The organism is Streptomyces sp. NPDC012474 (assembly GCF_042955185.1).
GTDB classification, from domain to species: domain Bacteria; phylum Actinomycetota; class Actinomycetes; order Streptomycetales; family Streptomycetaceae; genus Streptomyces; species Streptomyces cahuitamycinicus.
This window is the reverse complement of the sequence record NZ_JBIBEP010000005.1, coordinates 399,304-455,440: the sequence shown is the minus strand read 5'-3', so window position 1 is coordinate 455,440 and position 56,137 is coordinate 399,304. Positions and strand designations below refer to the sequence as shown.

At 72.0% G+C, this 56,137-nt stretch carries 54 protein-coding genes and 2 riboswitches (2 of these 56 running past the window's edge); of the genes, 31 read left to right on the top strand and 23 right to left on the bottom strand.

Going from position 1 to position 56,137, the window contains the following annotated elements; translation table 11 throughout:
- From ACFY9S_RS15000 to ACFY9S_RS14985, 4 genes are all read left to right on the top strand, one after another.
- On the top strand, positions 1-207 hold the end of the coding sequence (locus ACFY9S_RS15000) for a Rieske 2Fe-2S domain-containing protein (RefSeq protein ID WP_391127642.1). Its footprint begins 867 nt before the window's first position; only the last 207 of its 1,074 coding nucleotides appear in the window; its start codon lies beyond the left edge, outside the window; its stop codon occupies positions 205-207.
- Positions 204-1,826, top strand: a complete 1,623-nt coding sequence (locus tag ACFY9S_RS14995) for a cytochrome b N-terminal domain-containing protein (RefSeq protein WP_391127639.1) — start codon at positions 204-206, stop codon at positions 1,824-1,826. The genes ACFY9S_RS15000 and ACFY9S_RS14995 overlap by 4 nt, the downstream gene beginning before the upstream one ends.
- A 137-nt stretch (positions 1,827-1,963) precedes the next feature.
- Positions 1,964-3,028 carry an anthranilate phosphoribosyltransferase gene (gene trpD / locus ACFY9S_RS14990; RefSeq protein WP_391127636.1) on the top strand — a complete coding sequence of 355 codons (1,065 nt, stop codon included), beginning with the start codon at positions 1,964-1,966 and terminating at the stop codon, positions 3,026-3,028.
- Positions 3,029-3,101: 73 nt separating this feature from the next.
- Positions 3,102-3,218, top strand: a riboswitch (SAM riboswitch).
- A gap of 160 nt (positions 3,219-3,378) precedes the next feature.
- Entirely contained in the window at positions 3,379-4,746 is a 1,368-nt protein-coding gene (locus ACFY9S_RS14985) for an aminotransferase class V-fold PLP-dependent enzyme (protein WP_391127633.1), read from the top strand.
- Here ACFY9S_RS14985 and ACFY9S_RS14980 read toward each other — a convergent pair.
- From ACFY9S_RS14980 to ACFY9S_RS14950, 7 genes are all read right to left on the bottom strand, one after another.
- Positions 4,701-5,897, bottom strand: a complete 1,197-nt coding sequence (locus ACFY9S_RS14980) for a glycerate kinase (RefSeq protein ID WP_391127630.1) — start codon at positions 5,895-5,897, stop codon at positions 4,701-4,703. The genes ACFY9S_RS14985 and ACFY9S_RS14980 overlap by 46 nt on opposite strands.
- 10 nt (positions 5,898-5,907) lie before the next feature.
- Positions 5,908-7,335: an SLC13 family permease gene (locus ACFY9S_RS14975; RefSeq protein ID WP_391127678.1), complete on the bottom strand. Its 1,428-nt coding sequence runs from the start codon at positions 7,333-7,335 to the stop codon at positions 5,908-5,910.
- A 151-nt stretch (positions 7,336-7,486) separates the two neighbouring features.
- Positions 7,487-8,146 (bottom strand): winged helix-turn-helix domain-containing protein, encoded by a 660-nt coding sequence (locus ACFY9S_RS14970; protein WP_391127627.1) that lies wholly within the window; start codon positions 8,144-8,146, stop codon positions 7,487-7,489.
- A complete protein-coding gene (locus tag ACFY9S_RS14965; RefSeq protein ID WP_391127624.1) occupies positions 8,143-9,657 on the bottom strand; it encodes an ATP-binding protein in 1,515 nt (504 codons plus the stop codon). Before ACFY9S_RS14965 ends, ACFY9S_RS14970 begins: the two co-directional genes overlap by 4 nt.
- Positions 9,584-9,913: a small secreted hydrophilic protein gene (locus ACFY9S_RS14960; RefSeq protein WP_391127621.1), complete on the bottom strand. Its 330-nt coding sequence runs from the start codon at positions 9,911-9,913 to the stop codon at positions 9,584-9,586. The genes ACFY9S_RS14965 and ACFY9S_RS14960 overlap by 74 nt, the downstream gene beginning before the upstream one ends.
- Before the next feature lie 130 nt (positions 9,914-10,043).
- Positions 10,044-10,325, bottom strand: a complete 282-nt coding sequence (locus tag ACFY9S_RS14955) for an Lrp/AsnC family transcriptional regulator (protein ID WP_030848030.1) — start codon at positions 10,323-10,325, stop codon at positions 10,044-10,046.
- Positions 10,326-10,559: 234 nt separating this feature from the next.
- The gene (locus tag ACFY9S_RS14950) at positions 10,560-11,297 is read right to left on the bottom strand and encodes a rhomboid family intramembrane serine protease (RefSeq protein ID WP_391127618.1); all 738 of its coding nucleotides are present in this window, start codon (positions 11,295-11,297) and stop codon (positions 10,560-10,562) included.
- A gap of 159 nt (positions 11,298-11,456) precedes the next feature.
- Between ACFY9S_RS14950 and ACFY9S_RS14945 the strand changes: the two genes are divergently transcribed.
- The 5 genes from ACFY9S_RS14945 to ACFY9S_RS14925 all read left to right on the top strand — a co-directional run bounded on the left by ACFY9S_RS14945 (position 11,457) and on the right by ACFY9S_RS14925 (position 16,867).
- A complete protein-coding gene (locus ACFY9S_RS14945; protein WP_391127616.1) occupies positions 11,457-11,696 on the top strand; it encodes a hypothetical protein in 240 nt (79 codons plus the stop codon).
- Between the two features lie 72 nt (positions 11,697-11,768).
- Entirely contained in the window at positions 11,769-13,118 is a 1,350-nt protein-coding gene (locus tag ACFY9S_RS14940) for an NYN domain-containing protein (RefSeq protein WP_391127613.1), read from the top strand.
- 245 nt (positions 13,119-13,363) lie between these two features.
- Positions 13,364-14,404, top strand: a complete 1,041-nt coding sequence (locus ACFY9S_RS14935; RefSeq protein ID WP_102907931.1) for a C40 family peptidase — start codon at positions 13,364-13,366, stop codon at positions 14,402-14,404.
- A gap of 231 nt (positions 14,405-14,635) precedes the next feature.
- Positions 14,636-15,649 (top strand): NlpC/P60 family protein, encoded by a 1,014-nt coding sequence (locus ACFY9S_RS14930; RefSeq protein ID WP_391127610.1) that lies wholly within the window; start codon positions 14,636-14,638, stop codon positions 15,647-15,649.
- Between the two features lie 33 nt (positions 15,650-15,682).
- A complete protein-coding gene (locus ACFY9S_RS14925) occupies positions 15,683-16,867 on the top strand; it encodes a hypothetical protein (RefSeq protein WP_391127608.1) in 1,185 nt (394 codons plus the stop codon).
- A 73-nt stretch (positions 16,868-16,940) separates the two neighbouring features.
- On the opposite strand, the gene ACFY9S_RS14920 is transcribed toward ACFY9S_RS14925, so the two are convergent.
- On the bottom strand, positions 16,941-17,471 hold the full coding sequence (locus tag ACFY9S_RS14920) for a helix-turn-helix transcriptional regulator (RefSeq protein WP_391127605.1): 531 nt from the start codon (positions 17,469-17,471) through the stop codon (positions 16,941-16,943).
- 150 nt (positions 17,472-17,621) lie between these two features.
- Here ACFY9S_RS14920 and ACFY9S_RS14915 point away from each other — a divergent pair, with 150 nt between their 5' ends.
- Positions 17,622-18,944, top strand: coding sequence for an MATE family efflux transporter (locus tag ACFY9S_RS14915; RefSeq protein WP_391127602.1), 1,323 nt, complete (start codon positions 17,622-17,624; stop codon positions 18,942-18,944).
- Here the strand turns inward: ACFY9S_RS14915 and ACFY9S_RS14910 are convergent.
- Entirely contained in the window at positions 18,905-20,137 is a 1,233-nt protein-coding gene (locus tag ACFY9S_RS14910; protein ID WP_391127599.1) for a glycosyltransferase 87 family protein, read from the bottom strand. The genes ACFY9S_RS14915 and ACFY9S_RS14910 overlap by 40 nt on opposite strands.
- A gap of 120 nt (positions 20,138-20,257) precedes the next feature.
- On the opposite strand from ACFY9S_RS14910, the gene ACFY9S_RS14905 reads away from it, so the two are divergent.
- Both ACFY9S_RS14905 and ACFY9S_RS14900 read left to right on the top strand, forming a co-directional pair.
- Positions 20,258-21,400 carry a glycosyltransferase gene (locus ACFY9S_RS14905; protein WP_391127596.1) on the top strand — a complete coding sequence of 381 codons (1,143 nt, stop codon included), beginning with the start codon at positions 20,258-20,260 and terminating at the stop codon, positions 21,398-21,400.
- Positions 21,401-21,565: 165 nt separating this feature from the next.
- Positions 21,566-23,152, top strand: coding sequence for a GMC oxidoreductase (locus tag ACFY9S_RS14900; protein WP_391127593.1), 1,587 nt, complete (start codon positions 21,566-21,568; stop codon positions 23,150-23,152).
- Positions 23,153-23,165: 13 nt separating this feature from the next.
- On the opposite strand, the gene ACFY9S_RS14895 is transcribed toward ACFY9S_RS14900, so the two are convergent.
- Positions 23,166-24,962 (bottom strand): AMP-binding protein, encoded by a 1,797-nt coding sequence (locus ACFY9S_RS14895; RefSeq protein WP_391127591.1) that lies wholly within the window; start codon positions 24,960-24,962, stop codon positions 23,166-23,168.
- Positions 24,963-25,259: 297 nt separating this feature from the next.
- Between ACFY9S_RS14895 and ACFY9S_RS14890 the strand changes: the two genes are divergently transcribed.
- The 6 genes from ACFY9S_RS14890 to ACFY9S_RS14865 all read left to right on the top strand — a co-directional run bounded on the left by ACFY9S_RS14890 (position 25,260) and on the right by ACFY9S_RS14865 (position 30,525).
- Positions 25,260-26,057 (top strand): metallophosphoesterase, encoded by a 798-nt coding sequence (locus ACFY9S_RS14890; protein WP_391127588.1) that lies wholly within the window; start codon positions 25,260-25,262, stop codon positions 26,055-26,057.
- 111 nt (positions 26,058-26,168) lie between these two features.
- The gene (locus ACFY9S_RS14885) at positions 26,169-26,609 is read left to right on the top strand and encodes an SRPBCC family protein (RefSeq protein WP_102907921.1); all 441 of its coding nucleotides are present in this window, start codon (positions 26,169-26,171) and stop codon (positions 26,607-26,609) included.
- A gap of 196 nt (positions 26,610-26,805) precedes the next feature.
- Positions 26,806-27,975 carry an ArsA-related P-loop ATPase gene (locus ACFY9S_RS14880; protein ID WP_391127585.1) on the top strand — a complete coding sequence of 390 codons (1,170 nt, stop codon included), beginning with the start codon at positions 26,806-26,808 and terminating at the stop codon, positions 27,973-27,975.
- A 104-nt stretch (positions 27,976-28,079) separates the two neighbouring features.
- A complete protein-coding gene (locus ACFY9S_RS14875) occupies positions 28,080-28,580 on the top strand; it encodes a DUF5304 family protein (protein ID WP_391127582.1) in 501 nt (166 codons plus the stop codon).
- 132 nt (positions 28,581-28,712) lie between these two features.
- The gene (locus ACFY9S_RS14870) at positions 28,713-29,666 is read left to right on the top strand and encodes an ROK family glucokinase (protein ID WP_381583609.1); all 954 of its coding nucleotides are present in this window, start codon (positions 28,713-28,715) and stop codon (positions 29,664-29,666) included.
- Between the two features lie 112 nt (positions 29,667-29,778).
- Entirely contained in the window at positions 29,779-30,525 is a 747-nt protein-coding gene (locus tag ACFY9S_RS14865; RefSeq protein ID WP_391127578.1) for an endonuclease/exonuclease/phosphatase family protein, read from the top strand.
- On the opposite strand, the gene ACFY9S_RS14860 is transcribed toward ACFY9S_RS14865, so the two are convergent.
- A complete protein-coding gene (locus ACFY9S_RS14860) occupies positions 30,522-31,160 on the bottom strand; it encodes a hypothetical protein (RefSeq protein ID WP_391127575.1) in 639 nt (212 codons plus the stop codon). The genes ACFY9S_RS14865 and ACFY9S_RS14860 overlap by 4 nt on opposite strands.
- Positions 31,153-31,950 carry an alpha/beta fold hydrolase gene (locus ACFY9S_RS14855; RefSeq protein ID WP_391127572.1) on the bottom strand — a complete coding sequence of 266 codons (798 nt, stop codon included), beginning with the start codon at positions 31,948-31,950 and terminating at the stop codon, positions 31,153-31,155. Before ACFY9S_RS14855 ends, ACFY9S_RS14860 begins: the two co-directional genes overlap by 8 nt.
- A 203-nt stretch (positions 31,951-32,153) precedes the next feature.
- Here ACFY9S_RS14855 and ACFY9S_RS14850 point away from each other — a divergent pair, with 203 nt between their 5' ends.
- Genes ACFY9S_RS14850 through ACFY9S_RS14835 form a run of 4 tightly spaced genes read left to right on the top strand, consistent with a single transcriptional unit; the run spans position 32,154 to position 36,001 of the window.
- The gene (locus ACFY9S_RS14850) at positions 32,154-32,978 is read left to right on the top strand and encodes a 1-acyl-sn-glycerol-3-phosphate acyltransferase (RefSeq protein WP_391127675.1); all 825 of its coding nucleotides are present in this window, start codon (positions 32,154-32,156) and stop codon (positions 32,976-32,978) included.
- A gap of 28 nt (positions 32,979-33,006) precedes the next feature.
- The gene (macS, locus tag ACFY9S_RS14845; RefSeq protein WP_391127570.1) at positions 33,007-34,233 is read left to right on the top strand and encodes a MacS family sensor histidine kinase; all 1,227 of its coding nucleotides are present in this window, start codon (positions 33,007-33,009) and stop codon (positions 34,231-34,233) included.
- Entirely contained in the window at positions 34,230-34,919 is a 690-nt protein-coding gene (locus tag ACFY9S_RS14840) for a response regulator (RefSeq protein ID WP_391127567.1), read from the top strand. Before macS ends, ACFY9S_RS14840 begins: the two co-directional genes overlap by 4 nt.
- 53 nt (positions 34,920-34,972) lie before the next feature.
- Positions 34,973-36,001: an ATP-dependent 6-phosphofructokinase gene (locus ACFY9S_RS14835; protein WP_391127564.1), complete on the top strand. Its 1,029-nt coding sequence runs from the start codon at positions 34,973-34,975 to the stop codon at positions 35,999-36,001.
- A gap of 321 nt (positions 36,002-36,322) precedes the next feature.
- Here the strand turns inward: ACFY9S_RS14835 and ACFY9S_RS14830 are convergent, their stop codons facing one another.
- Positions 36,323-38,188, bottom strand: a complete 1,866-nt coding sequence (locus ACFY9S_RS14830; protein WP_391127561.1) for a chorismate-binding protein — start codon at positions 38,186-38,188, stop codon at positions 36,323-36,325.
- Positions 38,189-38,284: 96 nt separating this feature from the next.
- Complete coding sequence (locus ACFY9S_RS14825) at positions 38,285-38,341, bottom strand: trp operon leader peptide (RefSeq protein ID WP_078625594.1); 57 nt, start codon at positions 38,339-38,341, stop codon at positions 38,285-38,287.
- 96 nt (positions 38,342-38,437) lie between these two features.
- Here ACFY9S_RS14825 and ACFY9S_RS14820 point away from each other — a divergent pair, with 96 nt between their 5' ends.
- Positions 38,438-39,790: a class II 3-deoxy-7-phosphoheptulonate synthase gene (locus tag ACFY9S_RS14820; RefSeq protein ID WP_391127558.1), complete on the top strand. Its 1,353-nt coding sequence runs from the start codon at positions 38,438-38,440 to the stop codon at positions 39,788-39,790.
- 166 nt (positions 39,791-39,956) lie between these two features.
- A complete protein-coding gene (locus ACFY9S_RS14815) occupies positions 39,957-40,190 on the top strand; it encodes a (2Fe-2S)-binding protein (protein ID WP_391127555.1) in 234 nt (77 codons plus the stop codon).
- A gap of 31 nt (positions 40,191-40,221) precedes the next feature.
- Here the strand turns inward: ACFY9S_RS14815 and bfr are convergent, their stop codons facing one another.
- Positions 40,222-40,698 (bottom strand): bacterioferritin, encoded by a 477-nt coding sequence (gene bfr, locus ACFY9S_RS14810; protein ID WP_102907908.1) that lies wholly within the window; start codon positions 40,696-40,698, stop codon positions 40,222-40,224.
- 175 nt (positions 40,699-40,873) lie between these two features.
- Between bfr and ACFY9S_RS14805 the strand changes: the two genes are divergently transcribed.
- On the top strand, positions 40,874-41,524 hold the full coding sequence (locus ACFY9S_RS14805) for a molybdopterin-dependent oxidoreductase (RefSeq protein ID WP_391127552.1): 651 nt from the start codon (positions 40,874-40,876) through the stop codon (positions 41,522-41,524).
- A 24-nt stretch (positions 41,525-41,548) separates the two neighbouring features.
- Here the strand turns inward: ACFY9S_RS14805 and ACFY9S_RS14800 are convergent, their stop codons facing one another.
- The 5 genes from ACFY9S_RS14800 to thiO form a co-directional block, all read right to left on the bottom strand.
- Positions 41,549-42,427, bottom strand: coding sequence for a deoxyribonuclease IV (locus ACFY9S_RS14800; protein WP_391127550.1), 879 nt, complete (start codon positions 42,425-42,427; stop codon positions 41,549-41,551).
- A gap of 58 nt (positions 42,428-42,485) precedes the next feature.
- Complete coding sequence (pknB, locus tag ACFY9S_RS14795) at positions 42,486-44,426, bottom strand: Stk1 family PASTA domain-containing Ser/Thr kinase (RefSeq protein WP_391127548.1); 1,941 nt, start codon at positions 44,424-44,426, stop codon at positions 42,486-42,488.
- Positions 44,427-44,519: 93 nt separating this feature from the next.
- Positions 44,520-45,317, bottom strand: coding sequence for a thiazole synthase (locus tag ACFY9S_RS14790; RefSeq protein ID WP_391127546.1), 798 nt, complete (start codon positions 45,315-45,317; stop codon positions 44,520-44,522).
- A 2-nt stretch (positions 45,318-45,319) separates the two neighbouring features.
- Positions 45,320-45,520 (bottom strand): sulfur carrier protein ThiS, encoded by a 201-nt coding sequence (thiS, locus tag ACFY9S_RS14785; protein WP_358596856.1) that lies wholly within the window; start codon positions 45,518-45,520, stop codon positions 45,320-45,322.
- Positions 45,517-46,686, bottom strand: a complete 1,170-nt coding sequence (thiO, locus tag ACFY9S_RS14780) for a glycine oxidase ThiO (RefSeq protein WP_391127543.1) — start codon at positions 46,684-46,686, stop codon at positions 45,517-45,519. Before thiO ends, thiS begins: the two co-directional genes overlap by 4 nt.
- A riboswitch (TPP riboswitch) is annotated at positions 46,684-46,795 on the bottom strand. Its footprint overlaps the gene before it by 3 nt.
- A gap of 52 nt (positions 46,796-46,847) precedes the next feature.
- Here thiO and ACFY9S_RS14775 point away from each other — a divergent pair.
- The 6 genes from ACFY9S_RS14775 to ACFY9S_RS14750 all read left to right on the top strand — a co-directional run bounded on the left by ACFY9S_RS14775 (position 46,848) and on the right by ACFY9S_RS14750 (position 51,982).
- Entirely contained in the window at positions 46,848-47,198 is a 351-nt protein-coding gene (locus tag ACFY9S_RS14775; RefSeq protein WP_391127541.1) for a hypothetical protein, read from the top strand.
- A 32-nt stretch (positions 47,199-47,230) separates the two neighbouring features.
- On the top strand, positions 47,231-48,472 hold the full coding sequence (locus ACFY9S_RS14770) for an FAD-dependent oxidoreductase (RefSeq protein WP_391127538.1): 1,242 nt from the start codon (positions 47,231-47,233) through the stop codon (positions 48,470-48,472).
- Between the two features lie 111 nt (positions 48,473-48,583).
- A complete protein-coding gene (locus ACFY9S_RS14765; protein ID WP_391127535.1) occupies positions 48,584-48,949 on the top strand; it encodes an Rv2175c family DNA-binding protein in 366 nt (121 codons plus the stop codon).
- A 360-nt stretch (positions 48,950-49,309) separates the two neighbouring features.
- On the top strand, positions 49,310-49,963 hold the full coding sequence (thiE, locus tag ACFY9S_RS14760; RefSeq protein ID WP_391127532.1) for a thiamine phosphate synthase: 654 nt from the start codon (positions 49,310-49,312) through the stop codon (positions 49,961-49,963).
- A gap of 97 nt (positions 49,964-50,060) precedes the next feature.
- Positions 50,061-50,984: a methylenetetrahydrofolate reductase [NAD(P)H] gene (metF, locus tag ACFY9S_RS14755; RefSeq protein WP_102907898.1), complete on the top strand. Its 924-nt coding sequence runs from the start codon at positions 50,061-50,063 to the stop codon at positions 50,982-50,984.
- A 56-nt stretch (positions 50,985-51,040) separates the two neighbouring features.
- The gene (locus ACFY9S_RS14750) at positions 51,041-51,982 is read left to right on the top strand and encodes a hypothetical protein (RefSeq protein WP_391127529.1); all 942 of its coding nucleotides are present in this window, start codon (positions 51,041-51,043) and stop codon (positions 51,980-51,982) included.
- 27 nt (positions 51,983-52,009) lie between these two features.
- Here ACFY9S_RS14750 and ACFY9S_RS14745 read toward each other — a convergent pair whose 3' ends face one another.
- The 3 genes from ACFY9S_RS14745 to ACFY9S_RS14735 all read right to left on the bottom strand — a co-directional run.
- Positions 52,010-53,500 (bottom strand): FAD-dependent oxidoreductase, encoded by a 1,491-nt coding sequence (locus ACFY9S_RS14745; protein WP_391127526.1) that lies wholly within the window; start codon positions 53,498-53,500, stop codon positions 52,010-52,012.
- A gap of 496 nt (positions 53,501-53,996) precedes the next feature.
- A complete protein-coding gene (locus ACFY9S_RS14740; RefSeq protein WP_102913224.1) occupies positions 53,997-54,626 on the bottom strand; it encodes a TetR/AcrR family transcriptional regulator in 630 nt (209 codons plus the stop codon).
- A gap of 82 nt (positions 54,627-54,708) precedes the next feature.
- Positions 54,709-56,137, bottom strand: the 3' portion of a protein-coding gene (locus ACFY9S_RS14735) for a YhgE/Pip family protein (protein WP_391127523.1). 656 nt of this gene lie beyond the right edge of the window; only the last 1,429 of its 2,085 coding nucleotides appear in the window; its start codon lies off the right edge, out of view; it ends in the stop codon at positions 54,709-54,711.

The following is a 56,137-nucleotide window of genomic DNA, read 5'->3' as shown; positions in this document are numbered from 1 at the left end:
ATCTCCCTGTACGAGCAGCAGACGCACCACGTGCTCTGCCCCTGCCACCAGTCCACCTTCGACCTCTCCGACGGTGCCCGAGTGATCTTCGGTCCCGCCGGTCACGCCCTGCCGCAGCTCCGCATCGGCGTGAACGACGAGGGCTACCTCGAGGCGCGCGGCGACTTCGAAGAGCCCGTCGGCCCTGCTTTCTGGGAGCGCGGATGAGCACTGCACAAGAACGACGCAAGGCGCCCGCGGGTGAGCGGGTCGCCGACTGGGCCGACGGCCGCCTCGGGATCTACTCCCTGGCCAAGGCCAACATGCGCAAGATCTTCCCGGACCACTGGTCCTTCATGCTGGGTGAGATCTGCCTCTACAGCTTCATCATCATCATCCTCACGGGTGTGTACCTGACGCTGTTCTTCCACCCGTCGATGAACGAGGTGGAGTACCACGGCAGTTACGTCCCGATGCAGGGGCAGCTGATGTCGGAGGCGTTCGCCTCCACGCTGGACATCAGCTTCGACGTCCGCGGCGGTCTGCTCATCCGGCAGATCCACCACTGGGCGGCGATCATCTTCCTCGCCGGCATGTTCGTGCACATGATGCGCGTCTTCTTCACCGGCGCGTTCCGCAAGCCGCGCGAGATCAACTGGATGTTCGGCTTCCTGCTGTTCGTCCTGGGCATGTTCACCGGCTTCACCGGCTACTCGCTCCCGGACGACCTGCTCTCCGGCACCGGTGTCCGCTTCACCCAGGGCGCGATCCTGTCCGTGCCGATCGTGGGCACGTACATCTCGATGTTCCTGTTCGGCGGGGAGTTCCCGGGCACCGACTTCATCGCCCGGTTCTACTCGATCCACATCCTGCTGCTGCCGGGCATCATGCTCGGGCTCGTGGTCGGCCACCTGATCCTGGTCTTCTACCACAAGCACACCCAGTTCGCGGGTCCCGGCCGGACCAACAAGAACGTCGTCGGCATGCCGCTGCTGCCGGTCTACATGGCCAAGGCCGGAGGCTTCTTCTTCCTGGTCTTCGGTTTCATCGCGGCCCTCTCCGCCATCGCGACGATCAACCCGATCTGGGTCCTCGGCCCCTACCGGCCCGACCAGGTGTCGACCGGCGCCCAGCCCGACTGGTACATGGGCTTCGCCGAGGGTCTGATCCGGGCGATGCCGGGCTGGGAGATCAACCTCTGGGGTCACACCCTCGTCCTGGGTGTGTTCATCCCGCTGCTGCTCTTCGGTGTCTTCCTGGGGATCATCGCCCTCTACCCGTTCATCGAGTCGTGGGTCACCGGGGACAAGCGCGAGCACCACATCCTGGACCGGCCGCGCAACGCCCCGACCCGCACCGGCGTCGGTGTCGCGTGGATCACCGGCTACATCATCATGCTGATCGGCGGTGGCAACGACATCGTCGCCACGCACTTCCATCTGTCGATCAACGCGGTGACCTGGTTCGTCCGGATCGGGTTCTTCGTCGGACCGGTCCTCGCCTTCATCGTCACCAAGCGCATCTGCCTCGGGCTGCAGCGCCGGGACAAGGAGAAGGTGCTGCACGGCCGCGAGACCGGCATCATCAAGCGCCTGCCGCACGGTGAGTTCATCGAGGTGCACGAGCCGCTCAGCCAGGAGCAGATGTACACGCTCACGGCGCACGAGCAGTACCAGCCCGCCGAGATCGGCCCGACGGTCGACGAGAACGGTGTCGAGCGCAAGGTGAAGGGCTCCGAGAAGCTGCGCGCCAAGCTCAGCGACGCCTACTACGGCGAGGGCGCCCAGATCCCGAAGCCCACCGCCGAGGAACACCGGGAGATCACGAGCGGCCACGGCCACCACTGATCGACTGCTTCGCCACGCCACACGAGGGGCCCCGTCCGGTGTTCGGACGGGGCCCTTCGCCATGCCCGGCGCTGGATAGGGTGGACCCGTTGAGACTCTCGTCCCGCAGTGCGGGACGCCTGACCCTGGAGCGGCTTATGAGCGCTGTGACCCCCGCTGGAGGCGACACCGCGGCGGGCCGCTCCTGGCCCCGGCTGCTGAACGGCCTGCTGGACGGCAGGCACCTGAGCGCGGACGACACCGCCTGGGCGATGGACCGGATCATGCGCGGCGAGGCGACCGAGGCGCAGATCGCCGGGTTCGTCGTGGCCCTGCGCGCCAAGGGCGAGACCGTCGAGGAGATCAACGGCCTCGTCCGCACCATGTACGAGCACGCCAACGTGATCGAGGTGCCCGGGGCGACGGTGGACATCGTCGGCACCGGCGGCGACGGGGCGAAGACGGTCAACATCTCCACGATGTCCTCGATCGTCGTCGCCGGAACCGGTGCGAAGGTCGTCAAGCACGGCAACCGGGCCGCGTCCTCGGCGTCCGGGGCCTCCGACGTGCTGCAGAAGCTCGGGGTCAACCTGGAGCTCCCCCTGCACCGCGTCGCGCAGGTCGCCGACGAGGCAGGGATCACCTTCTGCTTCGCGGTGAAGTTCCACCCGGCGCTGCGGCACGCGGGCGCGGCCCGCGGTCAGTTGGGTATCCGTACGGTGTTCAACGCCCTCGGCCCGCTCACCAATCCCGCCCGGGTCCGTGCCCAGGCGGTCGGTGTGGCGGACCCGCGCATGGCGCCGATCGTCGCGGGTGTCTTCGCCGAGCGCGGTAACTCGTCCCTGGTCTTCCGGGGCGACGACGGCCTGGACGAACTGACCACGACGGCCACCTCCCGGGTGTGGATCGTCCGGGACGGCGAGGTGACCGAGCAGTCCTTCGACCCGCGTGACGTGGGCCTCGAACTGGTTCCCGTGGAAGCGCTGCGCGGCGCGGACGCCTCCTACAACGCCGAGGTCGCCCGCCGCCTGCTGGACGGTGAGACCGGCCCGGTCCGCGACGCGGTCATCCTGAACTCGGCGGCGGCACTGGTGGCCCTGGAGCCCACCGCCGCGCCACTGGCCGAGCAGATCCGCGCCGGGATGGCGAAGGCGGCCGAGTCGATCGACTCGGGGGCGGCCAAGCGGACGCTGGAGCGCTGGGTGGCCGCGAGCAACGCATAGGGAACCCTGACGGCGTCCCGCGATCCGGACTCGGGTTGCGGGACGCCGATCTTTTCGCATACGTTCGTGACCAGGTCATGAGTGACAGTCATGAGGCCCCGGCCGACTGTCCGGCAACCCTCCGTCCGTGGCGGGGTGCCCCGGGTGAAGACCAGGCCGCAGGCAGCGAGGTCTGTGGCAAGCGCGGACCCCTCGAGATACCAGGGGTCCTGGTCGTCGAGGAGCCTCCCGTGAGCAAGCGAATGCGCTAGGGCCGCAACGCCCCGCCTCCGCACCCTTCTTTCTTTCCCCCCGCTGGCAGCCGTACCGGCTCGCGGGCGGATTCCACCTGCCTTCACGGGAGTTCACCCATGTCCGTCTCCACCCTTGCCTCCGCCCCGTCCGTTTGTGCCCCGCTGCCCGTTCTGGGGCGGGATGTCACCGTGCCGCTCGTGACCGGCGGCGAGGTCGCCTACGCCGCGCTCGACTACGCCGCCAGCGCCCCGGCACTCCAGCGCGTCTGGGACGACGTCGCCGCCTACGCGCCGTACTACGGCAGCGTCCACCGTGGTGCCGGGTACCTCTCCCAGCTCTCCACCGACCTGTTCGAGAACGCCCGCCGGACCGTCACCGAGTTCCTCGGCTGCCGCGAGGGCGACCAGGTCGTGTTCACGCGGTCGACCACCGACTCCCTCAACCTCCTCGCCGCCGCCCTCCCCGCCGACTGCCAGGTCTTCGTCTTCGAGACCGAACACCACGCCGCCCTGCTGCCCTGGCGCAACGCCCGCGTCACCTGCCTCGACGCCCCGCGCAGCCCCCGCGAGGCCGTCGAGACCCTGGAGCGCGCCCTCGCCGGCCGTGACCCCTACGGACCGGCCCTGGTCTGCGTCACCGGCGCCTCGAACGTCACCGGCGAGCTGTGGCCCGTACGGGAACTCGCGGCGGCCGCCCACGCCCATGGCGCGCGGATCGTGCTGGACGCCGCCCAGCTGGCCCCGCACCACCCGGTGTCCGTCCGGGACCTCGACGTCGACTGGGTCGCCTTCTCCGGGCACAAGCTGTACGCGCCCTTCGGCTCCGGCGTCCTGGCCGGGCGGGCCGACTGGCTGCGCTCCGCCGAGCCGTACCTCGCGGGCGGTGGCGCCAGCCGCAAGGTCGGCCGGCGCCAGGACGGGGGAGTCGAGGTGGAGTGGCACGACAGCGCCGCCCGCCACGAGGCCGGGTCGCCCAACGTCATCGGCGCCTACGCCGTCGCCTCGGCCTGCAAGGCGCTGACCGAGGCCGGCTTCGACAGCCTCGTCGCCCGTGAGCAGCACCTGGTGCGCGCCGTGCGGGAGGGGCTCGCCGACGTCCCGCAGGTGCGGTTCCTGTCCCTCTTCGGGGACGACGCGCCGCGCGTCGGCGTGCTCTCCTTCGTCGTCGAGGGCTGGAACAGCTCGCACTTCGCCGCCGCCCTGTCCGCCGAGTACGGCATCGGCGTACGGGACGGGCTGTTCTGCGCGCACCCGCTGGTGCGCACACTGCTCGGCAGCGACCCGCAGTCGCAGGGCGAGTGCGGGTCGCCGGAGGCCGCGCCCGGGGAGAAGTCGCTCAACGCCATCCGGGTCAGCTTCGGCGCGGGCACGCCGGACGAGCACGTGGAGCGGTTCGTGCGGGCGGTGAAGGAGCTCGTGACGGACGGGGCGAAGTGGAACTACCGCACGGAGGACGGGCGCTGCGTGCCGGACACCTCCGCCTGAACCACCGGTAGCCGGGTGCCCAGGACGATCATGCGCAGGGCGCGTTCGGTGGCGTCCGTGAGGAGTTCACTCGCGCGGAGCAGGGCCTCGGCCAGCTCCATCGGGGCGGGCAGGATGCCGTGGCAGGCGTCCACTCCCGGCACGTCGCCCGCGCCCTCGCCGAGCGTGCCGGCCAGGGCCAGGACGGGACGGCCGTAGAGCTTGGCGCGGCGGGCCACCTCGGCGGGGACCTTGCCGCGGGGCGTCTGGTGGTCCAGGGCGCCCTCGGCGGTGACGACCAGGTCGGCGCGGGCCAGCCGGGCGTCCAGGTCGAGGTGGTCCAGCAGCACGTCGAAGCGGGGGAGCAGCCGGGCGCCCAGGGCGGCCAGCCCGGCTCCCAGCCCGCCGGAGGCTCCCGTGCCCGGCCCGGAGTGAAGGTCGCTGTCCGACATGGCGGCGTCGCGGGTGAGGATGAACGCCCAGTTCTCCAGGGCCGCCGAAAGCTCCTCCACCTGCGCGGGCGTCGCGCCCTTCTGCGGACCGAAGACCCGGGCCACGCCCCGCTCGCCGCACAGCACGTTGTACGGGTTGCAGGCGACGAGCAGCTCCACCTCCGCGAGGCGGGGGTCCAGGCCCCTGGGGTCGACGCGGTGCAGGCGGGTCAGCTCCCGCCCGCCCCGGGCGAGTTCCCGGCCGTCCTCGTCCAGCAGCCGGGCGCCCAGCGCCTGGAGCGCGCCCGCGCCCCCGTCCGAGGTGCCCGAGTCGCCGCAGCCGACGAGGATCCGCCGGACGCCCGAGTCCAGGGCGGCGCGGATCAGTTCGCCGACGCCGTACGTGGTGGTGGCGCCCGGGTCGCGCAGGTCGCGCGGCACGAGGGAGAGGCCCGCCACCGCCGCCATCTCCACCACGGCGGTGTCCCCGCCGCCCAGCAGGGCGAAGTGCGCGGCGATGGTCTCCCCGACCGGGCCGGTCGCCGGCGTGGTGACGATCCTGCCCCCGGTCGCCGCGGCCAGGGCGAGAGCCGTTCCCTCACCGCCGTCCACCAGCGGCACGAGGTCGATCTCGGCGCCGGGCAGGACCCGGCGTACGCCGGCGGCGATGGCGTCGGCGGCGGCCTCCGCGGACAGGGACTCCTTGAAACCACTGGGGGCTACGACGACACGGGTGAGCATGGACGACTCCTCAAGGGGTGACGGACACGCCGAGCAGCGGCCACACCGCGACGGCGAAGAGCAGGACCAGCGCGGCGGTCAGCGGCGCCAGGACGGCGGACAGCCGCAGCAGGTCGCGCGGGGCGTAGGTCGGCGTGCCGGGGAGCTGCGCGAAGAGCGCGACCGGCTTGGCCGAGGCGGGCAGGGTGTGGCAGAAGCCCGCGGCTGCGGTCGAGGCGAGGGCGGCGGCGACCGGGTTGACCCCGACGCCGGCCGCGGCGGCCACGACCAGCGGCACCAGCACCGACGAGCGGGCCGAGCGGGACTGCAGGACCAGGTGGGCCGCCGTGCTGACGGTGATCACGACCGCCAGGAACAGCATCGGGGACGCGTCGGCCGGCAGTCCGGAGACCAGCCACTTCGCCGCTCCCGAGTCGGCCAGCGCGACCCCCATCGCCATCGTCGCGGCCATGAACAGCAGCAGCGACCAGGGGACGGTCTTCAGCGCGTCCTTCAGGCGCACGGTGCCGAGGGCGGGCGAGGCGGCGATGATCGCGCCGATCAGCGCGACCAGGGCCGGTGGCACGCGGTGCAGCGGCTCACTGCACCACAGGGCGATCACGGTGGCCAGCAGCAGGACGCAGCGCTTCTCGGCCTGGCTCCAGGGGCCGGTGACCGGCTGTTCGCTGTGCCGCTGGATCTGCTCGGGGGTGATGTGGACGGGGCCGGTGCGGTCCGCGCGCCGGGTCGTCGTCAGCAGGACCAGCTCCGCCGCCAGGTGGGAGGAGGCCACGGCCAGCGGCAGGCCCAGCAGCAGCCACTGGGTGAAGCCGATGTGCTGTCCGGTCGTCTCCCACAGCACCGACACGGTGATCAGATGGGCTCCCGCGCCGATCAGCGTCGCCACCGCCGACAGAAGGATCACGGTCGGGAACAGCAGGGCCAGCATCACGACCAGCCGCTTCCGGTCGGCCAGGACCTTGGCGAGGGCGAGGAACACCGGCAGCGCGAGCGCGGCCCGCCCGGAGGTGGCGGGCACCGCGAACGCCGTGACGACCAGGGCGGTCGTCGTCAGGTGCACCAGCTGCCGTACGGTGCGCGCCCCGCTGACCAGGAACACCGCCGCCCGCCCGGCGAGCCCGGTCCGGCTCACCGCGGCCGCCAGCACGAACGCGCAGATCAGCAGCCACACCGTGGCGTCACCGAGCGTGCCGAACAGGGTGTCGCTGCTGATCACCCCGGTCACCGTGAGCGCGAGCCCGGCGCCGAGCGCGACATACGTGTCGTCGACCGGCGTCCCGATCCAGGCGCAGGTCGCGAGGACGAACACGACGAGCGTGAGCCGTGCGTCGCCGCCGAGCCCCGGGAAGTTCGTGGGGACGGCGAGCAGGGCACACATGGACAGGGCGAAGCACAGGGCGGTGGCGGTTCGGAGGTTCGGCGTCACACGATCGAGCATTCGCCCGGGCGGTGAGTCGTCGATGAGTTCCACATGAAGGAACTTTCAGGTGCGGTACCTCAGGGGCGCGGGTCTGTATCGATCTGCGGCTCCGCCGCGTGTGCGCGATCAGCCCACGACAGCCCACACCGGGCATCGGCGCCGAGTGCCACTACGGCAACCGGTACCCCATCCCCCGCACCGTCTCCACCCGCTCCGCCCCCAGCTTCTTGCGCAGCGTCCGCACGTACACGTCCACGATGTTGGAGCCCGGATCGAAGTCGTAGCCCCACACGTGGGACAGGATCTGCTCCCGCGACAGCACCTGCCCAGGGTGCCGCAGGAAGAGCTCCAGCAGCACGAACTCACGCGCCGTCAGGTCGACCGTCCGCTCCCCGGACCGGGCACGCCGCGTCCGCAGATCCAGGCTCAGGGACCCCGACCTGAGCATCGTCACCTCCGGCGCCCGCGCCGCCGTCCGCAGCCGCAGCCGCACCCGGGCGAGCAGCTCCTCGAACCGGAACGGCTTGGTCATCCAGTCGTCGGCGCCGCCCTCCAGGCCGGCCACCGTGTCCCGTACGGAGTCCCGCGCGGTCAGCACGATCACCGGCACCGACACCCGCGCCTCGCGCAGCTCCCGCAGGATCGTGAAGCCGTCCCGGCCGGGCAGCCCGATGTCCAGGACGACGAGGTCGAAACCGCCGGTCAGGGCGTACTCGTAGCCCGCGTCGCCGTCGGTGACGACGGTCGTGGTGAAGCCGTTGGAGCGCAGGCCCTTCTCCACGAAGGAGGCGATGCGCTCCTCGTCCTCGACGATGAGGATGCGGTTCACGTGGGGTCCCCTTCCGGTTCCCGGGGTGCGTGCAGGACGAGGGCGAAGGTGGCGCCGCCCCCGGGTGTGCCGTACAGCCGTACGCGGCCCCGGTGCCCCTCGGCGATGGCCTTGACGATGGACAGTCCGAGTCCGGCGCCGGAGCCCCGGGCGCCCCGGCGGGCCGTGCCGCGCCGGAAGCGTTCGAAGATCACCTCGGCGTCCTGCGGCTGCACACCGGGCCCCGAGTCGGCCACGTACAGCTCCAGGTCCGGGCCGTCGGTGCGGGAGCCGATGCGGATGGTCTGGCCGGGGGTGGTGTGCTGCACGGCGTTCTGCGCGAGCTGCACCATGGCCTGGGTGATCCGCTGCGGATCCAGGTCGGCCTCCAGGTCGGCGACCCCGTCGAGCCGCCAGTCGCGCTCGCCCAGGGTGCGGGCCTTGACGAAGACGTCGGCGGTGAGTTCGGCGACCTGGAACGGCTCGGGGGAGACGAAGTCGGGGCGTTCGGCCTTGGCGAGCAGCAGCAGGTCCTCGACGATGCGGCTCATCCGGTCCAGCTCGTCGGTGACCAGCCGGACGGTCTCCTCGCGTTCGGCCGGATCGTCGCCCATGACCTCCAGATGGCCACGCACGATGGTGATGGGGGTGCGCAGCTCGTGCCCGGCGTCGTCGACGAACTCGCGCTGTGCGGCGAAGGCCCGCTCCAGCCGGTCGAGCATGCCGTTGAACGTCTCGGCGAGTGCCGCTATGTCGTCATGGCCGTGCACCGGGATCCGGCGCGTGAGGTCCTGCTCGGTGAGCTGCGCCGCCGCGGTGCGCACCACCCGCACCGGTTTGAGGATCCGCCCGGCGACGGCCCAGGCGATGCCGACGGTCAGCAGCAGGGCCACCCCGGAGATGACGAGGAGCGTGCGGAACACGCTGTTCACGCGGGCCTGCTCACGCTCCGGGTGGAACGCCACGACGAACGCCGCGTCCGGCTCCCGGCCCGGCTGGACCACGGTGACCTTCGCCCAGCGGATCTCGCCCTGCGGCCGGTCGAGTACGCCGGAGGAGTCGGGCGAGCCGAAGATGCGGGCCCGGGCCCCGGGGTCCTCGTGCAGGGGCAGGGCGACGGGCAGGTCGTGCGGCTGGCGGATCTGCAGCGGGCCGGCGCCCGCCCGGCCGACCAGGCCGATCAGCTCCTCGTCCGCGTCGGGGTACTGCCGCTCCAGGAACACCGTCAGCAGCCGGTCCGCGTCGGTGAACGGGCGGCCGGTCCGCGGATCCCCGCCGCGCTCCTCGAAGTTCGCGAACTCGCCGGTCTCCTGGGTGAGCAGGCGGTTGATGCGGTGGTCGACGTCCCGCAGCAGGAACGAGCGGGTGGTCATGGCCACCGAGGCGAGCGCCAGCGCCATCACGAGCAGCAGCCACAGCAGGATCCGGACCCGGGCGGAGACCCGCCGGCGGCCGGTGTCAGCCGTCGGAGCCGGGGCCGTCGTCGTCGCCCGGTCCGTCGTCTCCGGTGCCCTGGCCGCGGTCGTCGTCATCGTCGTCACTCGCTGAGCTGTCGGTCACCGGAGGCCGCGAGACGACCTCGTCACCCGGTGTGGCGCCGGGCGGTGTGGCCTTCGGGGCGGGCGGGAGCGTGGAGGTGGGGGTGGGCGAGCCGCGGTCCAGCTCGACCTGCTGGGAGGGCACCCTGGGCGACTCCGGGCTGTCCGCGAGCGCGTAGCTGGTCGCGGCGATGCCCAGTGGGATCAGCACGACGGCGGACAGGGCCGCCATCCGGCGAGAGAAAACCATGGGACCGATCCTGCGGCCGGAACCCGGGGAGCGGGATGAAGCCCGGATGAAGAACTCCTCATCCGGGACCGGGCGGGGACGACGGAACCCTCCAGCGTCTGTCGTCCGCGGCGTGATCCAACGACAGGCCCTAGTTGTCCAGCCCGATCGAGAACGCCGCCTCGAGGTCGTGCTGCGAGTACGTACGGAACGCCACGTGCGTGTCGGTCCCCTCCACGCCGGGGATCTTGCTGATCCGGCCCGGGATGACCTCCGCCAGGTCCTCGTGTTCCTTCACCCGGACCATCGCGATCAGGTCGTAGGTGCCGGTGACGGAGAAGACCTCGCTGACGCTGTCCAGCGCCGCGATCGACTCGGCGATCTCGGGGATCCGGTCCACGCTGGTCTTGATGAGGACGATCGCGGTGATCACGGCTGGTTCTCTCCCTCGGGGGCCGGAGCAGGGGCGGCCTTCACTCTAGGGCCTGTCGTTTGGACCACGCCTCAGACGCGGGGTCTGGCACGCACATCTGCCGCGTTGTCGTCGGTTGCCGACTCCCCCACGCTCGGCTGCGCTCGCGCGGGAGGGACCCCCATCGCGTCGACGCCCTCCTCCGCCTTGCAGCTGCACGCACCAGACCCCGCTCACCGGCATCGAGCAGCACCGTCAGTCTCCTGCGGCCTGATCCAAACGACAGGCCCTAGTGGGGCCGGTGGGACGGCCGTAGCGGACCGACGCGTAGCCGAAGCCCAGACCGAATCCGATCAGGTGGGCGAGGTAGGCGACCCCCGGCCCGTCCGAGGCCCGCCCCGCCGCCAGCCACTGCAGTGCCGCCCAGAACGGCAGCACCACCCACGCCGGGAAGCGCACCGGCAGGAAGAAGAGGAACGGCAGCAGACTGGTCACCCGGGCACGCGGGAACAGGTACAGGAACGCGCCGAGGACCGCGGAGATCGCCCCCGAGGCACCGACCAGGGACTGCTCGGAGTCCGCGTTGGCGACGGCGTAGCCCAGCAGGGCCAGGTAGCCGCAGCCGACGTAGAACAGGGTGAACTGCACTCGGCCCATCCGCTCCTCGGTCATCGCCCCGAAGACGTAGAGGAAGAGCATGTTGCCGAGCAGGTGCACCCAGCTGCCGTGGACGAAGAGCGCGGTCGCGGGGGTGAGGGCCGGCCCCGCGGACCCTTCGAACAGTTCTGCGGGAATCACGCCCCAGCGCCGGAAGTAGGCCCGCTGTACGGCGAGCAGTTCGTCGCCCGTGCCGTACGCCGGATTCAGGCCCGAGGCGGGCCCGGCCAGGAAAGCCAGGCAGCACAGCGCGATCAGTGAGTACGTCACCGGCGCCGACGACCCCCTGACCGATCTGCCGGCCCGGACGATCGACGCACTCCACTTGCGGATCATGAACACAGAGCATGACGTAAGGGGATGCAACCACCCAGACCGCCTCGCCGCCGTGGACACGCGGGCGGCGGGTACTCGCCAGGCCGTAGGGTTACGAGCCATGCGCACCGGGGATGCCGGTCGCGTCGCGGACACTAGAAGGAAAGAGAACAGGTCACGATGACGGTTCCCCTGCCGACCACTGAGACGCGGTGGCGCTGCACCCTCTGCGGCAACCTCACGAGGTTCGACGTGACCCGCTCGTCGAAGGTCGTCGAGTACGTCCACCTCGACCTGGCCGGAGAGCCGAAGGTCGAGGAGCGCGAGGTGCTCAGTGAGACCATCGAGTCGGTGCGCTGCCGCTGGTGCAACGCGGTGGACCAGGTGGAACTCGTGGACAGGCCGGGTGCCGGCTCCTGACGATGGGGGTCCCCCCGCTCGAGCGAAGTCGAGCGTGGGGGAGGGCCCCGCAAGAATTGGGGTGTGTGACGGATGGCGGAGACCACGGGCGGGGGGCCGGACGACGGCGCCGCCGAGGTGCTCGACCGTCCGCTGCCCGACGGCGTGCGCCGCAGGGTCGTGCAGATCGTCTCCGACGGCTTCGGCGCGCTGACGGTCGGGGAGTTGCCCGCGCAGCTCCGGCAGTACGCCCGGTTCGCACCGAACCGCCGGGCGAAGTTCGCCGGCAACGCGATGGCGGCAGCGCTGGAGACCGATCCGCTGTTCCGGCAGCGCATCGGGGAGAAGCTCAGAGAGGCCCAGCCGGAACTGACCGGCGCCCTGGACTCAGGCTCCCCGCCTCCGGCCGCGGACCCGCTCGATGTGGCGGCCGCGGCCTACGTACTGCGGCCCCCCGGCTGGGTGAAGCAGGTGACCGCCGCCGGCGAGGAGGCCCAGCGAGCCGACGCCGAGCGCGCCGACGACGAGGTCCGGGCCGAGCTGGAGCGGCTGCGCGCCGAACTGGACCGGGCCCGCGACCATACCCGGGCCGAGACCGAGCGACTGCGCACGGAGCTGGAATCGGCCAAAAAGGAAACCGAGTCGCTGCACCGCAAGCTGCGCGCCGCCCTCAGTGACGTCAAGCGCGGCGAGGCCGCCCTGCGCAAGGCGCAGGGCGAGATGGATGCCGTCCGCGCCGAGGGGCACGCCCAGGTGTCCGCCGCCGAGAGCGAGACCCGTCGGCTCAAGTCCCGGCTGGGCGAGACCGAGGCCGCCCTGGAGGCCGCGCGCCGGGCCGCCCGCGAGGGCCGCAGCGTCGAGGACATGCGGGTACGGCTGCTGCTGGACACCCTGCTGGACGCCACCCAGGGGCTCCGCCGCGAACTGGCCCTGCCGCCGGTGTCGGTGCGCCCCGCCGAGACCGTCGACGCCGTCGAGCCGGGCCGGATGTCCCCGAAGGACATCGCCGCCCGCGCCCTGTCCGAGAACGACCCGCAGGTCCTGGACCAGCTGCTGGCGCTGCCGCAGGCCCATCTGGTCGTCGACGGCTACAACGTCACCAAGACCGGCTATCCGCAGATGCCGCTGGAGAAGCAGCGCCTCAGGCTGCTCGGACAGCTCTCCCAACTGGCCGCGCAGAGCGGCGCCGAGGTGACCTGCGTCTTCGACGGCGCCGAACTCGCCGCGCCGGTGCTGCTGGCGCCGCCGCGCGGCGTCCGGGTGCTCTTCTCGAAGCCGGGGGTCACCGCCGACGAGCTGATCCGCCAGCTGGTGCGCGCCGAACCCCCGGGCCGCCCGGTCATCGTGGCCTCCACCGACCGTGAGGTCGCCGACGGCGTCGCCCGCGCCGGCGCCCGCCCGGTGGCCTCGGCGATGCTCCTCAAGCGCCTTTCGAGGGCCTAGGAGGCATACGCCCGATGCGTAACGTCCGGGCGTGATGCCCGAATTACTGGGACCTGTGAGCCACGTTGCGTCAAGTAGGTCTCACCATCAGTGAGTCCAGAGGAAAAGTTGGCCTACCGTGACGCGATTTTTCATCTGAGGATTTGAACTGATCACAGGAAGGTCACTAGGGTCGGGCCGAACCTCCGCTCGGGTGATCGCTCATCGGGAGAGACGGCGGAGGAGCCAGAAGGAGCTTGTCACCCGTGGCGTCCCACCGTCGTCCGAAGCAGCCGAGCCGCGCACGTGTGACCGTGCTGACCACCGCCGCCGCCGCTGCCGTCGCCTTCAGCTCGCAGGCCGCCAACGCCGCCCCCAGCGAGAAGCCGAGCAAGGACGAGGTCAAGGCCAAGGTCGACAAGCTCTACGAAGAGGCGGAGCAGGCCACCGAGAAGTACAACGGGGCCAAGGAGAAGCAGGAGAAGCTCCAGAAGGAGATCTCCACCATCCAGGACAACGTGGCCCGCGGCCAGGAAGAGCTCAACGAGCTCCGCGACAGCCTCGGCCTCGCCGCCGCCTCGCAGTACCGCACCGGCTCCATCGACCCCTCCGTCCAGCTGTTCCTCTCCGCCAACCCGGAGGACTACCTGGACAAGGCCTCCACCCTCGACCAGTTGAGCAGCCAGCAGGTCGAGGCGCTGAAGAAGGTCCAGGAGAAGCAGCGCGAACTCGCCCAGGAACGCGCCGAGGCCTCCGAGAAGCTCAAGGACCTCGCCTCCACCCGGACCGAACTCGGCAAGAAGAAGAAGGAAGTCCAGGGCAAGCTCTCCTCGGCGCAGAAGCTGCTCAACAGCCTCACGGCCGCGCAGAAGGCCGAACTGGCCGCCGAGCAGAACCGCGCCAGCCGGACCAGCGAGCGCGACGCCCTCACCGTCGACGTCCCGCCCGGCTCGGGCCGTGCCGCCGCCGCCTTCGCCTTCGCCCAGAGCCAGCTCGGCAAGCCCTACGTCTACGGCGCCACCGGCATGAGCTCCTACGACTGCTCCGGCCTCACCTCCCGGGCGTACGCCGCGGCCGGCGTCCAGATCCCGCGCACCTCCGAGGCCCAGACCGGAGCCGGCACCAAGATCTACTCGGTCAGCCAGCTCAAGGTCGGCGACCTGGTCTTCTTCTTCAACGACCTGCACCACGTGGGCCTCTACGCCGGCAACGGGCAGATCATCCACGCCCCGCGCACCGGCACGGTCGTCCGCTACGAGTCGATGGACACCATCGGCGGCCCGTTCATGTTCGGCGTCCGGGTCTGATCCCGACCCCCGGCGCCGTCCGCCGGAGACTTCCGGCGTTCTCAAGATCAGGACACGGTGTCCGCCGTTCGGGCGAATCGCAACAGCCCGAGTGAGCCCACGCCCCGCCATTGACCTGCGTCAGCGGCGGGGCGCCGTGCTGGATACCCACGGATGGCCGTTGGCGGCCCCCCGTCACGGGGCTACTGTCTGCCGCGTTCCAGTCCGCCAGCGGAAGGAGAGCGGCTTCCCGTGGGGTCCCATCGCCGCCTTGCACCGTCCGGGTTCGACCGGGGCGCCGGTGCCGCGGTCAGCTTCCTGTCCGTCGCGGCCGCCGCCGTGGGCGCGGTACCGGCCGCCGCCGCACCGCACGACGACACCCGGGCCACGGTGGACCGGCTCTACGAGCAGGCCGAGAAGGCGACCGAGGCGTACAACGCGGCCGACGAACGCGCCGACGAACTGCGCGACGAGGTCGGCACCGCCCGGGACCGCATCGCCCGCGGGCAGCAGCGCGTCAACTCCCTGCGCGACTCCCTCGGTTCCCTCGCCGGTGCCCAGTACCGCGAGGGCGGCATCGACCCTTCCCTCGTCCTGCTGCTCTCCGACGACCCGGACGACTACCTCGACCACGCGTCCCGGCTCGACCGCCTCACCGCCCACCAGGCCGGTGAGCTGAAGGAACTCCGGCATGCCATGCGCGAACTCGCCCAGGAACGCGAGGAGGCCGCCGAGAAGCTCCGCGAACTGGACAGGAGCCGCAAGGCCGTCGCCGCGCACAAGAAGACCGTCGAGCGGAAACTCGCCACGGCCCGACGGCTGCTCAACTCCCTGCCGGAGGCCGAGCGCGACGCCTACGGCAGGGCCTCCCGCTCCGGCCGCGGCGACCTGCCCGGCCCCGGCAGCGCCGACGCCGCCTCGGGACGCGGGTCCGCCGCCGTCGCCGCCGCCCGCAGCGCACTCGGCAAGCCCTACATCTGGGGCGCCAACGGGCCCTCCGGCTTCGACTGTTCGGGCCTGATGCAGTGGTCGTACGCGCAGGCCGGGGTCTCCCTGCCGCGCACCTCGCAGGCCCAGCGGTACGCCGGCCGGCAGATCCCGCTGTCCGAGGCACGCCCCGGTGACCTGGTCGTCTACCGGGGCGACGCCAGCCACGTCGGGATGTACATGGGCAACGGCCAGGTCATCCACGCGCCCTACCCCGGCGCGCCCGTGCGCTACGACCCGGTCGGGATGATGCCCGTCTCGTCGGTCACCAGGGTCTGACCGGGGCGGCCCGGCGCCCGTACGATCGGGAACGTGGCTGGTCGAAGGTCGGGGTCCGTGCTCGTAGCGCTCGTCGTGCTGCTCGTCGCCCTGACCGGGTGCGGCGGGCGGCCTGCCGTCGACAGTGCCACGGCCGATGTGCAGCGGCTCCTGGACCGGCGGGCCGCAGCCGTCCTGGACCGCGACGAGCGGGCCTACGAACGGACGGGCACCGGGACGGATCTCGCCAGACTGCGCTCGGTGCCCGTGGCCGCCTGGTCGTACCGGGTGACCGGACTGCGCCGCACCGGCGACACGGCCACCGCCGACGCCGAACTGCGCTACCGCGTCGCCGGCTACGACCGGGCTCCGGTGACCGCCGGGCGCACCCTGCGGCTGAGCCGGGGAGCGGACGGGAAGTGGGCCGTCGACACCGACCGGCCGGCCGAGAAGTCCGCGCAGCAGCTCTGGGACCAGGGGGCGGTGCACCTCGTCCGGGGCCGGTACAGCCTGGTGCTCGGCGTCGGGCAGTCCGGGCAGGCGCTGCGGGACTTCGCGGACCTGGCCGACCGTGCGGTGCCCGCCGTGTCGGACGCCTGGGGCACGCGATGGAGCCGACGGGTCGTCGTGCTCGTGCCGAGGTCACTGGAGGGGATGGCGGGGCTGCTCGGCTCGCCCGCCTCCGCCTACCGCGGGATCGCGGCGGTCACCACCGGTGAGACGGGTGCGCGGGACCGGGCGTCGGCGGACCGGATCATCGTCAACCCGGACGCGTTCGCGCTCCTCGGCGGTCTCGGCGAGCAGGTCGTCGTCACCCACGAGACCACCCATGTCGCCACCCGCGCCCGCACCACCGCCGCCACGCCCCTGTGGCTGTCCGAGGGTTACGCCGACTGGGTCGGCTACCGCGCCACCGGCCGCACCCCCACCGAGGCCGCGCCCGAACTGTCCCGCGCGGTCGACGCGGGCCGGGTCCCCACCACGCTCCCGGACGACGAGGACTTCGGCTTCACCGGCGACGCGAGCCGGCTGGCCCGCTCCTACGAGAGCGGCTGGACGGCGTGCCGGCTGATCGCCGACCGCTGGGGCGAGGCCCGGCTGGGCGACTTCTACCGGGCCGTCGGGGAGCACCGGGAACGCCCGGGTGCGGTGGAGGACGCCATGCGGGAGGTTCTGGGGACGACGCCGGAGGCCTTCACGGAACAGTGGCGGGCCTATCTGCGGGAGCAGCTGGGCTGACGGCTGACCCGGGGCCGGACCCGCCGTGGCTCACTCAGGCGGGTCGAGCCTCTCGACCGGACCTGCCGCGGCCTCACTCCGGCCGGTCGAGCAGCTCGATGGCCTCCCGCAGCCAGCCCCGTTCGGCCTCGCCCGTCGCCCGGGCCACACGCAACATGCCCTGGCGGAACAGGTCGTCCGCCTCCTCGGCGCGGACCGGCTTGCCGGAGTCGTAGAAGAAGCTCGTCGGCGTCTCAAGGAAGTCCAGCCGGCGGCGCAGCACCGCGGCCTGCTCGTGCCGGTCGGGCAGGTGGCGCAGGAACGCGAGGACCGTGTTGAAGCGGACGTGGTCGGTGATCTCCGTCTGCCTCGGGTCGCGCAGACGCGCCAGCAGTTCCTCCCGGCCCCTGTCGGTGAGGGCGAGGATCCGGCGCGGGGCCGCGCTCGCACCCGGCTCGGTGCGCTGGTCGAGCAGCCCCTTCGTGGTCAGCCGGGTGATCGCCGGGTAGAGCGCGCCGTCGCTGACCGGACGGACATGCCCGGTCAGCGCCTTGATGCGGTCCTTCAACTCGTAGCCGTGCAGGGGCTCCTCGGCCAGGAAGCCCAGGATCGACAGCTCCAGCATGGTCCTCCTTGCGGGCGGGTCAGAGTGCATGCTACCTCTTACCGAGGTACCTCGATCCGAGCTACCTCGAATAGATGTAGTCCGGATCGCGTCGGGTCAGGCCGAGGTATGCCGCATCGGGGGTCATCAGGACTCAGGGGGACCGTCACCGTGAACACCCACCGCGAACAGCTCGTGCTGCTCGCCCGGCCCGTCTACTTCTCGCTCCTCGCCTCCGTCGCCGCCGGGATCATCAACACCGTCTGGGTCGCCGGGCTGGGCGGACCGGCCGTGGCCGCCGTCGCCGTGGCGACCACCACGGAGAACGTGCTGCTCGGCATCGCCCTGGTCTTCGGCTCCGGTACGACCGTGCTGGTCGCCCACGCCCGGGGTGCCCGCGACCCCGCCGCGGTACGGGCCGCGGTGCGCGGCGGATGGGCGCTGTGGGCGCTGGTGACACCGGTGGTGGTGGCCTGCGGCCTGCTGGGGCGTGAACCGCTCGCCCGGCTGGTGCTGGGCGGGGCCGACAGCGCCGCTCTCCCGCTCGCCGTCGCCTACTTCACGCTCTCCATGCCGGGCCTGACCGTCTTCTTCGCCCAGCAGCTCGTCGACGGCATCCTCAAGGGCACCGGCGACACCCGTACCCCGATGCGCCTCGCCCTGCTGGCCAACGGCCTGATCCTGGCCCTCGACCCGCTCTTCATCCACCTCTACGGCGTCCGGGGTGCCGCCGCCGCGACGGTGCTGGCCCGGTGCGCGGCGCTCGGGGCCGGACTCCTCGCGCTGCGGCGCACCACCCTGCTGCGCGCGGCCCGCCGGGCCGAACCGGGCGAGTCCCTCGACGTCTCCCTGCGGCGCACGCTGAGGACCGGCCTGCCCATGTCGGCCGACTTCACCGTGCGGCAGACCGGCGCCCTGGTCCTGGTCGTGATCGTGGCGCGGCTGGGGGTGACGGCGGTGGCGGCGTACGCGATCGCCTACAAGGTCATGTACGTGGCGACCATGGCCTTCTACGCCGTCCGGCAGGCCGCCTCCATCCACACCGCGCACACGCGGGGCGCCGGTCAGGACGCCCGGCGGGCGATCGGGCGGCAGGCCGTGCTCCTCTCCGGCACCGTCGGACTCGCCGCGGCCGTGCTCCTGGCCGTCACCGCCCCCTGGATCATGGCCGCCTTCGGCGCCGGGCCCCAGGTCGCGGGCGAGGGCGTGCTGTTCCTGCGCTGCGTCGGGCCCTACCTGGTGCTGCTGGGCTGTCTCATCGCGCTCGGCGGGGTCTTCGAGGGCGGCGGGCGGGCCTCGGCGCTGCTGCGGGTGACCCTGCTCGGGACGGCCGTCCAGCTGGGACTCGCGTACGCCCTCGCGAGGCTCGGCCTGCCCGGGGTGTGTCTCGCGATGGCGCTCGCGGCTGCCGCGCAGTGCGCGTCGGCGGGGCTGCTGTTCCGGCGGGACCCGGCTCAGGAGGAGACGGCGGTCTCGTCGGTACGGACGGGCTGAGCGGGCACGGGAGCGGGGAGGATGCCCGGCACCGTCGCGCGCCACAGGGCGCGGGCCGCGAGGAGCGCGGCGGCCACCAGGAGGCCGTTGCGCAGGAACAGCAGGGTGAGGCCGAGGCCGTCGCTGGCGACGACGCTGGCGAAGTAGAACGGGAACTCCAGCACCGTCACGAAGCACGCCACCAGCACCAGGACGACCGGGAGCCGCATCCGGCTCCCGGGGAAGCACAGGCACACCGCCGCCAGCCCGACCAGCCACACCATGTACTGCGGGCTGATCACCCGGCTGGTCGTGGTGAACATCAGCACCGCGACGAAGGCCGCGTCGGCGAGGGTGTGCTCCTCGAAGCGCCGGGCCAGCAGCCGCCACAGCACCAGCCAGCCGAAGGCCGCCCCGGTCAGGAACAGCGCGCCCGTGCTCACCTCGCTCACGTACGGCCCGAGGAACTCGATCGAGCCGTAGTTCAGCCTCACCTCGCCCTGCCAGCCGAAGTGCCGGGCGACGTGGAAGACCAGCGCGCCCAGCGACTCCACCTCGGTGCCCCGGTCGCGCTGGAAGGTCAGGAACGCGAACGTGCCCGGCATGGCCAGCGCGAACGCACCCGTCACCACGATGCCCGTCACGAGGGCGGACACCCAGGCGCTGCGGCTGCGGGCGGCCAGCAGCAGCATCGCCGGCCAGATCTTCAGCAGGGCGCCGAAGGCGGCCAGGGCCCCCAGCGCCTTCGGGTGCCGGGCCCCCGCGAGCAGGGCGGCCATGGCCACCGCCGTGACCATCACGTCGTAGCGGGCGTACACCGTCGGGCCGAGCAGCGGCACGCCGATCACCCACACCCAGGCGCCGCGCAGCGAGCGGCCCGGGCGGCGTCCCGCGTAGATCATCAGGGCCAGCACGGCCAGATCGGTGACGCAGACCAGCACGAAGAACGCGGTCCCGTAGTCCAGGAAGGGCAGCAGGCCGGGGGAGAGGATCGCCAGCGCGGCGGCGGGCGGGTACTGCCAGGTGACGTCGCGCAGAGGGAAGGTTCCGGTACTGAGGACCTCGTACCAGCCCCGGTAGATCACGTGCACGTCGCTCGTGACGTCCGGGCCCGGGAAGACGTACACCTTCAGGACGAACAGCAGCAGCAACAGCCTGGTGAGACACCAGACCACCGGCAGCCATGCCAGGGACCGCCTCGTGCCCTTCGTCATCACGTGATCCCTGCCCGTTCGCGCGCGGTGTTGATCGGGCCATGATGGGCCCGTCAGCTGTGAGCGTGCCACACTCGCCGCGGCGTACGGCGGTGAGGGCCGTTGGGTAGGGTCGGCGGCGTGCGCAAGACCCTGATCGTGACCAACGACTTCCCGCCCCGGCCCGGGGGCATCCAGGCGTTCCTGCACAACATGGCGCTGCGGCTGGACCCACAGCGGCTGGTCGTGTACGCCTCGACCTGGAAGCGGACACCGGAAGGCGTCGAGGCGACCCGTGCCTTCGAGGCCGAGCAGCCCTTCACCGTCGTACGGGACCGTACGACCATGCTGCTGCCCACGCCGGGTGCCACCCGGCGGGCCGCCGGTCTGCTGCGGGAGCACGGCTGCACCTCGGTGTGGTTCGGGGCGGCGGCCCCGCTCGGTCTGATGGCGCCGGCCCTGCGCGCCGCGGGTGCCGAGCGGCTGGTCGCCACCACGCACGGCCACGAGGCCGGCTGGGCGCAGCTGCCCGCCGCCCGGCAGCTGCTGCGGCGGATCGGAGAGTCCACCGACACGATCACCTACCTCGGCGAGTACACCCGCTCGCGCATCGCCTCCGCCCTGACGCCCGAGGCGGCCGCACGGATGGCGCAGCTGCCGCCCGGAGTCGACGAGAAGACCTTCCACCCCGGCTCGGGCGGCGAGGAGGTCCGGGCGCGGCTGGGCCTGACGGACCGCCCGGTCGTGGTCTGCGTCTCCCGGCTCGTCCGCCGCAAGGGCCAGGACACCCTGATCCGGGCCATGCCGCGCATCCTGGCGGCCGAGCCCGACACCGTCCTGCTGATCGTCGGCGGCGGCCCCTACGAGAAGGACCTGCGGCGCCTCGCGCACGAGACCGGCGTCGCCCCCGCCGTACGCTTCACCGGCGCAGTGCCCTGGTCCGAGCTGCCCGCCCACTACGGCGCCGGCGACGTCTTCGCGATGCCCTGCCGCACCCGGCGCGGCGGCCTGGACGTCGAGGGCCTCGGCATCGTCTACCTGGAGGCCTCCGCGACGGGCCTGCCGGTCGTGGCCGGCGACTCGGGCGGCGCCCCGGACGCGGTGCTGGACGGGGAGACGGGCTGGGTGGTGGGGGGCGGCTCCCCGGAGGAAGCGGCCGAGCGCATCACCGTCCTCCTCGGCGACGCCGAGCTGCGCCGCAGGATGGGGGAGCGGGGCAGGGAGTGGGTCGAGGAGAAGTGGCGCTGGGACCTGCTGGCGGAGCGCCTCAAAAGCTTGCTTTAGGGGAATAAGGGGCGCGGGGAACTGCGCGACAAGCCACCGAAGGCCCGCACCCGCCCACAAGGATCAAGCGGCACCCCACTAGGCGGAACCCGAAAATCCGCCGATGCTGCGCCCATGACATCTAACCTGACGCATCGTCACCTGACAAGACGTCACATCCTCGGTATGGCAGCCCTGCAGACCGCTGCCGCCCTCGGCTTCACCCGCATCGGCCTCGAAAGCGCCCGAGCCGCCCAGCCCGACGCAGTCGACACCGCCCCCGCCATCGTCGTCGGCTCCGGCTACGGCGGCGCCGTGGCCGCTCTCCGCCTCGGCCAGGCCGGCATCCGCACGATCGTCCTGGAGATGGGCCGCCTCTGGAACACCACCGGCCCGGACGGCGAGATCTTCTGCACCACCAGCGCACCCGACCACCGCTCCATGTGGTTCCGCGACCGCACCGAGGCCCCCCTCGGCACCTTTCTCTGGCTGGACCTCGTCAACCGGGACATCGGCCGCTACCCCGGCGTCCTGGACCGCGTGCACTTCGACCACATGTCCGTGTACGTCGGCCGGGGCGTCGGCGGCGGCTCCCTGGTCAACGGAAGCATGGCGGTCACCCCGCCCCGGCCGTACTTCGCGGAACAGTTCCCGACGGTCGACGCCGACGAGATGTACGGCACGTACTTCCCGCGCGCCCGGGCCGCCCTGGGAGTGAACACCGTCGACCCGGCGTGGTTCGAGTCGACGGAGTGGTACCGCTTCACCCGCGTCTCCCGCAAGCACGCCGGGAAGGCCGGCCTGCGGACCACCTTCGTGCCCAGCGTCTACGACTTCGGCCACATGCGGCGCGAGGCGGCCGGCACCGCCCCGAAGTCGGCGCTCGGCGGCGAGGTCATCTACGGCAACAACCACGGCAAGCGCAGCCTCGACAAGACGTACCTTGCCACCGCGCTCGGCACCGGCGAGGTCACCGTCCACACCCTGGAGAAGGTGCGCGCGATCAGCCGCGCGCCGGACGGCACCTACGTCCTGACCGCAGACCGCATCGACGAGACCGGCCGCGTCGTCGAGACCAAGGAGTACGGCTGCACGTACCTCTTCCTGGCCGGCGGCAGCCTCGGCACCACCGAACTGCTGCTGCGCGCCCGGGAGACGGGCACCCTGCCCGCGCTCGACGCCAGTGTCGGGGCCGGCTGGGGAACCAACGGCAACGTGATGCTCGGCCGGGCCAACCACCTGTGGGACACGGTCGGCGCGAACCAGTCGACCATGCCGGTCATGGGCATCGACGACTGGGCGAACACCGCCAACCCGGTGTTCGCCGAGATCGCCCCGCTGCCGACGGGCCTGGAGCACTGGGTGAGCCTCTACCTGGCGATCACCAGGAACCCGGAACGGGCGTCCTTCTCCTACGACACCGGCTCGGACCGGCTCCGGCTCGGCTGGACGGCCGCCCACTCCGCGGTCTCCGTCGCCATGGCCAGGAAGCTGTTCGACCGGATCAACGCGGCCAACGCCACGATCTACCGGTACGACCTGTTCGGCTCGAAGAGCAAGGTCTTCGCCGACGACTTCACCTACCACCCGCTGGGCGGCTGCGTGCTGGGCCGGGCGACGGACGACTACGGGCGGGTCAAGGGATACTCCCGGCTGTACGTCACCGACGGCTCGCTCGTGCCCGGGTCGCTCGGGGTCAACCCCTTCGTGACCATCACCGCGCTCGCCGAACGCACGATGGCGCGGGTCCTCGCCGAGGACACCGCGCCATGACGCCGTTCGCGTACTACTTGGCGTAGATCGCCTCGACCTCGTGCGCGTAGTCCTTCGCCACCACGTTCCGCTTCAGCTTCAGCGAGGGCGTGAGGTGGCCCGAATCCTCCGTGAACTGGGAGGACAGAATGCGGAACTTCCGCACCGATTCCGCCTTCGACACCGCGGCGTTGCCGTCGTCGATCGCCGACTGGATCGCGGCCAGCAGGTCCGGGTCCTCGCTCAGCGACGCCGCGGTGGAACCCGCCGGCTTGCCGTGGTCGGAGCACCAACGGCCGAGGAACTCCTCGTCGATGGTGATCAGCGCGCCCACGAACGGCCGCCCGTCGCCCACCACCATGCACTCCGCGACCAGCGCGTGCGCCCGGATGCGGTCCTCGATCACGGCCGGGGCGACGTTCTTGCCGCCGGCGGTGACGATGATCTCCTTCTTGCGGCCGGTGATCCGGAGGTAGCCGTCCTCGTCGAGGGTGCCGATGTCACCGGTGTGGAACCAGCCGTCCGCCAGCGCCTCCGCGGTCGCGCCGGGGTTGTTCCAGTACTCCTTGAACAGGTGCTCGCCGTGCAGCAGCACCTCGCCGTCGTCGGCGATCCGCACCACCGACCCGGGCAGGGGCTGCCCGACCGTGCCGATCTTCTGCCGGTCCCACGGGTTGAACGCGGTGGCCGCGCAGGACTCCGTCAGACCGTAGCCCTCCAGGACCGTGAAGCCGATGCCGCGGAAGAAGTGCCCGAGGCGCTCGCCGAGCGGGGCACCGCCGGAGATGGCGTACTCGCCCCGGCCGCCGAGGACCGCCCGGAGCTTGCTGTAGACGAGCTTGTCGAACGTCTTGTGCTTGATCTTCAGGCCGAACGACGGACCCGAGGGGGTGTCCAGCGCCTTGCTGTAGGCGATCGCGGTGTCGGCGGCCTTGTCGAAGATCTTGCCCTTGCCGTCGGCCTGGGCCTTGGCGCGCGCCGAGTTGTAGACCTTCTCGAAGACGCGCGGCACACCGAGGATCAGCGTGGGGCGGAACGCGGCCAGCTCGTCGGTGAGGTCCTTGATGTCCGGGACCGTGCCGAGTTTGATCGGTGCCATCATCGGGGCGATCTGCACCAGCCGGCCGAAGACGTGCGCGAGCGGCAGGAAGAGCAGCACCGAGCACTCCCCGGTGCGGAACAGCGGACGCAGCCGCTCGACGATGTTGCCGCACTCGGCGAAGAAGCTGCGGTGGGTGAGCACGCAGCCCTTCGGGCGGCCGGTGGTGCCGGAGGTGTAGACGATGGTCGCCGGGTCGTCGGCCTTGGCGATCGAGCCGCGCTCCTCGACTGTCTCATCCGTGACGTCCTGACCGAGCCGGCCCAGCTCGTCCAGGCCTCCGCCGTCGATCTGCCACACGTGCTTGAGCGCCGGCAGCCCGTCGCGGACCGACTCGATCGCCGCCGAGTGGGCCTGCGACTCCACGACGCAGGCGGTCGCGCCCGAGTCGCCGAGAATCCACTGCACCTGCTCCGGCGAACTGGTCTCGTACACCGGCACGGTCACCGCGCCCGCGCTCCAGATGGCGAAGTCCAGCAGCGTCCACTCGTAGCGGGTGCGGGACATCAGCCCCACCCGGTCGCCCGGCTGGACCCCGGCGGCGATCAGCCCCTTCGCCGCCGTGTGCACCTCGGCGAGGAAGGTGGTGGCCGTGACGTCCTGCCAGCTGCCGCCGATCTTGCGGGCGATGACGGCGACGTCCGGGTGCTGCGCGGCGTTTCTGCGAACGATGTCGGTCAGATTTCCGTCCGCAGGGACCTCGTACAAAGCCGGAAGGCTGAACTCGCGCAAGACTGCTGCTCCTCATAGGGCGCCGGCGCCACGACGGTGTGTGCTGCGACGGTGCGGTCCAAGGCTCGGGGAGGTGCTCCGGCATTCACTTGTTGAAATGCAGAGCACGACTGGACTGCCCGGACGTTACCCGCCGGTATGGCTTCTGCGACAGGGGGTCCCGTCGAGATGTTCGCTGCGTCACACAGCTGGGTATTCCATCGCGCACAGTAGTCCACGGGCAAACTGACTGGCCAGTAACCGCAGGTAGGGCCGCCACTGTTCACAAGGGCCGCGCTCGACCTACGCTTGATCGTCATGGCACCCACACCAGCCGCAAACCACCGGACGCGCGTCCACGTGGTCAGCGACGTCCACGGCAACGCCCGCGACCTGGCCAGGGCCGGCGAGGGCGCCGACGCCCTGATCTGCCTGGGCGACCTCGTCCTCTTCCTCGACTACGCCGACCACTCGCGGGGGATCTTCCCCGACCTGTTCGGCGTCGAGAACGCCGACCGCATCGTCGCGCTGCGCACCGCCCGCCGCTTCGAGGAGGCCCGGGTGTTCGGGGCGGAACTGTGGGCCGGCCTCAAGGAGAACCGCGCCACGGTGGTCGAGGAGGCGGTGCGCAAGCAGTACGCCGAGCTGTTCGCCGCGTTCCCCTCTCCTACGTACGCCACCTACGGCAACGTCGACATGCCGGCCCTGTGGCGGGAGTACGCGGGCCCGGGGACGACCGTCCTCGACGGCGAGCGCGTCGAGATCGGCGGCCGGGTCTTCGGCTTCGTCGGCGGCGGCCTGCGCACACCCATGCGGACGCCGTACGAGATCAGCGACGAGGAGTACGCGGCGAAGATCGAGGCGATCGGCGAGGTCGACGTGCTCTGCACGCACATCCCGCCCGAGGTCCCCGAGCTGGTCTACGACACCGTCGCCCGCCGTTTCGAGCGCGGCAGCCGGGCCCTGCTGGACGCCATCCGCCGCACCCGGCCCCGGTACTCCCTCTTCGGGCACATCCACCAGCCGCTGGTGAGAAGGATGCGGATCGGCGCGACCGAGTGTGTGAACGTGGGCCACTTCGCCTCGACCGGGACCCCGTGGGCGCTGGAGTGGTGAGGACGTCCCAGGTCGGGTGAGATCCGCGGGCCCCGTGCGCGGTAGCCTTCACGCTGCACACACGTGCGCAGGACGACGTCTTACCGGCCCGTATCTGGAGGAGCCACGGCGATGGCGGAACACACCAGCTCGAGCATCACCATCGAGGCCGCCCCGGCCGACGTCATGGCGGTCATCTCCGACTTCGGCCGCTACCCGGACTGGACCGGCGAGGTGAAGGAGGCGGAGGTCCTCAAGACCGACGCCCAGGGCCGCGCCGAGCAGGTCCGCCTCGTCATGGACGCGGGCGCGATCAAGGACGACCAGATCCTCGGGTACACCTGGACCGGCGAGAACGAGGTGTCCTGGACGCTGGTGAAGTCCCAGATGCTGCGCTCCCTCGACGGCTCGTACATCCTCAAGCCGTCCGGCGCGGGCGGTACGGAGGTCACGTACGTACTGACCGTGGACGTCAAGATCCCCATGCTCGGCATGATCAAGCGCAAGGCGGAGAAGGTCATCATCGACCGGGCGCTCGCGGGGCTGAAGAAGCGCGTGGAATCGGGCAAGTAGAGCCGCGACGCAAGGGGTGCCCGCGGCGCCGGGTGCGGGCCCCGCGCGGCGGAGCCACTTGTCCAATACGGCTCCGCGCCCCTTGAGCGGCGTCCACGGCTCCGTCCGCATGGAGGGGCGTCCACGGCTCCGTCCGCCTAGGGGGCGTGCACGGTTCCGCGTCCCTCGAGGGGCGTCTCGGTTACCGTTCAACCCCATGCGCACCATCCTGATCACCGGCCCCGGCGGCAGCGGCCGTACCACCCTCGCGGCCGCGACCGCCCTGGCCGCGGCGGCCGGGGGTACCCGCACCCTCGTCCTCGGCACCGACTGCACGGACACCCTCGGTGCCGCACTGGGGGTGCGGACCGGCCCGGCCCCGGTCCAGGCAGCGCCCCGGCTCACCGCCTGGCGGCCCGACGCCGCCCAGGACTTCCGCAGGGACCTCACCGCACTCCAGGAGCGCGCCTCCACCGCCCTCGACCTCCTCGGCGCCTCCCGCCTCGACCCCGAGGAACTCACGCCCCTGCCCGGCGCCGGCGAACTCGCCCTGCTGCGCGCCCTGCGCGATGCCGCGCTGTCGGAGAAGTACGACACGCTCGTCGTCGACCTCCCCCCGGCCCCGCAGGCCCTCGCCCTCCTCGCCCTGCCCGAGGAACTCCGCCGCTACCTGCGCCGGCTGCTCCCGGCCGAACGGCAGGCCGCCCGCGCCCTGCGCCCCGTCCTGGGCCGCCTCGCCGGCGTCCCCATGCCCGCCGAGTGGCTCTACGAGACGGCCGGCCGCTGGGACCTGGAACTGGCCGCCGTCGAAGCCGTCGTCGCCGACCGCGACACCGTCGTACGCCTGGTCGCCGAACCCGGACCGGCCGGTGCCGAGGCGCTGCGCACCGCCGCCCTCGGCCTCGCCCTGCGCGGTCTGCGCACCGATGTCGTGATCGCCAACCGCGTCCTGCCCGAGGCGTCCCCGGACACCTGGCTCGCCGGCCCCGTCGCCCAGCAGCGCAAGACGCTGGAGGAGTGGCGGGAGTCGTACGACGTCCGCACCGCCCCCCACCTCGGACACGACCCGCGCGGCACCGACGACCTCACCGCGCTCGCCGTGCCCGGCGTCCAGCCGGCGCCCCCCGCGGCCGACTGGCCCGTGACCGACCGGCTCGCCGACGACGGTGTCCTCGTCTGGCAGATCCCGCTGCCCGGCGCCATACGCGAGGAACTGGACCTCGTCCGGCGCGGCGACGAACTCGTCGTCACGGCGGGGCGGTTCCGCCGGATCGTCCCGCTGCCCTCCGCGCTGCGCCGCTGCACCGTCGACGGAGCCGCCCTGCACGAGGGCGAGCTGCGGATCCGCTTCGCACCCGACCCCGGGCTGTGGCCGCGGAACCGGTGAGGCAGCGGGTACCGGACCGGGGGAAAACGGGCGGCCCCGGCCCGTGAACGCGGTACGCCCGTTCAGGTAACGTCGTAGGGACGAACCGTAGTCAGGAGTCCGTCATGAGCGAAGAGCTCCCCCCGTCCGACGCCGCCCGCGAAGAGGCCGCGGACGAGGTACGGGCGAGCGACGCCGACGCCTGGGCGACCGCGTGCGCCGAGGACCTCCAGGCCGAGAAGGCCCGCCGCCGCACCCAGTACGGCACGCCCCCGGGCTCCGCGGCCGACGAGCTGAAGAAGCTCGTCGACACCCTCGCGGAGAAGCTGTCCGGCGTGCAGTCCCCGCTGCTCGGCGCGGTCGCGGGGCCCGCCGCGCAGCAGGTCGTACGACAGGTCGTCCAGCAGGCCAAGGACGCCGTGGAACCCGTCATCGAGCGCAACCCGGACGTCTTCGACCACCTGGCGGCGGCCGGGAACGAACTCCTCGCCGCCTACCGTTCCGCCGTCCAGGACCAGGAGCGCCGCTGGACCGGCCGCGACGATCAGGACGACCCCCGTGACCAGGGCGGACGCCGGGACGGCGACGACGACGCCGGTCCCGGGGAGCGCATCGACCTGGACTGAGTCCCCGGCCCCGGCCGAGCGGCGTCCCGGTGCGGCGCCCGGGGGCGCCCACCGTGCGGACGACGCCGACCCCGACGGCAGGGCCTCGGGTACCGTTATCCGTAGCGGGGCTCGACCGAAACTGAGGGATTCATGGGACTCACCATCGGCGTCGACATCGGCGGCACGAAGATCGCGGCCGGCGTGGTCGATGAGGAAGGCAACATCCTCTCGACCCACAAGGTGCCGACCCCGGGCACGGCTGAGGGCATCGTGGACGCCATCGCCTCGGCGGTGGACGGCGCACGCGTCGGTCACGACATCGTCGGCGTGGGCATCGGTGCCGCCGGCTACGTGAACCGGCAGCGCTCCGAGGTCTACTTCGCGCCCAACATCCACTGGCGCAACGAGCCGCTCAAGGAGAAGGTCGAGGCCCGCGTGGGCCTCCCGGTGGTCGTGGAGAACGACGCCAACGCGGCGGCGTGGGGCGAGTACAAGTTCGGTGCCGGCAAGGGCCACCGCAACGTCATCTGCATCACCCTCGGCACCGGCCTCGGCGGCGGCATCATCATCGGCAACAAGCTGCGCCGCGGACACTTCGGGGTGGCCGCCGAGTTCGGGCACATCCGCATGGTGCCGGACGGCCTGCTGTGCGGCTGCGGCTCCCAGGGCTGCTGGGAGCAGTACGCGTCGGGCCGGGCGCTGGTGAGGTACGCCAAGCAGCGCGCCAACGCCACCCCCGAGAACGCCGAGATCCTGCTCGGCCTCGGCAACGGCACGCCCGACGGCATCGAGGGCAAGCACATCTCCATGGCCGCCCGCCAGGGCGACCGGGTCGCCGTCGACTCCTACCGCGAACTGGCCCGCTGGGTCGGTGCGGGCCTCGCCGACCTGGCCTCCCTCTTCGACCCCTCCGCGTTCATCGTCGGCGGCGGCCTCTCCGACGAGGGCGAACTGGTCCTGGGCCCGATCCGAAAGTCCTACAAGCGCTGGCTTGTCGGCGGCAACTGGCGCCCGGTCGCCGAGGTCCGCGCGGCGGAACTGGGCAACAAGGCGGGTCTGGTCGGAGCGGCCGACCTGGCCCGCGAGCCCGACCCGATCATGTAGACACCGTCCGGGTGCGCGCCCCAGGGGCGCGGGGAACTGCGCGATCAAGCACCAGCGACCGGCACTCGCGCACCATCCCCGCGCCCCGCCCTTTTGGGCGTAAATTGATCACATGCCGCTGCTCCCCAACTCCCGTACGGAACCCGACGGTTCCGCGGTCATCAGGGTCCTCAGCTACAACATCCGCTCCATGAGGGACGACACCGCCGCCCTGGCCCGCGTCATCAAGGCCTGTGATCCCGACCTGGTCCTGATCCAGGAAGCCCCCCGCTTCTTCCGTTGGCGCAAGAAACTCGCCCGCCTGGCCCTCGCCTCCGACCTGGTGACCGTCACCGGCGGCGCCACCACCACGGGCCCGGCGATCCTCAGCTCGCTCCGGGTGGGCGTCGAGCGCACGGAGGACATCCTCCTGCCCCCCACCCCCGGCCTGCACCGCCGCGGCTTCGCCACCGCGGTCGTCCGCATCGCCGGCGCCCGCCTCGGCGTGCTCAGCTGCCACCTGTCCCTCCAGAAGGACGAGCGCTACGAGCAGTCCGGCATGCTGCTGGACCGGCTCGCCGGCATGGGTGTGCAGCACATGATCGCCGGCGGTGACCTCAACGAACGCCCCGACGGCCCGGCCTTTCGCAGGCTGGCCGACCGCCTTGCCGACTGCCGGGCCGCGGCCCCCTGGGGCGGCGAGCACACCTGGACACCCGTCGACCCCTACCAGCGCATCGACGCGATCTTCGCCACCGAGGGCATCGAGGTGCTGGGCTGCGGCGTGCCGGTCGGGCAGCCGGGGGTGTCCGACGCAGACCTGAGGGCGGCCACGGACCACCTTCCGGTCCTGGCCGCCCTCAGGGTCCCCGCTGCCTAGACGACCGCGCCCCGCCCCGGGTCGTCGTCCTCCTCGTCGTCCGTACGCATGCGCATCACCAGCGTCGTGAATCCGCCGACGAAGCCGCCGATCCCCAGCGTGGCCAGCCACCAGGTCATGTCCCAGCCGAGCAGCACGGCCAGCAGGAGCAGCACCGGCCCGCCGAGCACGCCGAGCCAGGCGAACTTGGCCGTGGGGTCGGCGGTGGGCAGCGGAGGCGGCTCCGGGGGCACGAAGTGGCCCTCGTCGTCCTCGTCGAAGTCGTCCTCGGCGGGCTCGGGCGTGGTGTAGTCGCGCGGGCCGACGCCGGGCGCGAACGAGACGGAGCCGCCCAGCGGCTTCACGGCCTTGTCTCCGGACTCCCCCGGCTCCCCGGCCTCCTGCGGCTCGGCCGGCTTGACGGTGTCCCCGGACTTCACGGCCGTGTCGCCCCGGTCGCCGTCGAGCCCGGCGTCGTTGGTCCCGGCCGCCGGCAGGGCCAGGTCCTCGATCGACTTGAACGGTTTGGCGCCCGGCGGGTCCGGCGGTTCCTCGCCGTACCCGGCGACGATCGCCGCCCAGGCGGCCTCCTCGTCGAAGGGGACGCCCTTCTCCTCCGGCTCCCGGCCCTCACGGTCGGAGTCGTGCTCAGCCACCTGCGGTCGTCCCTTCCTTGCCGAGCCCGGGCTCCTTGCCGAGGGCGGACGAGATGCGGCCGATGAACGCGAGGCTCTCCTCGTGAATACGGTCCGCGTCATGGTCCAACGTGGCGACGTGGTAGCTCTGTTCCAGGATGACCTCTTTCACGTCCGTCGAGGAGATGCGGCTGAGGATCCGGGCCGGGTCGGCGGGCGGCACCACATGGTCCTGCGGGCTGCGCATCAGCAGCACCGGTTGCGTGACCTGCGGCAGCTCGCGGTCGGTGGCCTGGAAGAACTGCCGCAGCGAGTGCGCCGCGTGCAGCGGCACCCGGTCGTAGCCGAGCTCCCTGCCGTCCGGCTTGGCGATGTCGCTGGCGATGCCCTTCGTCGCGGGGACGAGGTGACGTACCACCGGCAGGGCGTGCGCGGCCAGGCCGTGCACCTTGTTCGCGGGATTGACCACCATGACACCGCGCACGGCGTCGCCGTGCTTGGCGGCCAGCCGCAGGGCCAGCGCGCCGCCCATGGACAGACCGGCCACGAAGACCGTCTCGTGGCGCTCGCACAGCAGACGCAGCGCGCGGTCCACCTCCGCGTACCAGTCCTGCCAGCCGGTGATCCGCAGGTCCTCCCAGCGCGTACCGTGCCCGGGCAGCAGCGGCAGGGAGACGGTCAGGCCGTGCTCGGCGAGGTGCTCCGCCCAGGGGCGCAGCGACTGCGGTGATCCGGTGAAGCCGTGGCAGAGGAGGACGGCGACCTCTCCGCCCTCGTGGTGGAACGGCTCGGCTCCGGCTAGGACCGGCACCTTCGGCCTCCTGGTCGTGAGAAGGGACTGGCACGATCACGGAATGTCACGGAACGTCATGGAAGGGGTTCGCGCGTCGTGCGCGGGACCTTCACCGTACGCGACCGCACTGACACCGACCAGGGCCGTCGGCGCCTTTGACAGCGCTCCGGGTTAAGGTCTGACCGACACATACAGGAGGCACTCGGTTGTTGTACGGCGCGATGAAGGTCACCATCGGGGGTCCGCTGAAGCTCGCCTTCAGACCCTGGGTGGAGGGCCTGGAGAACGTACCCGCCGAGGGCGCTGCGATCCTGGCGAGCAATCACCTGTCGTTCTCCGACTCCTTCTTCCTGCCCGCCGTCCTCGACCGCAAGGTCACCTTCATCGCGAAGGCCGAGTACTTCACCACGCCCGGTGTGAAGGGCCGGATGACGGCCGCCTTCTTCAAGGGGGTCGGGCAGCTGCCCGTGGACCGTTCCGGTGCGCGCGGTGCGGGTGAGGCGGCCATCAAGAGCGGCATCGACGTGCTGGAGCGCGGTGAGCTGTTCGGGATCTACCCGGAGGGCACGCGCTCGCCCGACGGACGGCTCTACCGGGGCAAGCCGGGCGGCCTCGCGCGCGTGGCGCTCGCGACGGGCGCGCCGGTCATCCCCGTCGCCATGATCGACACGGAGAAGATCCAGCCACCCGGGAAGGTCATGCCGAAGCTGATGCGGCCCGGCATCCGGATAGGCAAGCCCCTGGACTTCAGCCGCTACCAGGGCATGGAGCACGACCGCTTCGTGCTGCGCGCGGTGACCGACGAGGTCATGTACGAGATCATGAACCTCTCCGGCCAGGAGTACGTCGACATGTACGCCACGGCCATGAAGCGGCAGCTCACGGAAGCGGCGAAGGCGGAGAAGGAAGCCGAGAAGGCGGCCAAGGCCGCTCTCGTGCGGGCCGATAAGGAACGGGCCGAGAAGGAAAAGCAGGAGCAGGAAAAGCAGGCGAGGGAAGCGCAGGAGAAGGAAGCGCGGACGGAGCGGCGGCGGACCGAGCCCTAGCCGGGGCTTCGGTCGGGGGGCGGGGGAGATGGCCAGGCGCGAGCGAGTCATGAGGATGTCGGTCGAGCAGCCGCTGTGGCGTGCCCTCACCGCCTACCGGGTGCTGACGATGCTGTACGCGGTCGGCCTGTTCGCCACCGCCCACGACGAGTTCCCCCGCCCCTGGATCGCCGTCGCCTACTACGCCGTGCTGGGCACCTGGACCCTGGCCACACTGCCCCGGGTCGCGAACGCCGCCCGCTGCACCAAGCGGTTCCTCGCCGCCGACCTCACCATCGCCGTCGTGGGCATCCTGCTCACGCCCGTCGCCGACGCCCACGAGCGGATCCAGGCGGGCGGCCCGACGCTTCCGTCGATATGGACCGCCGGCGCCGTTCTCGCCTTCGCCATCAAGGGCGGGTGGCGCTGGGCGGCCCTCGCCTCCGGCCTCGTGGCCGTCGCCAACCTGATCGAGCGCGGCAGTCCGGCCCGTGACACCGTCCACAACGTCATCCTGGTCTGCATCGCGTCCATCGCCATCGGCTACGTCGTCGAGGTCGCCCGCGCCTCCGAGCGCACCCTTGCCCGCGCCCTGGAGATCGAGGCCGCCACGAGGGAGCGGGAGCGCCTCGCCCGGGACATCCACGACAGCGTGCTCCAGGTGCTGGCGATGGTGCAGCGCCGCGGGGCCGTACTCGGGGGAGAGGCGGCCGAACTGGGCCGGATGGCCGGTGAGCAGGAGGTGGCGCTGCGCACCCTGGTCTCCGGCGGTCTCGTGCCCGTCTCCCGGATCTCGGAGGACGCCACCGAGGGCGCGGTGGTCCGGGCCGTCGACGAGGAGCCCGAGCCGAGCGGCCCCGTCGACCTGCGCGCCCTGCTCGCGCCCTACGCCGGGGCCAGGGTCAGTCTCGCCGAGCCCGGCGCGCCCGTGCCGCTGGTGCCGGCCGCCGCCCGGGAGGTGGCCGCGGCGGTCGGGGCGGCCCTGGACAACGTCCGCCGGCATGCCGGGGAGGACGCCCGCGCGTGGATCCTGGTGGAGGACGAGCCGGACGCGGTGATCGTCACCGTGCGGGACGACGGCCCCGGCATCCCGGAGGGGCGGCTCGTCCAGGCCGAGGGCGAGGGGCGGCTCGGCGTGGCCCTGTCCATCCGCGGCCGGCTGAGCGACCTCGGCGGCAGCGCGGAGCTCATCTCGGTGCCGGGACAGGGCACGGAGGTCGAGATGAAGGTACCGAAGGACGCGACGAACACACGGGGGAAGGCGGAGCAGCGATGACGGACACCACCGGGGGCCGGCGGGACCCGATCACAGTCATGGTCGTCGACGACCACCCCATGTGGCGCGACGCCGTCGCCCGCGACCTGGCCGAGTCGGGCTTCGAGGTGGTCGCCACCGCGGGCGACGGCGACCAGGCCGTACGCCGAGCCAAGGCCGCCGCGCCCGACGTCCTCGTGCTCGACCTGAACCTGCCCGGCAAGCCCGGAGTCCAGGTCTGCAAGGAGGTCGTCGGCGACAACCCCGCGCTGCGCGTTCTCGTGCTGTCCGCGAGCGGCGAGCACGCCGACGTCCTGGAGGCCGTGAAGTCCGGCGCGACCGGCTATCTGCTGAAGTCGGCCTCCACCGGCGAACTCCAGGACGCCGTCCGCCGCACGGCCGTCGGCGACCCGGTCTTCACCCCCGGCCTCGCCGGGCTGGTCCTCGGCGAGTACCGCCGCCTGGCCTCCGAACCGGCCCCGGCCCCCGACACCGACGAACCCAAGGCGCCCCGGCTCACCGACCGCGAGACCGAGGTGCTGCGGCTGGTCGCCAAGGGCCTGAGCTACAAGCAGATCGCCGAACGCCTGGTCATCTCCCACCGCACGGTCCAGAACCACGTCCAGAACACCCTCGGCAAGCTCCAGCTGCACAACCGCGTGGAACTGGTCAGGTACGCGATAGAGCGCGGCCTCGACGACGAGTGAGGCGCCCGTCACACTGACCCTTCGTCAGGCACCTGCGGCGAAGGGACTGTTCCATGCGCGTCGGAGTACTGACCGGAGGCGGCGACTGCCCCGGCCTCAACGCCGTCATCCGGGCCATCGTCCGCAAGGGCGTGCAGGAGTACGGCTATGACTTCACCGGCTTCCGGGACGGCTGGCGAGGACCCCTGGAGAACGCCACCGTCCGTCTCGACATCCCCGCCGTGCGCGGCATCCTGCCCCGCGGCGGCACCATCCTCGGCTCCTCGCGGACCAACCCCCTGAAGGTGACGGACGGCATCCGCCGGATCAAGCGGACCCTCGCCGAGCTGGAGGTCGAGGCGCTGATCACCATCGGCGGCGAGGACACCCTCGGTGTGGCCGCCCGCCTCTCCGACGAGCACGGCGTGCCCTGTGTGGGCGTGCCGAAGACGATCGACAACGACCTGTCCGCCACCGACTACACCTTCGGCTTCGACACCGCCGTCGGCATCGCCACCGAGGCCATCGACCGGCTGCACACCACCGCCGAGTCCCATATGCGCGTCCTGGTCGTCGAGGTGATGGGCCGGCACGCCGGCTGGATCGCCCTCCACTCCGGCCTGGCCGGCGGCGCCAACGTCATCCTCATCCCCGAACAGCGCTTCGACGTCGAGCAGGTGTGCGCCTGGGTGACCTCCCGGTTCCGGGCGTCGTACGCGCCGATCGTGGTCGTCGCCGAGGGGGCGATGCCGACGGACGGCGACATGGTCCTCAAGGACCGGTCACTGGACTCCTTCGGACACGTTCGGCTGTCCGGGGTAGGCGAGTGGCTCGCCGAGGAGATCGAGAAGCGCACGGGCAACGAGGCCCGCACCACGGTCCTCGGCCATGTCCAGCGCGGCGGCACCCCCAGCCCCTTCGACCGCTGGCTCGCCACCCGCTTCGGGCTGCACGCCATCGACTGCGTCCGCGACCGCGACTTCGGCCGGATGGTCGCCCTGCGCGGCACCGACATCGTCCGCGTCCCCATCGCGGACGCCACGTCCCGTCTGAAGACGGTGGATCCGGCGCTGTACGAGGAGATCGGGGTCTTCTTCGGCTGACGGCCCGGCGCCGGGTGTGGGTCGGGGGGTCGGGGTGCTTCGGCGGACGGCCCGGCGCCGGGTGTGGGTCGGGGGGTCGGGGTGCTTCGGCGGACGGCCCGGCGCCAGGCGCGGGGCGGGCGGTCGGGGTGTTCTTGGGCGGACGGCCCGGCGCCCGGTGTGCGTCCGGAGGTCGGGGTGTTCTTCGGCTGACCGCCTGGCCCGGTGCCGGTCGGGGTGTTCTTCGGCTGACCGCCTGGCCCGGTGCCGGTCGGGGTGCTCTTCGGCTGACCGCCTGGCGCCCGGTGCCGGTCGGGGCCGGGCGGCCCCGACCGGACCGTGTCAGACCGAGGGCGCGCCCGTGCCCCGCACCTGCGCCACCAGCTCTCGCACCACCGCCGCGCCGTTCAGCGTCAGTACCGACTCGGGGTGGAACTGCACCCCCGCGAACCCGCGAGCGCGCAACGCGTGCACCTCCCCGTTGGCGGCGCGTGCGACCTCGACCCCGCGCGCCGACAGCCCGGCCGCCTCCTCGTCGTCGCAGCGCGCCACGAAGCTGTTGTAGAAGCCGACGGTCTCCCGCCGCCCGAACAGCTCGATCTCCGTCTGCGCCCCCTGGTACGGCACTTCCTTCCGCACGATGTCCAGCCCCAGCTCGGCCGCGATCAGCTCGTGCCCGAGGCACACCCCCAGCACGCCCTGCCGTTCGCTCCGGATCACCTCGGCGGTGAGGCCGCGCAGGAAGCGCATCTTGGGGTCGGCGAGGTCGGACGGGTCGCCCGGACCGGGCCCGAGCACGACGGGTCCCTCGTGTGCGAGCACCGCCTCCCGCAGCCGCGGCTCGTCGTACCGCCGCACGCTCACCTCCTGGCCGCCGGCGCGCAGCACGTGCGCGAGCATCGCCGTGAAGGTGTCCTCGCCGTCGACGACCAGGGCATGTCCGGTCAGTTCCGCGGAGCGCTCCTGCATCCGCAGCCAGAAGGGCGCGAGCGAGGAGCGGCGTCCGTCGAGCACCGCACGCACCCGGGGGTCGTCGGCCAGCCGCGGCCGCACGGACTCCTCGCGCGGCCTTCCGGGCCGTACGCCCAGGGCCGCCAGGACACCGGCCGCCTTCGCATGGGTCTCCGCGACCTCGCTCCGCGGGTCGGACCCGCGCACCAGCGTGGCGCCGACCGGGACGCGCAGCCGCCCGTCGGAGGAGATGTCGGCGGTGCGGATCAGGATCGGGGAGTCGAGGGTCTGGGCGCCGCCGGAGTCCCGGCCGATCAGGGCCAGCGCGCCCGCGTAGTACCCCCGCCCCCCGGCCTCGTGCCGTTCGATGACCCGGCAGGCGTTCTGCACGGGCGAGCCGGTGACGGTCGCCGCGAACATCGTCTCTCTCAGCACGTCCCGCACGTCCAGGGAGGACTTCCCACGCAGCTCGTACTCGGTGTGGGCGAGGTGCGCCATCTCCTTCAGCCGGGGCCCGATCACGACCCCGCCCATGTCGCCGACGGTGCACATCATCTTGAGCTCCTCGTCGACGACCATCGACAGCTCCTCGATCTCCTTGCCGTCGGCGAGGAAGCCGAGCAGGTGCTCGGGCGTGGGCCCCTCGGCGGGGTAGCGGTAGGTGCCGCTGATCGGGTTCATGACGACCGTGCCGCCGGACATCCGCACGTGCACTTCGGGGCTGGCCCCGACCAGCGTGCGCTCCCCGGTGTGCACCACGAAGGTCCAGTAGGCCCCCCGCTCGCCCTCCAGCAGCCGGCGGAACAGGGCCAGCGCGTCGGCGCGCCCGAACCCGGGGATCTCTCCCTCGTACGTCCGCCGGATCACGAAGTTCGCGCCCTCGCCCCGCCCGATCTCCTCCCGCAGCACCCGTCCGACGATCTCCTCGTACTCCTCGTCGGCGACGTCGAAGCCGCCGTTCCCGACGCGCACGTCGTGCGCCGGGAGCTGCTTCAGGGCGTCGGCCAGCGGGACGTCGTACGACTCCTGGGGCGTGAGCGCCAGCAGGGGCGTGCCGTCGTCGCGGACGTCGAAGCCGCGCTCGCGGATCTGCCGGAAGGGCACCAGCGCGAGGCTCCGGTCGGGGAGGTCGGCGAGGCGGTCGTGCGGGGTGACCGGGCCGATCAGGACCTCGACCAGCTCGTGGTCGTGGCCCGGGGTGCGGCGGCGCAGCAGGGCGAACGGACGGGGGTCGTCCAGCAAGCCGAGCAGGTTCATGGGTCCGTGCTCCATCTCGGTGAGAGAGGAACGGACCCCGGGAAACACCGAAGGCCGCCCCTCGGGCGGCCTTCGCGAAGTCTTGTGTACGCGCAGTCAGCGGGCCGCCGGATGAGCGGTCCACCACCAGGTCTGGGTCGAGTGCGCGAACATGCGACGCACCCTACCCCATGACCGAGGAGTGTTCGGGGTGTCTCAATTGCTGGTCATGGGTCAGGACGTCCCACACGACCCCGTAATGTTGAGGTCGTGACCGTGAACGCTAAGACCAGCGCCTCCGCTGGCAACACCTGGCGAGACCTGCCCGCGGCGCAGCAGCCCGAGTACCCCGACCCCGAGGCTCTGCGCGCAGTGATCGCGGACCTCGAGTCGTATCCGCCGCTCGTCTTCGCGGGCGAGTGCGACCAGCTGCGCGCCCGGTTGGCGGCCGTTGCCAAGGGAGAGGCGTTCCTCCTCCAGGGCGGCGACTGCGCCGAGGCCTTCGACGCGGTGTCCGCCGACCACATCCGCAACAAGCTGAAGACGCTGCTCCAGATGGGCGCCGTGCTCACGTACGCCGCGTCCGTGCCGGTCGTGAAGGTCGGCCGCATCGCCGGCCAGTACTCCAAGCCGCGCTCCAAGCCGACCGAGACCCGCGACGGCGTGACGCTGCCGACCTACCGCGGCGACTCCGTCAACGGCTTCGACTTCACCGAGGCCGCGCGCATCCCGGACCCCGAGCGGCTGAAGCGGATGTACCACGCGTCCGCCTCCACCCTGAACCTGGTGCGCGCCTTCACCACCGGCGGCTACGCCGACCTGCGCCAGGTGCACGCCTGGAACCAGGACTTCGTCAAGTCGTCCCCGTCGGGGCAGCGCTACGAGCAGCTGGCGCGCGAGATCGACAACGCGCTGAACTTCATGCACGCCTGCGGGACCGACCCGGAGGAGTTCAAGACGGTCGAGTTCTACGCCTCGCACGAGGCGCTGCTGCTCGACTACGAGTCCGCGCTGACCAGGGTCGACTCGCGCACCGGGCAGCTGTACGACGTCTCCGGCCACATGGTGTGGATCGGTGAGCGCACCCGGCAGCTGGACCACGCGCACATCGAGTTCGCCTCGAAGATCCGCAACCCCGTCGGCATCAAGCTGGGTCCGACGACCACCGCCGAGGACGCTCTGCAGTACATCGAGCGCCTCGACCCCGAGCGGGAGCCGGGCCGGCTGACGTTCATCGTCCGCATGGGCGCCGACAAGGTCCGCGACAAGCTCCCCGAGCTGGTCGAGAAGGTCACCGCCTCGGGTGCCACCGTCGCCTGGATCACCGACCCGATGCACGGCAACACCTACGAGGCGGCCTCCGGGCACAAGACCCGCCGCTTCGACGACGTGCTCGACGAGGTCAAGGGCTTCTTCGAGGTCCACAAGGCCCTCGGCACCCATCCGGGTGGCATCCACGTGGAGCTCACCGGCGACGACGTCACCGAGTGCGTGGGCGGCGGCGACGAGATCTTCGTCGACGATCTGCACCAGCGCTACGAGACGGCCTGCGACCCGCGGCTCAACCGCAGCCAGTCGCTGGACCTGGCGTTCCTCGTGGCCGAGATGTACAGGGACCAGTGACGTACAGGGGCCAGTGACGGGGCTGCCTGTTACCGGGGCATGGACTGGGGCGCGGATCACACGATCCGCGCCCCTCTCCACTTTTGCGCTCCGGACCCGACGGGTAAGGTTAGGTTAGCCTCACCGATCAACGGGGACGGCGCCATCTGAGAACGACCCGTCGGAGGTGAACCGCGTGTACGTCTGCAGTTGCTTCGGGATCACCGAGCAGCAGGTCAAGCAGCACGCGGACGGCGGCGCCTGCACCCCCCGCCAGATAGCCTCCGCCTGCAAGGCGGGCACGGACTGCGGGTCCTGTGTGCGCCGTATCCAGGCCATCCTCGGCAGAGGAGCCTGCCCGCGCCGTGAACTGGCCGACCGGGGCGAGCAGGTGCTCACGGAGCTGGAAGACGCCGCCTGACGGCAGGTCCTTGCTGTTTGGGACAACACTTCTAGCTCGGCTGCTCGATCTGCTGCGCGAGGTACAGCGCCTCGCCGAGCTTGTCGATCAGCTCCAGCTGCGTGTCCAGGTAGTCGATGTGGTGCTCCTCGTCCTCCAGGATCGACTCGAAGAGGTTCGCGGACGTGACGTCGCCCTTGCTGCGCATCACCTCGATGCCGCGCCTGAGCCGGTCGATGGCCTCGACCTCGACCTGCCGGTCCGCCTGGAACATCTCGGTGACCGTCTGGCCGACCCGTACATGGAAGAGCCGCTGGTAATTGGGCAGGCCGTCCAGCATGAGAATGCGTTCGGTGATCTTGTCCGCGTGCTTCATCTCATCGATGGACTCTTCACGCGTGTACTTGGCGAGCTTGGTCCAGCCCTTGTTGTCCTGGATCCGGTAATGCAGCCAGTACTGGTTGATCGCCGTCAGCTCGCCGGTCAGCTGCTCGTTGAGGAATTCGAGGACCTCGGGGTCGCCCTGCATCGCAGAGGCTCCTTCCACGCGGTGGAACTGGCAGGTTGCGCCGCATGATTCCACTGGTGAAGAAGATCGTCCAGTAAGTCTCCACTTACTAAGTAAGGGCATGCTTAGTTGAGTTTGTCCTTTTTCGCGGTGGGCCCGGTCAGGGGCATCACCCGAGGTCTGTCAGGATGGAGTCATGGGTCAGCCGCTGGAACACCAATCGGGAGAAGGGCGCGATCCAGCAGGAGCGACGCAGCCGGAGCTGCCCCCGGGACAGCGGCTGCAACGCGGCTGGCCGGTCACGCACTACGGGCCCGTCCCCAAGTTCCGGCCCGAGCGCTGGGAGTTCCGGGTCTTCGGCGCCACCGCCGGCGGCGGCAAGCACTGCTGGACCCACGAGGAGTTCACGGCCCTGCCCCACACCACCGTGGTGGCCGATCTGCACTGCGTGACGAAGTTCAGCATGCTGGGCGCCGAGTGGGGCGGCATCCCCGCGCGCACGCTCCTCGACCTCGCCCCGCCCGCCGCCGACGTCACCCATGTGATGGTGTGGGCCGAGTACGGATTCAGCTCCAACCTGCGGCTGTCCGACTTCGCCGACGAACAGGTCCTCTTCGCCACCCACAAGGACGGCGAACTGCTCACCGCCGAGCACGGCTTCCCACTGCGCCTGATAGTGCCCCACCTCTACGCCTGGAAGGGCCCCAAGTGGGTGCGCGGCGTGGAGTACATGACCGCAGACCGGCGGGGCTTCTGGGAGGAGCGCGGCTACCACAACGTCGGCGACCCCTGGCAGGAGCAGCGTTACTCGTACCAGGAGGAGCCCGGGGACGGCCCCGGCCTCTGACGGGCCCGGTCGTCGCTGTCGCGCTCAGCCCTCGCGCAGCTTCTTCAGTCGCTCCACGTCGGCCGCATGCCCCTGCTTGCCGCCCGGCGTCTCGATGATCAGCGGCACTCCCTCGGTCGCGGGGTGGGTCATCAGGGCACGGAACGGGTCCTCGCCGATGTGGCCGACACCGATGTTCTCGTGCCGGTCCTTGTGGGCGCCCACCACGTCCTTGGAGTCGTTGGCGTGGATCAGCTTCAGCCGGCCCTCGCCGACCGTGTCCACCAGCAGGTCCAGCGTCTGCTGCATGCCGCTCGGGCCGGTCAGGTCGTGCCCGGCGGCGAAGATGTGACAGGTGTCCAGGCACACACCGAGCATCGGGTGGGCGTCCAGCGCCTCGAAGTACGGGCCGAAGTCCCAGGTCCGCGAGCACAGCGAGGCGCCCTGCCCGGCCGTCGACTCCAGCAGCAGGAACGGGTCGTCGTCGTGGGTCAGCTCGTCCAGCAGCGGCAGCAGGTGCTCCCGTACCTGCTTCAGCGCCACGGACCGCTCCCGGCCGCCGGTCGCGCTGCCCGTGTGCACGACCACGCCGAGCGCCCCGATCTCGCGCCCGCGCCGCAGCGAGTGCCGCAGCGACTCCACCGACCGCTCCACGGTCGCCTCGGTGTGCGAGCCGAAGTTGATCAGGTAGGGGGCGTGCACATAGGCCGGGACCGACTCGGCCGCGCACGCGGCGCGGAACGCCTCGTCCTGTTTCGGGTTTCCGGTCGGCGTGGCCCAGCCGCGCGGGTTGGCGACGAAGACCTGGACGGCCTCCGCCTTCAGGTCACGGGCGTACGACAGGCCTACGGAATGGAGCCCGCCGGCCACGGGGACGTGGCCGCCCACGGGGTTGCGGGAGGGGCCGGACAGCTGACTTTTCACCCGTTCAGGGTGTCATGCGTCCGGCCCTGCCCCGTCCACGGGCCGCCGCCCGCGCCTCTCACCTGATCTTGATGGTGATCGTCGAGCCCTTGGGTGCCGTCGCACCGCCGTCGACGGACTGGCTCTTGACCTCGTCCCCGAACAGGCCGAGCAGCCCGCGGTCCTCGTCGACCTGGAACCCGGCACCCTCCAACGCCCGCGTGGCGTCCTCGACGCTGTCGCCGACCACGTCCGGGACCTCGACCATCTCGGGGCCCTTCGACAGCGTCAGCGTCACGGTGTCGCCCTCGGCCGCCGGGCCGCCGGACTTCGGCGCCTGCCGGACGACCTGGCCCTTGTCGTACTCGGAGGAGTTGACCCGCTCGGTGGCGATCTTCACCTTGAGGCCGGCCTCCGTCAGCGCGGACCTCGCGTCGGCCTCGTCCGAGCCGGTGACGTCGGGGATGTCGATCGGGCTGCCCTTGCTGACGACCAGCGCGACGGCCGTGCCCGCACGCACCTTCGTGCCGTCGGCCGGGCGCGCGGAGATCACCGAACCGCGCGGCACGTCGTCGCTGAACTTCCGGGTGACCATGCCCGGCTCCAGCCCGTCCTCCTTCAGCTGGGCCCGCGCCTTGTCCAGCTTCTGGCCCGCCAGGGCGGGCACGCGCGCGGTCTCGGGGCCGTCGGAGATGGTGAACGACACGGAGTCGTGGAGGCGGATACGGGTGCCCTGCTCGGGGTACATGCCCATGATCGTGCCGCGCTTGACGGTGTCGCTGTGGGCGTGGCTGACCTCGCCGACCTCCAGACCCGCGTCCTGCAGCCGGTCCTCGGCCTCGTCCTGGGTCTTCGAAAGCAGCGGCGGGACCTTGGTGAACTGGCCGGAGTTGATGTACCAGATCCCGGCGCCGAGGCCGAGCACGAGCAGAACGGCCACGACGATGGCCGCCGGGCCGCGCCGGAATCCCGGGCGGCGGCGCCGGGACGGCGGGGGCGGCGGCGGGGACGCGAACCGGCTGGTGCGGTCGAGGGCGGCCGCTGAGGCCTCCTGGTCCTCGTTCACCGGCAGCGGGCGCGGTGTGGTCAGGGCGCGCGGGATCACGGTCGTCCGGTCGTCGCCGTTGTCGTGGTCCACCGCGAGCGCCTGCGGGGGCACCGCGTCCAGCTGGTCCTCGCTCAGCCGGCCGCGTCCGTCGCGGACCCGTGCGAGCAGTGCCACCGCGTCGTGCGGGCGGACGGCCGGGGTGCGGGCCGTCGCGGAGGCCACCATCTCGTCCAGCTCGTACGCCATGCCGGGCACGGCGGCCGAGGGCGGGGGCACGTCCTCGTGCAGGTGCTTGTAGAGGATCACGGCGGGGGAGTCCCCGTCGTGCGGCTTGTCGCCGGTCAGCATCTCGTACAGCATCACGCCGCACGCGTACACGTCGACGCGGGTGTCTGCGGTGCCGTCCTCTATCTGCTCCGGGGCGAGGTACGAGACCGTGCCGAGGACGGTGCCGGTGGTGTTCGTCACCGTGTCCACCGCCCGGACCAGACCGAAGTCGGCGACCTTGACCCGGCCGTCGTCCCCTATGAGGACGTTCTCGGGCTTCATGTCACGGTGCACGAACCCGGCGCGGTGGGCGGCGCCCAGCGCGGCCAGCACCGGCTCCAGGATGTCCAGGGCGGCGCGCGGCTGCAGGGCACCGCGCTCGCGCAGCACGTCGCGCAGGGTGCAGCCCGCCACGTACTCCATCGCCAGGTACACGTACGAGCCGTCGGTGCCCTGGTCGAAGACCTGCACCACGTTCGGGTGGGCCAGCCGGGCCACCGACTTCGCCTCGCGGATGAACCGCTCGACGAACGAGGCGTCGACCGCGAGCGAGGGGTGCATCACCTTGAGCGCGAGAACCCGGTCGAGCCGGGTGTCCACGGCCCGGTAGACCGTGGCCATCCCGCCGACCGCGATCCGCGCGTCGATGCGGTACCGGCCGTCGAGCACCTGCCCGACCAAGGGGTCTTGAAGGGTCGTGTCCACGCAGGCGAGTGTACGAGCCACGACCGACAGCCCCGTCCCCCTGCCTGATTTCGCGGCGGGACTGCAGCCGACCTGTGACGTGTGTCCCGAGCCCTACCGGAAAGCGGGCCGCTCCGGGTCCAGGGCGGCCATTCCCTCCGGCGGAGACGACGCCTCCGCGAAATGCCGCCGTGGGATACGCCCGGCCCGGAACGCCAGCCGCCCCGCCTCCACCGCGTGCCGCATGGCCTCGGCCATCAGCACGGGCTCCTGCGCCCGCGTCACCGCCGAGGCGAGCATCACACCCGCACACCCCAGCTCCATCGCCAGCGCAGCGTCCGACGCCGTACCGGCACCGGCGTCCAGGATCACCGGCACGCGCGCGTGCTCGACGATCAGCTGGAAGTTGTGCGGGTTGCGGATCCCCAGACCGGAGCCGATCGGCGAACCCAGCGGCATGATCGCCGCACAGCCCGCATCCTCCAGTTTCCGCGCCAGCACCGGGTCGTCGTTGGTGTACGGCAGCACCGTGAACCCGTCGTCGACCAGCGTCTCGGCCGCCTCCAGCGTCTCGATGGGGTCGGGCAGCAGCGTGCGCTCGTCGGCGATGACCTCCAGTTTGATCAGGTCGGTGCCGAGGGCCTCGCGCGCGAGGCGGGCCGTGAGGACGGCCTCGCCGGCGGTGAAGCAGCCCGCCGTGTTGGGCAGCACCCGGATGCCAAGACGGTCGAGGACGGACAGCACCGAGCCGTGCACCGAGGCGTTCACCCGGCGCATGGCGACCGTCGTCAGCTCCGTCCCGGACGCGACCAGCGACCGCTCCAGCACGTCGAGGCTGGGCGCCCCGCCCGTGCCCATGATCAGACGGGACGTGAGGGACGTACCGCCGAGGACAAACGGATCGTCGGCCATGGTCAGCCTCCCTGGACGGCTGTGAGGACTTCCACGCGGTCTCCCTCGGAGAGGGGGGTGGCGGGCCACCGCGTGCGCGGGACGACGGTTTCGTTGAGGGCGGCGGCCACGCCCGAGGGCGAGGCCGTGAGCGACCTCACGACGGTGTCGAGAGCGGTGCCGGGCCGGACGTCCCGGGGCTCCCCGTTGACGGAGATGTTCATGCGGGCTGCTCCGTGAGTGCGGTGGTACTGAAGCGCTTCGGGGTGAAGGGCCGGGCCTCCTCCGGGAGTTCGCCTGTGGCCAGGGCGTGCGCCAGGGCGTCGCCGGTCACCGGCGTGAGCAGGACGCCGTTGCGGTAGTGCCCGGTGGCCAGCAGCAGGCCTTCCAGGCCGGTCGGGCCGAGCAGGGGCGCGTTGTCGGGGGAGCCGGGCCGCAGCCCGGCCCGGGTCTCGGTGAGCGGCAGCTCGGTGATGCCCGGCACCAGTTCGTGCGCGTCCCGCAGCAGCTCGTACACACCGCCCGCGGTCACGGTGGTGTCCCAGCCGAGCTCCTCGCTCGTGGCCCCGACGACGAGTTCGCCGCTCTCGCGCGGCACCAGGTAGACGTGGCTGCCGCGCACGACCGCGCGCACGGTACGGCTCAGGAACGGCCCGTGCCGCGGCGGCATCGTCAGCCGAACGACCTGCCCCTTCACCGGCCGCACGGGAGGCAGCACGTCCTCCGGGACACCGTCGAGCCGCCCGCTGAGGCTGCCTCCGGCGAGCACCACCTGCCCGGCGGCCGCCGCGGTCCCGTCGGCCAGAACGACACCCGTGACCCGGTCCCGTACGACGGTCAGCCGCTGCGCCCACACCCGGTGGAAGACCACGCCCGCCCGCTCGCAGGCGGCGACCAGGGCACCGGCCAGCCGCCGGGGGTCGATCTGGTGATCGCCGTCGACCCGCAGCCCGCCGCGCACGCCCGGCGCGAGCATCGGCTCCAGGCGCCGGCACTCGCGCCCGGACAGCCACTGCGACTCCAGGCCCGACTGCTGTTGCAGGGCGTGCAGTTCACGCAGATGGGCCCGGTCGTCGGCGTCCAGCGCGACGGCGAGCGTGCCGCAGCGGCGGTAGCCGAGGTCCTGGCCGGTCAGCTCGGTGAGCTCGGCGGCGAAGTCCGGGTAGCGCCGGGCGGAGGCGAGGTTCAGGCCGAGCAGGGTCTGCTCGCCGTAGTGCAGTTCCGTGACGGCGGCCAGCATGCCGGCCGCGACCTGCGCGGCCCCGCCGCCCGGCTCGGGATCGACGACGGCCGTGGCGAACCCGCGCTGCGCGGCCCGCCAGGCCGTGACCAGGCCGATGATCCCGCCCCCGACGACCAGGACGTCTGACGATGTGGACGTAGGCGACATGGGCGTCCAGCCCCTCCCTTCGCCGGCATGACCCGGATCAGGTTCGTACGGTCGGAGGCCGCCAGCCTCCCTCTCAGCCCGGTGCGTCCGGGCTCCCGCGAGTGCTTTACGTTGGCCACCCTAGCCCGATGCCCCGTGCCGCAGTAAGGGAGCCTCCGCCCATGCCCCGATCCCTCGACGGTCTCGTCCTCGCCCCGGTCGCCGACCAGGCACCGGGCCAGGTGGGCACCCGCACCCGCTTCACGTACCACGAGCGGGAGGGCGAGATCTGGGCCGAGTACGCGGGCGGCGACGTCGTACGCGGGCACCTCGTGGGTACCCGTGAAGGTGACCGGCTGGACTTCCGGTACGTCCAGCTGAAGCGGGACGGGACCACCTCCTCGGGGCACTGCGTGTCGGCGGTCGTGGAGCTGCCCGACGGGCGGGTGCGACTGGAGGAGACCTGGGAGTGGGAGTCCGGGCAGGGCAGCGGCACGAGCGTTGTGGAGCAGGTCACGGCGTATGAGGACTGACTGACAATACGTCAGGTGTCTATGGTGATCAGGTGAGCGAGCAGACGCAGGAACCAGGTTCGTCCGCGCCGCGGCGCGTCGTCGTGGCGGGTGCGGGCATGGCCGGGGTGCAGACCGCCGTCGCCCTGCGCGAGCGGGGCTTCCCCGGCGAAGTGATCCTGCTCGGCGCCGAGCCTCACCAGCCCTACGACCGGCCCCCGTTGTCCAAGGCCGTGCTGCTCGGCAAATCCGAGGGTTCCGCCTTCGACATCGACTTCGAAGCCCTCGGCGTCGAACTGCGGCTCGGCTGCGAGGTGCTGGGCCTGCGCCCGGGCGACCACGAGCTCGACACCGCGGACGGGCCCGTGCCGTACGACGTCCTGGTCGTCGCGACCGGCGCCGAACCGGTCCGGCTGCCCGGCGCGGAGGGCGTCCCCGGCGTGCATCTGCTGCGCACCCTGGACGACGCCGAGCGGCTGCGGCCGGTGCTGGCCCGGCGGCACGACATCGTGGTCGTCGGCGCGGGCTGGATCGGAGCGGAGTTCGCCACGGCCGCGCGCGAGGCGGGCTGCGCGGTGACCGTCGTGGAGGCCGCGGAACGGCCGCTCGCCGCAGCGCTGCCCGCCGAGGTCGCCACCCCGATGACCGGCTGGTACGCCGACGCGGGCGTGCTCCTGCGGACGCATGCGCGCGTGGCGAGCGTCGAGCCGGGCGCGGTACTCCTGGACGACGGATCACGGCTGCCCGCGGGCGCGGTCGTCGTCGGCATCGGGGCCCGCCCCGCGACGGCCTGGCTGGCCGGCTCCGGGATCGAGCTCGGTGCGCACGGTGAGATCGTGGCCGACGAGCATCTGCGCACGTCCGTGCCGGACGTGTACGCCGTCGGCGACTGCGCCTCCTTCCCCTCAGGACGCTACGGCGAGCGCCTGCTGGTCCACCACTGGGACAACGCCCTCCAGGGGCCGCGCACGGTCGCCGTGAACATCGTCGGCCGGGCCACGGGGGAGGCCCCGGCGGTGTACGACCCGGTGCCGTACTTCTGGTCCGAGCAGTTCGGGCGATTCGTCCAGTACGTCGGGCACCACGCGGCCGCGGACACGATCCTGTGGCGGGGCGATCCCACAGGACCGGCATGGACGGTCTGCTGGCTGCGCGGTGAGCGGCTGGTCGCGCTGCTGGCGGTGGGCCGGCCCCGGGACCTGGCGCAGGGCCGCCGCCTGATCGAGTCGGGTACCGCGATGAATCCGGTGCTGCTGGCGGATCCGGCAAGGCCCATGAAGGCGGCGACGGCCTGAGCTCGGGCGCCCTCGTGGAGCGACCCGGGCGGCGCTTCCGGGTCCGGCGCGTCCGCTCTCGTGGACCGGGTCGGCTTCCGACTGTCGGTGGCAGATGGCAGGCTGGTTTCCGTGACCGAGATTGACGCAAAGATCGATGCTCTCGTCCCCGCCTGGCTCACCCTCCCCGACATCGCCGAACAGTTCGGCGTCGAGGTGACGCGTGTGCGGCAGCTGGTCAAGGACGGCCAGCTCATCGCCGTACGCCGCGGTGAGAACCGCGCGCTGCACGTCCCCGACGCCTTCATCGACGGGGACAAGGTCGTCAAGGGCCTGTCCGGGACCCTGACGCTCCTGCGGGACGACGGCTTCACGGACGAAGAGATGCTGGAGTGGCTCTTCACCCTCGACCCCAGCCTGCCCGGCACCCCCGCGCAGGCGCTCAGCGAGAACCGCGGCACGGAGGTGAAGCGCCGCGCCCAGGCGCTCGCCGTCTGACCCGGCCTCGACCGGCCAACCGTCCGGTGCCGCGTGAGCGGGGCCGGACCTGAACGACCGCCCGAGTGGGGGCCGTGGCCCGAGGGGCCACGGCCCGGGGTGGCTCGCGCCCGTCAGGGTGGTGCACGCCGCCGTAGGCGTGGTCCGCGCCTGTCAGGGCGGTGCACGCTCCCGGAGGAGCCGCGGGGCTGCCACCGGAGACCTGGCGGGACCCGTAGGCAGGCGTAGGGTGCCCGAGGCGTTCGCGGGACAGGGCCGCTCCCGCGCCGCACGCCGCCGGCCCCCGGGGGCGCTCCCGCACGCCGCCGACGCACATGCGGGCCCACCGGCCCGCACACCACGACACCCAGGGGGACACGCATGACCGGCACCGCCACCGCCCGGGCCCGGCTCGCCGACGCCCGGGTCTACCTCTGCACCGATGCGCGCAAGCGGCAGGGCGACCTCGGGGCGTTCCTCGACGCCGTGCTGACCGGCGGGGTCGACATCGTGCAGTTGCGGGACAAGGGCATGGAGGCCGGTGAGGAGCTGGAGCACCTGGCCGTCTTCGCCGACGCCTGTGCCCGGCACGGCAAGCTGCTCGCGGTCAACGACCGGGCGGATGTCGCGCACGCCGCCGGCTCCGACGTCCTGCACCTCGGTCAGGGCGACCTCCCCGTCCCCGCGGCCCGCGCGCTCCTCGGCGACGACGTCGTCATCGGCCGCTCCACCCACGCCGAGTCCGAGGCCGCCGCGGCCGCCGTCCAGCAGGGCGTGGACTACTTCTGCACCGGCCCGTGCTGGCCGACCCCCACCAAGCCCGGCCGCCACGCGCCCGGCCTGGACCTCGTCCGGTACACCGCCGCCCTCGGCACCGACCGCCCCTGGTTCGCCATCGGCGGCATCGACCTCGGCAACCTCGACCAGGTCCTGGAGGCGGGCGCCCGGCGCGTCGTCGTCGTACGGGCGATCACCGAGGCCGACGACCCGGGGGCCGCGGCGGCCGAGTTCGCGAAGCGGCTGAGGGAGGTCTAGCCGAGACGGTTGTCCAAGGGATGGACAACAAGGGGACAATCCGGTCAAATCCCGGTCCACGGTTGGGGGACCGACCTCCCCTGGCTAACCTGCCGGTATGGCCCTCGGCACCGCATCCATCAGGTCGGACCACGCTCGCACCGTCCGCGACATGCTCGCGGCCGGCAAGACGACGTACTCCTTCGAGTTCTACGCCCCCAAGACCCCGAAGGGCGAGCGGAACCTGTGGAACGCGCTGCGCCGGGTCGAGGCGGTGGCGCCCGACTTCGTCTCCGTGACCTACGGCGCGGGCGGTTCCACTCGCGCGGGCACGGTCAAGGCGACCGAGGCGATCGCCTCCGACACCACCCTCACCCCGATCGCCCACCTCACCGCGGTCGACCACTCGGTGGCCGATCTGCGCAACATCATCGGCCAGTACGCCGACGCCGGGATCCGCAACATGCTCGCCCTGCGCGGCGACCCGCCCGGCGACCCCATGGGCGACTGGGTGCCCCACCCGCGGGGCCTCGCCTACGCCGCCGAACTCGTCGAGCTGATCAAGGCGTCCGGCGACTTCTGCGTGGGCGTCGCCGCCTTCCCGGCGATGCACCCGCGCTCCCTCGACTGGGACACCGACGTCCGCCACTTCATCGACAAGTGCCGGGCGGGCGCGGACTACGCCATCACGCAGATGTTCTTCCAGCCGGAGGACTACCTCCGGCTGCGCGACCGGGTCTCGGCCGCAGGCTGTGACACCCCGATCATCCCCGAGGTCATGCCGATCGCGAGCGTGAAGACGCTGGAGCGGATCGGCTCGCTCACCAACGCCGCGTTCCCGGCCGCCCTGAAAGAGCGGATCCTCACAGCACAAGACGATCCGGCCGCTGTACGCTCCATTGGTATCGAATTCGCCACGGAGTTCTGCGCGCGGCTGCTCGCCGAGGGGGTGCCCGGCTTGCACTTCATCACGCTCAACAACTCCACCGCGACACTGGAGATCTACGAAAACCTTGGCCTGCACCACTCAGCGCAGGCCTAGACCGTTCGCACCGGTATACGACACACTGCGTAGCGGCCACTGGGAGAGGGGCGTACATGGGCTGGGCGGTCCTCTACATCGCGTTCGGCATCGTCGCGCTGTGGCTGCTGGGCGAGGTGCTGCTGCAGTACAAGGCGCGGCTGCGCTGGCGGCTGCTGGCCTTCGTCGGGTTCCTCGGTGTCGTCGTCGGTGTCCTGATCCCGTCGGTCGTCGTGATCGGACTGGGCGCGGCCGCCTTCGCGGTCGGGCAGACCTACGTCACCCTGTCGTTCCGCAGCGGCTTCGCGGCCGGCTGGGCGATGAACGCTCCCGCGCTGGGCGGCAGCAAGCGCCGTCGCGGTGAGCGCGGCCGCCAGGAACCGACCCTGGAGGTCTCCGGCCTGGAGGCCGAGGGCGCTCACGACGACGAGGCCGATCCCTACCGCCGCGACGCCGCCTACGGCCAGGACGACGACTACGACCGCGACGACGTCTTCACGCCCGCCCGTCCGGCCCACCAGCCGACGGCCGCCGGGACCACGGGCGTCTACGAGCCGCAGCCCATGCCGGACGACACCGGCTCCTACGGCGTCTACGACAACGGGTACCAGGCCGCGGGACAGCAGGCCCACGACCAGTACGGCGCCCAGGCCGCCGACCAGTCCTACGCCTACGACTACTCCGGCTACGGCCAGCAGCAGGGCTACGACGTCACAGGTCAGCAGCAGTACGCCGCCTACTCCGACCCGTACATCGGCTCGTCGGCCTACGGCCAGGACACGTACGACGGCGGCTACGGCGACCAGCAGTACTACGGCCAGCAGGGCTACGGCCAGGAGCAGTACGCCGGCAACACCGGCACCTACGGCGGCGAGACCCCGCCCGACGGGGTGTGGGTCCCGCAGCAGCGCAACACCGACGAGTACGGGCAGGAGCTGCCGCCGGAGCAGCCGTACCCGTACCAGGGCGGCGGGCAGCAGCCGCAGGGCAACGGCTTCGACGAGCAGTACCGATTCTGAGGCTCGAGTCCCGCCGGGGCGTCGCGCTCACTGCGAGCCGCGGAACTCCGGCCCCTCCACGATCAGTCCCGCGACCAGCGCGCCCGACATGCCCGCGTGCGGCAGTCCGCCGCCGGGGTGGGCCCAGCCGCCCACGGTGAACAGTCCGGGCACCCGCGTGCCGTTGGCCGGATGCAGCAGCCGTCCGCCGGCCGCCGCCAAGGCCGGCACCGGCACCGCCCCGCCCTCCGACCCCGTCTCGTCCGCGGTGTCGGCCGGCGTGTGCACCTCGTGCCAGAGAAGGCGGTCGCGCAGGCCGGGGACGGCGCGTTCGGCGGCGGTGATCATGTGGTCCACGAGGTCGCCGTGAGGCAGGCCGGGCCGCGCGGGCACCGCCGTCGTGAGGGTGACCGCCTCGTGGTCCGCCGGGGCCGGGCGGGGATCGTCGGGCCGTAGCACCGTGACCGTCGGACGGCGGTTCCCGGCGGCCGTGCCGAACAGGTCCGCCAGCTCGGCCTCGCGGTCCCGGGTGTGTACCACCGTGCGGTGTGCGGTGCCCTCGGGGCGGGGGCCGCGCAGGGCGAGCAGCAGGGTCAGCCGGCCGGCCGCCGCGGGCTGCGGCGGAACCTCGCCTTCGCCCCGGCTGACGGCGCCCGCCGCCAGCCGGGCCAGGATGCCGGGCGCGACGCCGGCGATCACGAAGTCCGCCTCCGCGACCGACCCGTCGGCGAGTTCCACCCCGGACGCCCGGCCGTCCTTCTCCAGCACGCCGGTAACCTCGGCGCCGAAGTGGAACGCGACCCTGCGGGCCAGACACCGTTCGTACACCGCCCGGGCCAGCTCGCGCAGACCGCCGCGCACGTACCAGGTGCCGAAGGCGTGCTCCATGTACGGCAGGACGGCCGCGCTCGCCGGGGCGGCCCGGGGGTCCAGGCCGTACCCGAGGGCGTGGCTCTCCAGGAGAGCCGCGAGCCGGGGGTCGCGCAGCTCCCAGGCGCCGATCTCGGCGAGTGTGCCGGCCCGGCGGGTGCGCAGCAGCCGCTTGTGCGGCACCGACGGGTAGGGCTCGCGGTCGGCCAGCACCCGCCAGTTCGGCCAGAGCGGCTCCTCCAGCAGCGGCCGGCGGGTCCGGTCCCAGGCCTCCCGGGCCCGGACCAGGAAGTCGCCCCAGCGCTTCCCGGCGCCGGCGCCGAGCCCTTCGTCCAGGGCGGCGACGACGCCCGCGCGTGAGGCGTTCGGCAGCGACACCTCGGTGCCGTCCGCGAACACGTGCCGGGACGAGGGATCGACCTGGACCAGCTCGACGCAGGACTCCAGCGGCTCCTTGCCGGTCTTGACGAAGAGGTCGCGGTAGACGGCCGGCAGCGGCAGCAGGGCGGGGCCGGTGTCGAAGGAGAACCCGTCACGCTCGAAGCGGCGCAGCGCTCCGCCGTAGGTGTCCGTCCGCTCGTACACCGCCACCCGGTGGCCCGCGACGGCCAGCCGGGCGGCAGCCGTCAGCGCGCCCATCCCGGCGCCGATCACCGCAATCCGTGCCATGCCGCGACTTTATCGGCCCCCACCGACAGCCCCACCGACAGCCCCACTGACCGCTCTGATCGGCGGCCCCGATCGGCGGCCTCCGAGTACGGGCGCGGGGGTGATCGTGACCAGGCGGCGACGGAGTGCTGTGGGGCCCCGTGCGCAGGGCTGAGTATCCGTACCTAGCCGCGCAGTTGAGTACGCGCACGGATGGGAGACGGCCCGCGCGGACGGGAGAGTGGAGACACGGAGAAGGGGCACGGCTCCGGCACCGGCGACACGGGGCGCCGGAACGGAGCCGGCCCACGATCCGCTCCTTCCGCCGGCGGTGTCGGCGGGAGCGAGGCACGGGGGAGAACCGGGGGGGAACCGGGGGACGACCGAACGGGGGTCCTGCGGGGGAACGTACGGGGGAGCAGGAAAACGGGGGAGCAGGGAAGGCGCCGGTTCGAGGTGGCCCGCGGGGGACGCGGCCACAGCGGACCGGCGCCTTCGGCTGTGCGTCGGAGTCCGGTCAGCGGCAGCCGCTCACCCGGCCCTGGAGCAGCCGCGAAAGGGCCGCGTGGACGTCGTCCAGGGAACGCTCCGGCTGGAACGACTTCCAGTCGAGCGCGGCGACCAGGACCATGCCGACCAGTGCCGCCGCCGTCAGCGGCACGTCGATCTCCTCGCTGAACTCGCCGCCCGCCACACCGTCGCGCAGGACGTCCTCCACGACCGCGACGGCCTGCTGCCGGACCACCAGCAGCGTCGACTGCCAGGCCCGGTTGGTGCGCCACAGTTCGGCCACGTAGAGCTGAGTGAAGGCCGGGTAGCGGTCGATGAAGACCAGCCCGGCGCGGATCATCGCGTCCAGGGCGTCGACCTTGCTGCCGCCCTCCCGCGCGGTCCGCTCGGCCGCTTCCCGCAGGGAGGCGGTCAGCAGACCCACTCCGTGCCGCAGCAGTTCTTCGAAGAGGACGGACTTGCTCGCGAAGTTGTAGTAGACCGTGCCCTTCGCGACCCCGGCACGCTCGGCGATCTCGTCCACGGTGGTGGCGGAGAACCCCTGCTCGGCGATGAGCGTGACGGCCGCCTCGTAGAGCTTCTGCCGGGTGGCCTCGCGGCGCGTGCTGCCGCCCGACGCGGCACTGCTGCTTTCCATGGCCCTGATTGTCACAGGAACCTCTCCGGGGGCTGTGACGGCGGGGAGGGGGTGGGCTCGGCAGCGGGCTCGGCGGTGGGGCTCACAGGCTCAGTTCCGGGTGCAGCCGGTCCAGTGTCCACACCTGACGCCGCCGGGCCGCCACGGCGGTCAGCGCGAGGGCGCCCGCGGTGAACGCCGTCAGCACCACGCACGCGTGCCACACCGGTTCGAGACCACCGCCCGTGATGAGCCGCCTCAGGGCCTCGACGACGTAGCTCATCGGCAGGAACGGGTGGAGTGCGTTGAAGAACCCGGGGCTGGTCTGTACGGGGTACGTGCCGCCCGCCGAGGTCAGCTGGAGCATCAGCAGCGCGAGGACCAGGATCCGGCCCGCCGCCCCGAAGCGCGCGTTCAGCCACTGCACGATCGCCGCGAAGCACGCCGTCACCAGGAACAGGAATCCCACCGTCCCGGCCGCCCGTGCCATCTCCAGGCCGACCGCCCAGTGCAGCACCGACATCAGCGCCACCGTCTGCAGCACCCCGATCGCCACCACCGGCAGCCAGCCCGCCAGCGCGATCCGCCACGCCGGGGCGCCCGCGGCGAGCGCCCGCCGGTTCATGGGCGCGATCAGCATGTACGCCACCATCGCCCCCACCCACAGGGACAGCGGGATGAAGTACGGCGCGAACCCGGTGCCGTAGTTGGGCGCCTTGTGCAGGTCCTGGCTGGCGAGCCGGACGGGGTCGGCCATGACCTCGGTGCGCCTGTCGCGGTCCCGTTCGTCGTAGTCGGGGATCTGCCCGGCGCCGTCGTGCAGGCCGCCGGCGAGCTTCCCTGAGCCGCCGACGAGCTTGAAGATGCCGCCGTTGAGGTCGTCCGCGCCCGTCTTCAGCTTGCCGACGCCCTTGTCCAGGCCGACCGCACCGGCCTTGGCCGTGCCGATGCCCTTGTGCAGCTTCTTCGCCCCGGCGGCGACCTCGGCCGCACCGTCGTTCAGCTTGTTGATCTTCTTGACGGCGTCGGCGAGGTCCTCGGAGAGGTGCGGTGCGCGGTCGGCGAGGGCCTGGGACTGCTTCTGGAGGGTGGCGAGGTTCTTGTCGAGCTTGTCCAGGTCGCCGTCCTGGTCCGCGATCAGCGTGTCGACGTCGTCCGCGACGGTGGTCACGTCGGCGGCCGCGTCCTTGGCCTTCTTCAGGTCGGAGCAGGCCGCGTCGGGCAGGACGGGATCGTCGCAGCGCCGGGCGTAGACGTCGTTCAGCGTGCCGGACGCCGCGCGGGCGTTCTTGGCGGCGGCCGGGGCCGTCTTCACCAGGGTGTCCAGGTGCTTGCGGATCACCCCGGAGGAGTCGGCGACCAGTTGGGCGGTGTCGCCGATGGTCTTCTCGTTGCCCTTCAGGAAGGGCCCGACCTTGTCGGCGGTGCCGTCGACCCGGTCGGCGAGCTTCTGGGTGCCCTCCGCGACCCGCTTCGAGCCGTCCTCCAGGTCGCCCGCGCCGGTGTGGAGCTTCTTCAGGCCCGTGGAGAGC

Bases quoted from the DNA above. Each gene is read 5' to 3' on its own strand.
- ACFY9S_RS14995 (WP_391127639.1), top strand. From the start codon at position 204: ATGAGCACTGCACAAGAACGACGCAAGGCGCCCGCGGGTGAGCGGGTC.
- trpD (WP_391127636.1), top strand. From the start codon at position 1,964: ATGAGCGCTGTGACCCCCGCTGGAGGCGACACCGCGGCGGGCCGCTCC.
- ACFY9S_RS14985 (WP_391127633.1), top strand. From the start codon at position 3,379: ATGTCCGTCTCCACCCTTGCCTCCGCCCCGTCCGTTTGTGCCCCGCTG.
- ACFY9S_RS14980 (WP_391127630.1), bottom strand. From the start codon at position 5,897: ATGCTCACCCGTGTCGTCGTAGCCCCCAGTGGTTTCAAGGAGTCCCTG.
- ACFY9S_RS14975 (WP_391127678.1), bottom strand. From the start codon at position 7,335: ATGCTCGATCGTGTGACGCCGAACCTCCGAACCGCCACCGCCCTGTGC.
- ACFY9S_RS14965 (WP_391127624.1), bottom strand. From the start codon at position 9,657: ATGACGACGACCGCGGCCAGGGCACCGGAGACGACGGACCGGGCGACG.
- ACFY9S_RS14960 (WP_391127621.1), bottom strand. From the start codon at position 9,913: ATGGTTTTCTCTCGCCGGATGGCGGCCCTGTCCGCCGTCGTGCTGATC.
- ACFY9S_RS14950 (WP_391127618.1), bottom strand. From the start codon at position 11,297: ATGATCCGCAAGTGGAGTGCGTCGATCGTCCGGGCCGGCAGATCGGTC.
- ACFY9S_RS14945 (WP_391127616.1), top strand. From the start codon at position 11,457: ATGACGGTTCCCCTGCCGACCACTGAGACGCGGTGGCGCTGCACCCTC.
- ACFY9S_RS14940 (WP_391127613.1), top strand. From the start codon at position 11,769: ATGGCGGAGACCACGGGCGGGGGGCCGGACGACGGCGCCGCCGAGGTG.
- ACFY9S_RS14920 (WP_391127605.1), bottom strand. From the start codon at position 17,471: ATGCTGGAGCTGTCGATCCTGGGCTTCCTGGCCGAGGAGCCCCTGCAC.
- ACFY9S_RS14910 (WP_391127599.1), bottom strand. From the start codon at position 20,137: ATGACGAAGGGCACGAGGCGGTCCCTGGCATGGCTGCCGGTGGTCTGG.
- ACFY9S_RS14900 (WP_391127593.1), top strand. From the start codon at position 21,566: ATGGCAGCCCTGCAGACCGCTGCCGCCCTCGGCTTCACCCGCATCGGC.
- ACFY9S_RS14890 (WP_391127588.1), top strand. From the start codon at position 25,260: ATGGCACCCACACCAGCCGCAAACCACCGGACGCGCGTCCACGTGGTC.
- ACFY9S_RS14885 (WP_102907921.1), top strand. From the start codon at position 26,169: ATGGCGGAACACACCAGCTCGAGCATCACCATCGAGGCCGCCCCGGCC.
- ACFY9S_RS14880 (WP_391127585.1), top strand. From the start codon at position 26,806: ATGCGCACCATCCTGATCACCGGCCCCGGCGGCAGCGGCCGTACCACC.
- ACFY9S_RS14875 (WP_391127582.1), top strand. From the start codon at position 28,080: ATGAGCGAAGAGCTCCCCCCGTCCGACGCCGCCCGCGAAGAGGCCGCG.
- ACFY9S_RS14870 (WP_381583609.1), top strand. From the start codon at position 28,713: ATGGGACTCACCATCGGCGTCGACATCGGCGGCACGAAGATCGCGGCC.
- ACFY9S_RS14865 (WP_391127578.1), top strand. From the start codon at position 29,779: ATGCCGCTGCTCCCCAACTCCCGTACGGAACCCGACGGTTCCGCGGTC.
- ACFY9S_RS14850 (WP_391127675.1), top strand. From the start codon at position 32,154: ATGAAGGTCACCATCGGGGGTCCGCTGAAGCTCGCCTTCAGACCCTGG.
- macS (WP_391127570.1), top strand. From the start codon at position 33,007: ATGGCCAGGCGCGAGCGAGTCATGAGGATGTCGGTCGAGCAGCCGCTG.
- ACFY9S_RS14840 (WP_391127567.1), top strand. From the start codon at position 34,230: ATGACGGACACCACCGGGGGCCGGCGGGACCCGATCACAGTCATGGTC.
- ACFY9S_RS14835 (WP_391127564.1), top strand. From the start codon at position 34,973: ATGCGCGTCGGAGTACTGACCGGAGGCGGCGACTGCCCCGGCCTCAAC.
- ACFY9S_RS14830 (WP_391127561.1), bottom strand. From the start codon at position 38,188: ATGAACCTGCTCGGCTTGCTGGACGACCCCCGTCCGTTCGCCCTGCTG.
- bfr (WP_102907908.1), bottom strand. From the start codon at position 40,698: ATGCAGGGCGACCCCGAGGTCCTCGAATTCCTCAACGAGCAGCTGACC.
- ACFY9S_RS14805 (WP_391127552.1), top strand. From the start codon at position 40,874: ATGGGTCAGCCGCTGGAACACCAATCGGGAGAAGGGCGCGATCCAGCA.
- ACFY9S_RS14790 (WP_391127546.1), bottom strand. From the start codon at position 45,317: ATGGCCGACGATCCGTTTGTCCTCGGCGGTACGTCCCTCACGTCCCGT.
- thiS (WP_358596856.1), bottom strand. From the start codon at position 45,520: ATGAACATCTCCGTCAACGGGGAGCCCCGGGACGTCCGGCCCGGCACC.
- thiO (WP_391127543.1), bottom strand. From the start codon at position 46,686: ATGTCGCCTACGTCCACATCGTCAGACGTCCTGGTCGTCGGGGGCGGG.
- ACFY9S_RS14775 (WP_391127541.1), top strand. From the start codon at position 46,848: ATGCCCCGATCCCTCGACGGTCTCGTCCTCGCCCCGGTCGCCGACCAG.
- thiE (WP_391127532.1), top strand. From the start codon at position 49,310: ATGACCGGCACCGCCACCGCCCGGGCCCGGCTCGCCGACGCCCGGGTC.
- metF (WP_102907898.1), top strand. From the start codon at position 50,061: ATGGCCCTCGGCACCGCATCCATCAGGTCGGACCACGCTCGCACCGTC.
- ACFY9S_RS14750 (WP_391127529.1), top strand. From the start codon at position 51,041: ATGGGCTGGGCGGTCCTCTACATCGCGTTCGGCATCGTCGCGCTGTGG.
- ACFY9S_RS14745 (WP_391127526.1), bottom strand. From the start codon at position 53,500: ATGGCACGGATTGCGGTGATCGGCGCCGGGATGGGCGCGCTGACGGCT.
- ACFY9S_RS14740 (WP_102913224.1), bottom strand. From the start codon at position 54,626: ATGGAAAGCAGCAGTGCCGCGTCGGGCGGCAGCACGCGCCGCGAGGCC.